The sequence below is a fragment of the Prosthecobacter sp. genome (genome assembly GCF_044378005.1).
Classification (GTDB): domain Bacteria; phylum Verrucomicrobiota; class Verrucomicrobiia; order Verrucomicrobiales; family Verrucomicrobiaceae; genus Prosthecobacter.
In genome coordinates, this window is sequence record NZ_JBILYB010000040.1 from 1 (window position 1) to 43,908 (window position 43,908).

Sequence of the window (43,908 nt, forward strand, 5' to 3'; positions counted from 1 at the left end):
CGATGAAAGGTCCCTTGCCTCCGGGCTGAATGTCTTCCGAGCCGCGCCGATGCCGCCCGGTCTCGCTCCAGGTCCTACCGTTGTCGCGGCTGATGGACAGGCCAGCGGAGTCGAATGGGATCGCGACGACGCCTTCCTTCGTACGGATGGGATTGCTGGCTGACTCCCCGTGTGCCCGCATCACTTCGGCCTTCGACCAGGTAACGCCGTTGTCGGTGGAGCGGCGGATCAGGATGTCGCCATGCTGTCGGCCTTCGACGATGTGGATGATCGTCTTGTCGCCATCCCACCAGACCTTGGGTGCGTGATCGTTCACGTCCTGCGCATCCCAAAAGGCGGAAGCAGGCTCCCATTCCTTCGCGCCGAAGCGCAGGCGCGATGCGGCGTTCGCGGTGGTGAGATCGGTCTCGCCGAGGGTGGAGAACCAAACCGCGAGCAAATCGCCATTCGGGCACTCGGTGATGGACGGACTGTGATTCTGGCTGATGAACACGGGGCCGACTGCGCCCTCGGGGATGCGAACGAAGGGCTTCGGGCCGTCAAAGAAAGGCGCGTCCGCTGTGACACGGACGCTCTTGTCCGTGGAGTCGATGCGGACAGGAGTGTCCGCATCACGCTGGTTCACGTTTTGTGCGTTCAGCGGCAGCGTGGCCACGGGGAGCGTTTTTCCCTTCGGAAGCTCACCCTGCACGACGCGGAAGCCAATGCGTTCGCTCGCGGAGTTCGTCACCCACGAGCCGCGATTCGCCGAGCGCAGGAAGCGGATCATGGAGGAATGAAATCCACCGCGAAAGACGCGGCAGTCGCCATCGGCGCGACCGAGCGGATCGGTCTGCGAGCCGCTTTCATACGGCCCATACCAGTCGCTGCACCACTCGGCCAAGTTGCCATGCATGTCGTGCAGGCCCCAGGCGTTCGGGGTCTTTTGCGCCACGCGTAAGGAACCCGTGCCACCCGCCTTCGATTCCTCCACCGGGTGATCGAGGCCGATGATTTGTCCCTGCTTCAAGCTCGCCGCGGGCTTCCCGACATTCCGCCAGTCATACTCACGCGGCATCGGTCCGGACGGGAAATACACAGCTCGGAAGTTGTCCTCACCAAACCACTTCTGATGGGCATCTGGCAAAGTGTCGCCCGTGTGGAAAAGCGTCGTCGTGCCAGCGCGGCAGGCATACTCCCACTCCGCCTCGGTCGGCAGGCGATACGTCTTGCCTTCCTTCTTCGTGAGCCATTCGCAAAACGCCACCGCTTTGTCCCAAGTCACGCCGCTCGCCGCATCATCGTCGGCTGGCTTCGACTTCGGATCCTTCTTTTTGAACTCGGGATCGAACTGTCGAAACTGCGCCACCGTGACCTCGGTGACGCCGATGTGAAACGGCTGCGTGATTGTGACCTGATGCGCGGGCTTCTCATCGAAGTCGATCCGGTCGATGTCCTTGTGCATCTCGCCAAACCGCTTCTGCCGCAGATAATCCTTCATCGGCGGCCCGTCCTGGCCCATCGTGAACGTGCCCGGCTCGATTCGCACGAGCTTCATGCCGATGGAGTTGGTGACGGGCTCGGCGGCGTGCAGTGAGGTGATAAGACAAAAAAATGTGAGACAGAAAAATGGTGTTCGAGTCTGCATATTTTTGTCTGCATATTTTTGTCGTTGGGTTTCATCATCCGTGTATTCCGTGTGTTCCGTGGGCCATCACTTCTTCGGAGCAGGCACAGGCCAGTCATCCGTGCGGAAGGGCGACGCGGGCAATCCAGCACCATTGGCGAGGCTGTAATCGGGCCAGTCTTTCCAGGCGTAGCGAACGGCGAAGGGCTGCACGACCTCAGCGCTGCTGACGACGACCGTCTCGCCGACGATCTTGGCTTCGGCGGGCTTCCACTGCTGATCGGCAGCGGCGATTTGGAAGCCGGTGAGCGGGCCGCCGCTGATGGATTTGAGGCCACCGTTGGCATGTTTGAAGGAGACGGTGATCGCCGGGCCATTCATGGTAAAGCCTGAGGCCAGCGGGCCGCTGATGGCGGGGACGTTTTTGCCATAGACGGTGCCGAGCGCCCAGAAGGAGAGTCGCTTGCCGACGTCTTGCTTGTTCTTCGGATGGATGTCCTTTGCATCGCCGAGGTCGATGGTGATAGCCATGCCGGTCTTCGGCAGAGCGAGCGTCTTCAGCATGGATTCACGCACACGCGGCCAACCTTCGCCGGGCGAGGTGAAGTTGGGGAGCTGCACCCACGCGAAGGGCACCTCGTCTTTCCAAAGCGTGCGCCAACTGGTGACGAGCTGCGTGAGCTGCTTGTGGTAAAGACCCGGATTGCTGTTGGCATTGCCTTCGCCTTGATACCAAAGCATTCCGCGCAGCGTGTAAGGCACGAGATTGACGACCTTGCCATTGAAGAGACCCGCGGGGCCGCCTTTGAGCTTGTGCATGGCGAGCGGGTCCTTCGGTGCGGGGACGACGAAGGGCGTGCCGTTGGCCTTGGCCTTCTCCGACGCGGCTTTCCAGATGGCGAGCTGCTTTTGATGCAAAGTGGGAGCCTGCGCGGGATCGAACTTCCGGTGGGCCTCCAGGCGCGTGTCGTAGTTCGTCTTCGTCTCTGGATCGGAGGACTGCACCTCGGCGGCGACCCAGGATTCGATGGGCGTGCCACCGACGGAGGTATTGATGAGACCGACAGGCACGCCGACTTCACGGTGAATCTCGCGTCCAAAGAAATACAGCGCGGCAGAGAAGCCCCCGACGGTGTCCGGCGCGCATGTGTGCCATGCACCTTTGCCCTCGGCCTGCGGCTGCTCTGCGGGACCGGAGCTTTCGCGATAATGACGGATCAGTGGAAACTTCGCCGCCGCCCTTTCCTCATCGAAGTGGTAACAACCCGCGACCGTCATCGCCATGTTTGACTGCCCCGAGCCGAGCCAGACCTCGCCAACGAGCACGTCCTTCACCTCGAGCTTGTGGCCGTCCTTCCCCGTGACGACGAGCGTGCGAGATTCTTCACTCGCCGCGAGCGCATCGAGCTTCAACGACCATTTGCCATCCGTGCCCGCCGTAGCGAACTTCGACTGACCTGCAAAGGAGACCGTCACGCTCTCACCCGCATCCGCCCAGCCCCAGACGGCAACCGGTTTCTCACGCTGAAGCACCATATGGTCCGAGAGCGCCGATGCGAGCCGGAAGTCGGCGGCGGAAAGTGACGAGCAGCCGAGAGTGATGAACGCGAGGAGAGCGGTGAGGTAGGAGTGCTTCATGTAGAATCAGGAAGTGTAACGAAACCTCCTCCCACGGCTTCTCAACGAATCTTGTCATTACCTGCGCTCAGCTCAGTAGGTTTTGCCCTCAGGAATCGCAGGCGTGCCTCCGACTTCGCCGAGAATCGAATCAAAGTCGGAGGAACAGGCGGCGAAGTGGGCGCAGACGGCGCTGAATTCGGCGCCGTGGACGATGAATTGGGCACCGAGGTCGATGAGCGTCTTGGCATCGGCGGCGGTGCCGACGGGGCGGCCCCAAGCTTTGCCGTGCTTTTGGCAGGCGGCGGCGATTTGCCTCTGCACGTCCATCATGACAGGATCATTGACGGCAGGTGTGCAGCCGAGGCGCAGGGACATGTCGCCGGGGCCGAGGAAGAGAATGTCCACGCCGGGGACGGCGGCGATGGCTTCGGCGTTTTCGAGCGCAGTGGGTGTTTCGATTTGGACGGTGAGGAAGGTCTCGCGATTGGCTTGATCGGTGTAGTCGTCGGGTTTGCCGATCCAGTAATCGGCATCGCGTCCGCCGCCGCAGAAGCCGCGGTCACCGAGCGGGGGAAATTTGATGGCCTGGACCAAAGCGCGGGCTTCATCGGCAGTGGCGACGTGCGGGATCATCAAACCAGCCGCGCCATCTTCGAGCAGGCGGTAGAGGCCGTTTTTTTCCTTCGTGGGCGGACGCCACATGCAGTCGATGTCAGCGGCGTGATGACGTCCAAGCATGGTTTCGATTTCACGAGCCTCCCAGGCGCGATGTTCGCCATCGAGCCAGATGCCGTCGTAGTGATAGTGCGCCGCGACGGCGGGGAAGAAGGCGATGGGCGAGCCGGTGCAGCAGATGCGGGCGACTTTGCCAGCGCGGAGCTTGGCGAGGACTTTGGAGCGTCTCATGGAGTGGGTGTGGGGTGGATTTAAAGGGTGTCGAGGCTGAGGCGGGGAGCTCTGCCGAGTTGGGGAAGCAGGCTGTGATTGTCGAGGCCGAAGTGGCGCTCGCTCTCGCTCATCTGCGGCTGTTTGATTCGGGCTGCGGAGAGCTTCTCGGAGACGGTGGCGGCATCGGCGAGATGTGGAAACAGAGGGCCGAGCAAGGCTTTGAGGGAAGGATCGATGACCGCCGCGTCGGTCTGGAAAAGGGCGATGCCATCCACGCCTTCGTCGTAGTTTCGAGCGATCCTTTCGAGAAAGCCGCGTGCGTTCGCCGTGACGCCTTTGCCGGTGACGGTGTTGGCACCGCCATGAATCTTGACGCCATGGACGCGGGCAAGTTCGACATAGGGCCGGGCGGTGTCGGGATAATCGAAGTCCCAGATCCAGAGCGGATCGAGGGCGATTTCATCCACCCAACCTTCTTTGAGCCAGGTGCGGAGATCGAGGCCTTCCATCAAGTTCAGGTCCAGCGTGGCCTCGGGGATGCGGACCAGCACGGGCACCTTACGCTTCGTTTTTTTCTCCAGATCGCGGAGCTGGGCGCGGAGATCGCGCATGAAGAGATTCACGAAATCAGCGCGATGCTGCGCCCACGCGAGGAACTCGGGCGAGCCGACGCGCATCGGCCGCGGATCGGCATGACCTGCCTTCAGCCATGGATCGAGGATCTGCGGATGATAGCGTGCGATGGGCGGCTGCCGGCAGAAGTCGAGGCAAAGGCCATGCGCACCGATTTGCGCGACCTCCAGCAGCACGGCGATGCGCTCGGCTCGATACTCGGGAATGGCAAAGCTGACCTTGGTGCCGTCCACCTGACCGCCACGATGTCGCTCCATCCACTCGGGATGAGCGGCGATGTATTTCGAGCGCAAACCACCGCCGAGGGAGTCGCCATAGTGACGATTCATGCCGAGCCGTCCATAGATGACCATGTCGTTTTTCTCGGCGAAGGCCAAAGCGGCACGCAGCGAGCACTCGTGACGAAACGAATCGCCGATGACCTTCGTCTCGGGCCGTGTATCACCTGCATACATCGTGGAGGTGGGCAGAGAGCTTTGATAGTCGAGCGTGCTGCGCCCGAGCGCCCACATGACGTGACGGATGCTGTGATCGAGATGGGCTTGTAGGCAGTCTGCGGAGTCGCGCCCGCTGGTTTGCTGCTTCTCATACAGCCACTGCCAAAGCTCCGCGATGCCCCAGACTGTTTTCGGTTTGGCGTCTGCTGCTGAGGCCGAAAGCAAAGACGCAGCGAGCGTGCCTGTGTTGCTGGTGATGAATTTTCGTCGGTTCATGGCAGGAGTCATTTTTGCAAAAGGCCCACATCAATGTGGAGGGAGTTGATCCGCGCCAGCGTGCCAGGGAACCGGCAAAAGTCGCGGCGGAGAAAATGATTCATTGGGCAGTCTAGTTTTGTAGCATTTTCAGGGCTGGCCAGGTATCTGAACACCCTCCCTCAGTGTCGAAGCGCAGGAAGTCCGAAGTTTCGTAGAGGATGAATCCATTGAAACGACCATCGGCACGGACTCGCCGCGCTTGTGCAGGCACCTCGGAGCCTTTGGTGCCGGAGCGGTTGATGTATTGATTGAAGGTTACCGGGATGCCGTGCTGCTGGCAGCGCTCGATCATGTCCCGGCTCACCGGATCGTTCAGAATGGCCGCATGTTGAAAGTGATAAAAGCGCAGGATCGCCTCGTCCATCAGCCCCTCTGCGATCCATTTGGGCCATTCCCAAGTCATGTTCGCCGGATAGGCCAGTGCTCGTTCAGCGGGCCGCCCGGATCGGAACCAATCCGCTTGCAGGTTGTAGCGCATGCGCTTGCCCGTGGCCGTCAGCCGACTTTTGCATTGGCGCAGAAAATCGGTGTAAGCACGACCACGGACCTCGGCGATCTTCCCGGTCAGCGCTTCGTCTTTCAGATCGCCGCACTGATCGAGGATGACTTTGTTGAAGCCATAATCCTCGGGATGATCCGTCATCATGCTGTGGTTTTCCTCGCGGAAATCGACGCCATCCACGCCAGCGTCGATCATTTCATCCAGGCACTGGAGCCAAAACTTTTGAACCTGTGGTTCGGTTTCGCAAAGGGCTCCGCAGAGATATGGATTGCGGCCCTTGGTGAAGGCGATGAGGCCCTGCTTGCCGTTCGCGTTGGGTCGGTCGAGGGAGAGCGATGCGGCACCCAAGCCGTAGTCGAAGTTCAGCCCGGCTGACCGAAAATTTTGAAGAGACGAGCACCAGACGCTCGCACCAGAAGCAATCTCGACCGGGATTACACGCCCATGGCTGTCGATGACCTCCAGTATGGAAGTGCCTGCATTGACAAAATCGGGGGCGTCGTCGGCAAAGTCAGTGGTGATCAGCACCTGCTTGCTGGTCAAGTTCAGGCCCGACAGAGTCAGCACCCGGACAGACTGACCGGCGTGGGTCAGCACGTTTCCTCGATTGTCACACACATCGCGCGGGGCCTTTTCAACGGTGTCGGTGAAAGTGAAATCCGGCTTCGCCTGCTGGTATTGCCAGTTGGTATCACTGGTCCAGAGTTGGAGGCGCTCTTTCGTAATGCGAGTGGGCGAGTCGTCCTTTTTGATCAGGCGGAGGGAAGACACGACTGCCTGATCGATGCCGGTTGGCAAGTCGTCGGCGCGTCGCTTCACACGCAGTTCGGGGTGGTTCTTGATGAAAGGATCCAGCCAGCCAAGACGACCGCCGACGTGTGGCAGCAGGCCCATGGTCTTCGCCTCCGGACTGCCTTCAGGGAACAGCAATCCAGCGCCCGTTTCATAGGGCTTGAAGTAGGCGTAAACCTCCAGGCCGTGACGATGCCCCGCTTCCACAGCAGCCTTCAGCGGATTGGCCAAACTGCGTCGCGTCGCGTCGTAATGTTTCCAACCGCCCTGATAGTCGGTGGCGAATCCGGTCGGGCAGATCATCCCGCCATGCCCGTCACCGTAGTAAGCCCAACTCACGCGCTGCACACCCAGTTCCTTCAGGCACCGCATCATGGAATCAACGTGCTGAGGTGTGATCGTGATGCCTGCGAGCAGCGCGTCATCAGGGAAATCCACGAGCGCTTCCAGTTTGAAAGGCGTTGTCCGCTGCTTCGTCGATGCGGCGGCGGCGGACGCTGACTCCGAGGCGCGTTTCGCGACTTTGGGTTCGGCTTGGGCGAAAGCTACAAGTGGCGCGAGCAGCAGGGTGGCGAGAAGGGTGAGCGTGGGTTTCATGGCGTTCCCTTGGAGGGCGGTCATGGCGAGGCTGTGTTTCATGAGTCGCGTGTGACTTGATTCGAAATTTCGGCTACCGCAGCCAGTCGAGCGTGATGCGGCGGATGCGGAGACGATTCAAGGCTCCGACTTTGCTATCGCCAGCGCAGTAACCGATGAGCATGGCGTCGCCGATGAAATGGATGGCGGTGTAGTGATAGAGGCCGTCGGGGTCGCTTTCGATGAGCTTACGCTGTGGCCAGGTTTTGCCGCCGTCGGCGGAGATGGCGGCGACGAAGGGATTGCGCTTCTTCGGCGGGAAAGGGAACATGCCGGAGTGGTCGTTGTAGATGGCGAGGAGGTCGCTACTGCCAGGAAGAAGCTTGATGCTGGCGGGGCCATTGGGTGACTTCATCTCGGTGGGCTCGGGTGGTGAGAAGGTCTTGGCCGCGTCGGTGGAGCGGAAGCCGTATTGGCCGCCATTGCTGGTGCGGCACCAGGAGAAGATGCTGCCGTCGGCGAGTTCGACGACGCCGGGTTCCTGCAAGCCGCTGCCGCTGGGCACGGGCATGGCCCACCAGCTTGAGGATTCGGTCCAGGTGGTACCTTCGTCGTCGGAGTAGATCCACATGGCGATGGCGCGTGCATCGAAGGACTTGCTGGAGTGTGGATCGCTGCCGCGTGAGCGGTGGAAGGCGAGCGGGACGATGAGGCGACCCGTAGTGAGTTGGATGACGCGGTCGTTGTTTAAAACGAAGTAGCCGGGGGCTTGCTGGATAAGTTTGGCATCGCTCCAAGTGGTGCCGTCGTCGGTGGAGAGGCGCATGTGCGGGCGACAGTCGAGCCAGCTATTTTTGAGGCAGTAAAACATCGCGAGCTTGCCGCTGGCGAGGCGCAGGAGTGAGACACTCATCACGTTGTTGCCACCGGTGTTTTCCACGACGGTCACGGGCGCACTCCAAGTGCGGCCTTGGTCATCGGAATGAATGCGCACGAGGCGTGCGGGGCTCTCATCTGCTGCGCCGCCGTAGAACTGCGAGTAGATGAAGATGACACGCCCAGACGTGAGTGTGGCGAATGAGCCTTCGGAGTTGCGCGGGTGTTCCTTGGTCGGCTCGACATTGAGCGTGATGACGCTTTCAGATGCGAGTGATGGAATGCTGCTGAGGAGGAGTGCAGCCAGCAGCGATGAGGTGAGATTCATGGTGGGTGATGAAGAGGCTTTTCAAACGAGGATGGACGGGCGTATGCTTCTGGTCTGTTTCCCACACCAGATAATGACTTCACCTCTGACAGGACCCAAATTACCGCAGCGTCTCTCACTTGCTGAGCTGACAGCGCAGAGCTTGCGTGAGTCGATGGAGGAGGGGCATTGGCAGGGGCATCTGCCGGGTGAGCGCGAGCTGTGCGCTCGACTGCAAGTGAGCCGCAGCACGGTGCGCGCGGCGCTGGATGAACTGCAACGCGAGGGACTGCTGGAGGTGACGGGACGTCAGCGGCGGCAGATCAAGATGAGCCAGTCAAAGAAGCGCGGCACGACGAGCAAAGTGATCGCAGCCATCACCTCACGGCCATTGCTGGCGATGTCGGCAGCCTCGGTGGTGATGGTGGATGAGCTGCGTGATCAGCTCTCGCGCGCGGGCTTCAGCCTGGAGATCCATGTGAGCAAGGCCTGCTTCACCGCGAAGCCTGCGCGTGCGCTGGAGGCGCTGACGACACGATCACCTGCCTCAGTCTGGCTGCTTTTTGGGTCACTGGAACCTGTGCAAAACTGGTTCCTGAAACGTCAGCTTCCTTGTCTGGTGCTAGGATCGTGCATGGCGGGCGTGGCGCTGCCATCGGTGGATGTGGACTACCGTGCGACGTGCCGCCATGCGGGGACGCTGCTTCGGCGGCGTGGGCATCGCAGCATCGCTTTCATTCGTTCGGCGGGCGATTACGGCGGCGATCTGGACAGCGAACAGGGTCTGAGCGAAGCGCTGCAAGGTGAGGTGGCGATGCAGGTGCTACGGCACGATGGCACGCCACAACATGTCTGCGCATTGCTGGAGAAGGCGCTACGCTCACCCCAGCCGCCGACGGCTTGCCTGGTGGCGCGTGCATCGCATGTGCTGACGGTGATGATGTATCTGATGCAGCGGGGACATCGCATCCCGCAGGACATGGCGGTGATCTCGCGGGACGATGACACATTCCTGGAGCACACGATTCCTCTGGTGGCGCGCTATGCGGCGAGCCCGACTCCCTTTGCCCATGCTGTATCAAAGGCGGCGCGACAACTTGCCGAGACGGGCACAGCGCCGCCAAAGGCGATCCGGCTGATGCCGGAGTTGGTTCGCGGGGAGACGGTGTAGATCACCACACGGTCCAACCGCCATCGACGGCTAGATTTTGGCCCGTGACGAAGGTGGAAGCATCGCTGACGAGAAAAGCGACGGCTCCGGCGATCTCGGGCGACTGGCCGACGCGGCCGAGCGGCACTTTTTGGGCGAGGCGGCTGATGAAGTCGGGCTGATTGGCCTGGATGTTCGGATTGGGGAAAGGGCCGGGGCTGATGGCATTGCAGCGGACGCCGCGCGGGCCGTAATGCACGGCGAGGTAGCGTGTGAGCTGTTGGATACCGGCCTTGCCGACGCCGTATTCGACGGGGTTCGGATTCATCGGGGCTTCGTAGATGCGCGGGTCGGTGGAGACAGTGCCGTACATGCTGGAAAAGAGCACGAGGCTGCCGCTGCCGCGCTCCGCCATGGCATTGCCGATGGCGCGGGCGAGCGTGAAGGTGGCGGTGAGGTTACCGTGGTTCGCGTGGTCGAAATCAGCAGCGGTGAGGTCATCGAACTTTTTGGCCGTGGAGGCATACGTCATGATGACGAGGCCATGCGGCACGCCGCGAGCGTCGATTTGATCGGAGACGAATTTTCCCAGTGCAGGGATGTCGGCGGCGTCGAGGTCGGCGGGTGTGATTCCTGGTGCTGCCTTGGCTTTGCCGGGGAGGTCAGCACATAAGACTGAGGCTCCGAGTTCGGTGAGCAGTTTGACCACTTCCTGGCCGAGATAGCCTGCTCCGCCGATGACCCAGATGTCGCGATTTTGGAGAGAAAAGGGAGTGCTCATAGTTTGCCGATCTGCGTGGTGGTGAGGCCGCCATCGATGGTGATGATTTCGCCGGTGATGTAGCTGGCTGCGAGCGAGCAGAGGAAGGCAACGGCTCCGGCGCAGTCGGATGGCTGACCGACTTTGCCGAGCAGGATTTTCTTTTCGTAGTGCTTCAGCAAATCATCGGCTCGTGACTCCATCCAGGTGCCGGTAAGCGGTGTGCGGATGAGGCCGGGGGCGATGCCGTTCACGCGGATGCCATGCGGTGCGAGTGAGACCGCGAGCGAACGAATCATCATGACGAGCCCACCTTTGCTCGTGTCATAAGCGACGCTGTCCGCCTCGGCTTGAAAGCCATTCGTGGAGCTTACGATGACGATGCTGCCGCCTCCACCAAGGGCGATGCGCTTTTTGGCAAAGGCTTGTGCGAGAAAGAAGGTGGCGCGGAGATTGAGTGAGATGGTCTTTTCCCACTCGGTGGCGGTCATTTCGAGGAAGGGCGTATCAAAGAAGCTGCCGGCATTGCAGATGAGGGTATCGAGCGCGGGCTGGAGAGAGAAGGCGGAGTCGATGAGCTGTGCGGGCGCGGAGGGGGGGGATACATCACATGGGACGTATGCGGCCAATCCGGGCATGTCCTGCAAGCCATGTCTGACGACGGCGGCACCGCAGTCCTCCAAGCCCTGAGCGATGGCCGCTCCGATGCCCTGTGATGAGCCGGTGACGAGGGCGGCGTGGCCCTCAAGAGAGAATGCTTTCATCGGGAAGCTTGAGGTATTTGAGCGTGTTCGTGCAGGCGATGCGGGTGACGGTTTCTTCGCCTGCGGCTTTGAGGGCTTTCATCTCGGCTTCGTAGGTGCTGATGAGCTTCACCACCTTGCCGCTGATCTCGGCGGCGTAGCTGTAGAAGGGCGAGTCGCTGCCCCACATGAACTTGTGCGGATAGGCAGCGGCGAGGTCGGCAATGACGCGGGCGGGATCAGTGTAGTCGCTGTCAAAACGGCGCTCGCGTGGAGCGATGTAGGCGAGGTCATCGACAGCACCGACGCAGTGGATGCAGTGCGCGGAGTTGTCGAACCAGGCGTTCGGCAATGCTTGGATGCGGTCGAGGCATTCTTTGTCGTAGCGGCAAGAATGCGCGGCGCAGAAACGGATGTCGGGGTTGGCTTCGGCGATGTCGATGATGTCATGCGCCTGCGCCCAGAGATCGTCTTTGGCTACACTGCTGTGAATGATGAAAGGCACGTCCCACTCGCGAGCGAGATCGAGGAAAACTTTGCCTTCATGCGCGAGGCGTTTGATGTCGGCTTGGATGATGGTGCTTTGGATTTTGATGCCGTGGAAGCGGTATTCGCTGCGCAGCTTGATGAGCTCGGCGGCCTGCGCGTCGGTACAGCGCATGGGATCGACCATGACGAAGGGGAGGATGCGTTTGCCTTCTTCAGGGAAGAGCTTCTGGCATTCCTCAAGCAATCGGCGGTTCTCAAAGGCATACGGCACACTTTCCAGTCCACCTTTGCCAAAGCCGATGCCGCCACTGCGGAACTGGGTGACATCCATGGCCGCATAACTCACGAAGGGAAACGCGATCCAATGCGTGATGCCGAGAGCGCCGCCTTCCTGCTGCATCTGCACGAGCTGCTGGGAATAGGGGAAGTCGCCGTGCAGATAGAAGAGCAAGTCGGCACCGAGGTGATTGTGGCAGTCGATGAGCATCGGACGATTTATGATTTACGATTGATGACTTATGATTTCCGAACAGCGACGGCTTCGATCTCGTAGCGGAGGCTCGGTGGCAGGCAGTTGGTGATGGTCGTTCTCGCGGGCTTGGGATCGGGGAAGTATTCGCGGTAGAGCTGGTTGTAGAGCGCCACGTCTTCAGCATCGCGGACGTAGTTTCGGGTCTGCACGACATGGGCGAGATCGCTGCCGGCGGCTTCGAGGACTTTGCGGAGGTTTTCCACGCTGCGTCGGAACTCACCTTCGAAGCTGTCGCTGACGATGTTGCCCTTGTCATCGACGCTGGCTTGGCCGGAAACGAAGATGAGATCACCGACAACGACGCTCGGGCTGAAGGGCAGATGCGAGGTCGGTGTGTCGGGATTGCAGGGGTAGGAGACGAGCGGATGAGTCATGAATCGAGCGGGTAAATGGGTCGGCGGATGTGCTTGTAAGGCAGTGTTTTGAGGTTGCTGCTGCACGGCCCGGGCGTGTCCACCCAGAACATGCGTGCGGCGATGGAATCGTAAGCGCGACGATGTGCGACGGCGGCTTTCACAGCGATGACGGATAGCTTCGTGGGCTCAATACCTTGGCTGCGCCACTGGCCGAGATCGAAGGGCGGGGTCTTGATGCTGGTGAGCAGGATGGTGATGCCTGCGTGACGAACAACGGCGCTCGGCCCCATGTCGAAACGATCACCGCACATGCTGGCGAGGTGGCTTTGTTTGTCTTCGAGTTCGAAGCGCCCATCGCTGAGGGAGATGACTTCGAATTCGAGATCGACGGGGCCAGCATCGAGACGACTGCCTTTGCCACCGAGGCTGAGTTTGACTTTGGAGCCTATGCCAGCCGCGCGAGCTTTTTCAGAAGCCACGGGATCAGCGATGCAGATAGCGCTGTTGGCGACTTCGTATTCGATGAAGGCACGCAGAAGACCTGTGCCATCGCCGGGAGCACCGCCGCCGATGTTGTCGGATGGTTCGACGAGGACGGTGAGGCCTTCTTTGAATGCAGCGAGCTGAGACATCACTTCGGCCAATGGCGGATCGGTGACGTTGCCGAGTTCGCGAAGCTCCTGGGCTTTGTCGGCTAGTTGTTTGAGGCCATTTGAAACCGCCGCATCATCGGTGCCACTGGCAACAAAGCTGACGCCGGTGTGCTCGGTATCGGCAAAGGAGAATCCGGCAACGACACTGACCGACGTGATGCCCGAACGTGCTTCCATTTCGCGAGCCATGCTTTCCAGAGTCAGCATGGGATCATTCGCCGTGGCAGTGCCAGTGGGCGGCCACATCAACGGAGCGACAAGGCATTGCTGCTTTGGCAAGATGCCTGTGGTCAGCGCCTTTTGAAGATGCTGCGCGGCGATACAGGCGGCTTCACGACCATCGGTGTGTGGGTTTTTGCGATAGCTGACAAGGCAATGCGATAGTGCTGCCATGCGCGGTGTGAAATTGGCGTGAAGGTCGAAGACGCCGAACAGGGGCACGTCGGCGAGGCCGATCAGAGATCGCAACTGCTGCAAGACTTCGCCTTCCACATCTTGAAGTGACTGCGAGGTCATCGCACCGTGCAAGACGAGGTAAATGGCATCGACGCCGCTTTCGAGATGCTGCTTGGAGTGAGTCACCAATTCGGAGATGAAGGCTTCAATCACCCCATCTTCAACAATGGCGCTTGGTTGAGCGCGATAATCGACGGTGGGCAGCACTTCCCAGCCGAACTCACGAGCACAGGCAAGGACTCCACCGAGCGGCGAGCTGTCGCCTTCGCAGCGGAGCATCTCTTCACCGCGTAGAATCTGGAAGTTAGAGAGGCTCGTGGTTCCATCCAGAAACGTGTGTGTCTCGTGGAACAGACCGGCGATGAGAACACGCTTCTTCATGGCTGGTCAGGCGGCTTTCCACTCGGCGGCGTGTTTGGCGAAGGCGGCGTCGGCTTTGGCGAGCGCTTCGTCGATGTCCTGCTGGCGATGAGCGAGGCTCACAAACCAGAGGCCTCGTTCGATGGCGCGGACGCCTTGTTCGAGGAGGCAGGTGCGGAGGTGTGTCCAGCGCGGGGCGTCTTGGCGGCGGACGTAGTCGCGGTAGTCGTTGATCGGACCTTCGGTAGCACCGGGTTTGAGCATGACGGCATGGAAGGCGGGGCCGGGGCCTTGTGGGCGAAGCGGGATGTTGTGTTTATCAGCGAGCGCACGCAGGCCGGTCATGAGTTGCTGACCGAGGTCGTTGGCGACTTGAGGGTGGCTTTCCCCCAAACCAATGACGTGATCGAGACACCACTTCGAGGCGGCTAGGCAGAGTGGGTTGCCATTGAGGGTGCCAGCGTGGACGACGCTGCCATCGATGATCTTTGCCATGGCGGATTTTTTGCCGACGAGCGCCGCGAAAGGCACGCCGCCGCCGATGGCTTTGCCTAAAATGGTGAGGTCGGGCGTGAAGCCGAGATACTCTTGAGCACCGCCGGGAGCGAATCGGAAACCAGTGATGGTTTCATCGGCGATCATGAGCATACCGTCGCGGTCGCAGAGCTCGCGAATGGTGGAGATGAGGCCGGGCGTGGGCTCCATGCAGCAGGTGTTGCACATGATGGGCTCGAACACGATGGCGGCGATCTGGCCATGATGAGCATCGACGATGCGGCGGAGATGCGCGGGATCATTCCAGCGAGCGACGACGAAGGTGCCGAGCACTTCGGGGATCACACCCTGGCTGGGATGCAAGCGCGTGGGAGCTTCGTCATCGCCCCATTTATCCGCTGGTGGGCAGAAGCCAACGAGGCCTTCATCTGCCCAGCCGTGGTAAGCGCCTTCGAATTTGAGGATCAAAGGCCGACCCGTGTGAGCGCGGGCGAGACGGAAGGCGGAGAGGACGACCTCGGTGGCGCTGTTGTTGAAGCGCACGAGTTCGGCACCGGGCATGAGTTTTTGCAGACGCTCGGCGACTTCGATTTCCAGCTCGCACTGCGCGGCCCAGTGGGTGCCGAGCTTGGCTTGCTCGCCGATGGCCTCCGCCATGCCAGCGGGGGCATGACCGTAGAGCAGAGCGCCCTGGCCGATTTGGAAGTCGATGTATTCATTGCCATCGACATCCCAGACGCGGGAGCCGCTGCCGTGAGAAAAGTAGAGGGGCACGGGCTGCTCCATCTTGCGGATGCCGCTGTTTACTCCGGCTGCGATGCTGTTTTGGGCACGATGGAAAAGCTCTCGGGATTTGGCGTAGCGGTCAGTCATGATAGGGGGAAAACAAACGACGGATAACGCACCGATATTCGCACTCGCGTTCTAGGCGGGACGAGTGCTAAGTCTTGGTCACAGCAGGGCACCAAAAGCGTATGTCATCCTCTCCCTCCCCTTCCCTTCAGCTTCCGCAACGCCAGTCGTTGGTCTCGGAAACGGTGCGCAGTCTGCGTGAAAACATCGAAGCAGGTCACTGGCATGAGCATCTGCCGGGAGAGCGCGAGCTGTGTGACCTGCTGCAAGTGAGCCGCCGCACTCTGCGTGGTGCTTTGGATGAACTCCAGCGTCAGGGGATGCTGGAGGTGCAGGGACGCCAGCGGCGCAGGATCACGAATCAAACGACGGTCGCTGATAAGGAGCCGCCACGGCGGGTGATCGGCATCCTCACGCCGGGTTCGTTTCTCTCCATGCCGCCGCCCATTGCCTACGTGATGGACACGCTGCGGACCAAACTCACTGCGGCGGGTTATGAAGTGCGTTTCCATTCAGCGCCGGGCTGCTACACGAGCTCTCCCGCTCGCGGGTTGCGGCAGTTTATCGCAGCGCATCCGGCTTCGGCATGGCTGGTGCTCAGTGCTGAGGAAGCGATGCAGCGTTGGTTGAAATCGCAGAACCTACCTTGCCTGATTCTCGGCTCATCGATTCCTGGTGTCAGCCTACCCTCGGTGGATTCAGACTTCCACGCGACGTGCCGACATGCAGGTGCGCTGCTTTGGCGGAAGGGGCATCGGCGAATCGCGCTCGTGCTACCAAACAGCCACCTCGGCGGCGACATCGCGAGCGAGGCTGGTCTGCGCGAGGCGCTGGGTCAGATGCCCGGAGCGGCTTTGAAAATGCTGCACCACGATGCGACGACCTCAGGGCTCTGCCGTGTGATTGATGACAGCCTGAAGTCCACGAACCCGCCAACGGCCTACATCGTGGGTCGCAGTGCGCATGTACTCACGGTGATGATGCATCTGATGCGCCGAGGAAAACGCATCCCGCAGGACATCGCCGTGCTGGCACGTGACAGTGATCCGATTCTCGATTCGACGAGCCCGAGTGTGTCACGATATACGTCGGAGCCGAAGCAGCTCGCGGCGAGATTGATCACCGCGCTCAGGCAGCTTGCGGATCATGGAGCGCTCTCGACGCCGACCGTGCGTTTGATGCCGGTGTATGTGGCTGGGGAGACGATTTGAGGCGTATTGGCTCAGATCTTCTTCGGCAATTCGATGGGGCCGATGACGACACGACGGTTGAGGGCGCGGTTGTAGTCCGAAGTGTTTGGCAGCTCACAGTGGCGCTCTCCTTGGCCGATCGAAAGCAGGCGGTTGGAAGGGATGCCCATGTCGCCGAGGAGGGTGCGGATGCGAAGGTCTCGGGCTTCGGAGAGGCGCTGATTGTGAGCGTCTTCGCCGAGGTCGCAGGTGTGGCCTTCCAAAAGGAAGATGGCATCGGGCAGATCCTTCATGGCGGTGGCGATGAAGGAGACGAGGCTGGCGGTTTCAGCATCAGCCAGGTCTGTGGAGTCTTTTTTGAAACGCAGTCGGAAGGCGATCTGCTTTTCAGCAACGACGGGCACCTGGACAAAAGCAGGCGGAGGTGGGGCCGCAGACTCAGCTTTCTGCCGCGAGTCAGCGTTGATGGAGATGTTCTGATCCTGTGCCTGCTGCGCGGCGGCGGCTTCAGCTCCTTTGAGGATGGCCATGCCGCGACTGCGCAGGTTTTCGAGAGCGTCGGCATTGGCATCCACAGCAGTCTGACTCAAGCCTGCGCCACGGGTACGTAGGGTGGGCGTGGGTGGTGCGCCCACAGCGCTACGAGTCGTAATTCCCCGTGTGCGCCCGATGCCTAGCGTGGCTGGTGAGGTCTTCCATTGGTCTGCAATGGCACCGGCCTTCATGGCGGAGCCATCAGCAGGTGTCTGCGCGCTGAGAGTGGAAACCCAGAGGACTGGAATGAGGAGTTGGAGGCTGGCTTTCATGATGATTTTGATGCAGGGCATGATGCTGAACGGAAGGGCTTTCTGTGACAGGGCTTGATCCATTTTTGCCTGGGCTGCGGCAGCAACGAGCCCCTTGAGCCTGACAACTCCGCGTGTCCTGGCGTCAGCGAGAGTCATGCCGGGGTAGGCGCGATAGGGGGTGCCGACAGCAGGTGATGTTCCATCTGCGGCGAAGGGTTCGTCGGCGATCTGAACGACCACTTGCTCCTGGATTGGCGGCCCGCTGCCGAAGTCGTGAATGAGCTTGAAGGCCGTGGCATCAGGCGACTGAGCGGCGAGCTTGGCTGGGTCAGGAATGAAGAGATCTACACCGGCTAGCACAAAGTTGCTGCCATCGCCCTTTTCGGGGAAGATGAGCATGGGATCTCCCTGCGCTGGCTGATAAAGAACCCGGACATGGCAATCGCGGCTGACACGGAGACGCAGGGTCAGCAGTTCACCATTTTTGAAGGACGTGCGGGGAGTGAACTGACCTCCCACCATGACACCGACTTCGGCATTTTGGATGGTGGGAAGAGCAGAGATCACTGGTGGCTGCGGCATGATCACCACACTCGGTGCTGGAGGAGTGGTGGCTGCCGGTGTCTGTGAAGCAGGCTTCAGGGCCATGACCATGAGCACGCCACCGATGATGAGGATGGCAACGAGCGCCAGGACCAGCAGAGGATGCATGCCGCTGACCTGGGTAGTCTTTTGATGAGTGACGTGGTTGTTGTAGCTGGTGCTTTTGTCTTCGTGATGCGCCTGCGAATGTTGCGTGGTGCTATGCGTCGTGTGCTGGGAGGCATCATGCTTCACCTCCACATTACCCATGGCACCGAAGCCGACTTTGGTGAAATCTGGACTGGAGGGAGATGTGTCGTCAGGCATGGGAGCGGAGCGTTGAGACGAAATCGGAGCCGCGCAGGTGGGACAGCGATCCACATTGGCGGGAATATCAGAGCGGCAAAGTTCACAGATCGGCATGACGGGAGATGGATTTAAAGAGCATGAACATGAGACTTTCCGAAACCAAGATGAAATCATCCATCATGGCTGGCAGGAGGAGTTCATCACCATCGGTCCGGCAAGATAGAGCGCGATGCCTGGGCCGCTTTTTTCCGCCAGCTTGGCCAACCAATCGGCCTGTGTGACCGACCAGGCAGTGGGCGGATTTTGACCGCCGAAAAGCTGTTCGTAAAAGCCGCCCATCATCTGCTGCGTGGTTTCATCATCGACGGGCCAGAGGGAGAGCAGGCTATGGCGCGCGCCCGCCTGGGCAAAGGCACGGCGCAGGCCCATGACACCCTCACCGCTCTTCAGTCCGCCTGAGCCGGACCAGCAACTGGAGGCGGTGACGAGCAATGTGCCGCTGCCATGCTGCACGGGCTTTTACCAGCCAGCGCGGGTAGGGGTTGCCGGGAGTCGGGGGGGAGAGGAGGAGGTGTGTCAGAGTTCATGGAGGTGGAATGAGTGGCATCAACATCCCGCTCTACCGGATCACGGCAGCGTTGTTACAGCCCACCCCCAAAAAGTCAGTACACCGTCAGATTTCCGGTCGTGCGGTCTTTTTTCACGACTCGAAAGCTGGAGGTTGAGGAGGCCTTCTGAATTTTGAGTGCCTCGAAGTCACCTTTTCCGCAGCCAGACAATGCGAGTCGAGCCGTAGTCACGCTCGCGAATGAGCTCCCATGAAGGGCCGAAGGTGGCGGTGTTGCGGGTGGCGAGGCTCTCGAGAATGACGCTGCCGCCAGTGGGGATGAGCTGATGGAAGGTTTCATCAGCCGCGAGCTTGGTGCAGAGATCGATCTCACCCGGCTTATGGGCGTAGGGTGGGTCGGCGAAGACGAGGTCGAACTGGGTGCCTGCGGCGGTGAGTTGGGCGATGGTTTTGAAGACGTCACCCTGGCGGATGCTGGCACCCTCGAGTCGTGTTTTGGCGATGTTTTTCTTCATCACTTCACTGGCTCCGCGATCCTGATCGACGAGCAGGGCACTGTTGGCACCTCGGCTGAGGCATTCCAAGCCGAGGGCTCCGGAACCGGCAAAGAGGTCGAGCACGCGTGCGCCAGTGATGAGGTCGCCGAGCATGTTGAAGATGGCCTGACGGACGCGGTCCTGGGTTGGCCGGGTGACGGACTTCGGAACTTCCAGGGGGATGCCACCGGCGCTGCCTGAGATGAGACGCATGAGGCATGGCTTACTCGAGCCAGCGGGGGGAGGTCAACGAACTTACGCGACGGCGGCCTTGGCGATTTTTTCGCAGGACTGGACGTCGAGCTTGCCGGAGGAGAGGATGGGGATGTCGGCTATGCGGATCATCTTTTTGGGAATCCAGAGGGGGGGCATGCCTTTTTCGAGAAGTCGGTAGCGGAGGTCGAGGATCTCCTGGTGCTCGGGTCCTCCAGGGATGGCGGTGAGGAGGATGAGAGCCTCACCTTTGTCAGGATCAGGGACGCCGACGACGGCAATCTTGCGCACGGCTTCGTTTTCGAGACCCATAGCTTTCATGAGGGCGTCTTCGACGGTTTCATGGGGGACCATTTCTCCGGCGATTTTGGAGAAGCGGCTGAGGCGGCCTTCGATGTGGAGGAAGCCGTCCATGTCCACTCGCCCGATGTCGCCGGTGCGGAACCATTCGTTGGTGTCTTTGACGTCGGCGGTGCGTTTGTCGTCGTGGAGGTAGCCTTCGAAGATGTTGGCACCTTTGAACCAGATCATGCCGCTGCTGTGAAGGGACTGGGGTGCAAAAGTTTCGGGATGGGTGATGCGGATGGCGAGGCCGGGAACCATCTGGCCGACGCTTCCCTGGCGGTGGCTGGGGAGCCAGACGTAGCCTTTGGATTCATCACCGAGAGGCAGGGGATTGGGGAGGTTGACGTTTGAGACAGGGGAGGTCTCGGTGAGGCCGTAGCCTTCGAAGACGCGCTTGCCAAATTTGGCCTCGAAGGCTTCAGAGACGGTGGCGGGGAGTTTTTCGGCACCGGTGACGCAGAGCTTGATGGAGCTGAGGGCTTCTTTGTTCACGCCGCGCAGATAGCCCCGAAGGAAGGTGGGCGTGGCGATCATCAGGGTGATGCGGTATTTTTCGATGAGATCGCCGAGTTTTTTGGTCTCCAGCGGGCTGGGGTAGGTGATGAGATCGACGCCACAGATGACGGGATACCAGAGGGTGACGGTGCAGCCAAAGCTGTGGAAGAGGGGTAGGCAGCCGAGGATGCTGTCGCTGCGAGTCATGCCGAGACGACTGCCAAACTGAATGACGTTGGCCATCAGGTTGCGATGGCTGAGTACGACGCCTTTGGGCGCTCCCGAACTGCCGCTGGTGAAGAGGAGGAGGGCTTCATCCCGCCCACCTTTGCGAGGTACGCCAAGGATGAGAGCAAGAAGGAATCCGGGGAGGATTTTGCTCAAAACGAGCCACATGACGATCTTCACCTTCAGCTTTGGCAGGAGTCGCTCGATGAGGATGAGGTACTTGCTGGAGGGCCAGGGGAACTGCTGGGCTTTGCGGACAAAGATGTCGGCAGTGATGAAGCGGTCGATATCGGCGGCCTTGATGGAGTGCTCGATAGCAGAGCGTCCGGCGGTGAAATTGAGGTTTACGGGGATCTTGCCCGCGAGGAGGACGGCGACGTTGGCGATGAGTCCGCCGATACCCGGAGGCAGGACGATGCCGACGCGCTTCTTTTTTGTCTCGGATCTGATGTGCCTGGAGAGTGCCGCAGCGACGGCGAGGACTCGGTCATAGCCCAGAGGTTTATCATCTTTGCCGTCGATGACTTTGTTTCTGCTGCCGTGGCGTTTGAGGCCGAGGAGCATGGCATAGGCGAGGTGCATGCCGAGGGCAGGATGTGAGGAGAAGGCTTGCTCTGCGAGGCTGAGCAGCGCTTCCTGATAAGCAGCAAGAGTGGTCTCCGCAGGAGTCAGTATCTTGCCGAAGGCCATGACGGATGCGCTATCATCATAGCGGGGCTCGATGTCGAGGGCGATCTCTCTGCTGCTCTGGACATACACGGGCATGACGGGTACGTCAGCCTTTAGCAGGAACTCGAGTCTGGCTCCCGGCACGGTGCTCATGGGCGAGTTGATCACGGCTGCATCGGCTGGGAGGTAGATGATCACGCGACCTTCATGCGCCTCTGTTCCGACGACCTTGCGGAAGGTGCTGGTATCCGTGGTGGCGGAATCGATGGCCAGCGCGTGGATGCTGTCTTTCTCCAAATGCGCACGCATCAGGGGATGCAGTGCGGCCCCCTGCTCAATCAGATAGGTGACCTGAAGGCCATCCAACAACACCTCCAAGCGCAGCAAATCGTGGTAGCTGAGCTGACTGGGAAGAATGAGAAAGCCGCCTTTGTCAGGCAGGTTCTCCCGACCGATGACGTTCAGATTTTTGAGCGAGACAGGTTTTTCCGAAGGCATGAGATTGGGGGCGTCAGGTACGGTATTAAAACCGGACACTACGCGAGATCATGCCTGTATTTCCAGTGGGAAAAGACAGGCATGATGTCCGGTGCCACAATCATTGTTGCTCAGGAGCAGGGGCACCGGATGCCGGGGGGGCAGTAGGTGGCGGGCTGCCGTCTGGATGATCCGTGTGATCATCGTGATGCTCCTCATGGTGGTCGTCGTGATCGTGCTTGTCCTCGCGGGGGTCGTGGCCTTCCTCGTGATGCTTGATGTCAGCACTGGCAGTGACGCCTTTGAGGTGGGTTTTGAATTTACGCTGCCGTTGCTGCTCGGGCAGAGGGCTGATCTGCATGTTGATGTTACGCCCTGCCATTTTTGGCTCCTGATCCACATGTCCCATGTTGAGAAGATCTTCTTTGATCTTTTTTGCCAGGGCGTGACCGAGTTCCTGATGGGCGATCTGGCGACCACGGAACTGAAGCTGGATGCGCACTTTGTGACCTTCGGCGAGGAAATCTTCAGCGTGGATGATCTTGATGAGGTAGTCGTGCGGATCGATGCCGATGCGGAATTTCAGCTCCTTCACTTTGCCACCTTTGTGGTGCTTGTGAGCTTCCTTCTTGTGCTTCTCCTGCATGTATTTGTATTTGCCGTAATCGACGATCTTGCAGACCGGCGGTTCGGCATTGGGGGCGACTTCGACCAGATCGAGTCCACGCTCCTTGGCCATGCGAATGGCCTGATGCGTGGGCAGGACGCCATACTGAGCGTTGTTCACCCCGTCCACGACGCGAACTTTTGGCGCGCGGATGCGCTCATTAATGCGCGTCTGGTCAACGAAGCGACCATTGTTGGGGCGTCCACGTCCTTGTGGCCCGCCACCACCACCCATCGGGCGATTACCACCACCCATCGGTGGTCGATAACCTCCTGCGGCTCCGCCACCCACTGGTGGCCCTCCTGCGGGGCGTGGGCCTGGAGGTGGGGCACCGAGCGGACGCTGGCCTGCTGGCGGTGGGGCACCTGCCGGACGCGCCGGAGGGTTGGTGTTTGCCTGTCCAGGACGCCCTGCGAACTGGTTGCTGCTCAAGTTTTGGAATGGGTTGCTAATAGGATACCTCCTGGGTGGATTCGGAACTCGAAAAATTGTCAGGAACGACTTTTCGAAAGGGTTTTACGCGTTGCGGCACAGTGAATACAAACATATCACGCCGTGCAGACTCGCGGCAGCATGGGTGTCTCTTCCGTGTCCCGATCATGCGGGATGTCTGAAGAAAACTGAGTGAAAACCATGCTGAAAATGAAAGTCGCGAAAGGTGCCATCTCAAGATGCTAGAGAATCAATCCAAGAAGCACGCGCTACTGAACGAAACTTGTAACCACTTTCTTAGCTTCCAGCAAGATGATTTCCGATAAAGTGCCAACTAAGCGTGGGCTTACTCATCAAAACCGTGGGAAAATCGTTTCGTGGACACTGTCCCGAAGTCTGGGGCGTGGTTTGCGTTTGCCGCGAATGGCACCTTTGGCCGGGCTGCCCTTGATCACTTTGGCGAAAGCCTCCGCATTTGCTTCTGAGGAGCAATGGTAGTGGACGAGACACCCCAGTTCGGCAGCGCCGGCCCGGCTGCTGCTGGAGTAATAGGGGGGTGCCTTGGTGGGGACTCTGTCGTGTGGCGCAGGCGCATCTTCACACGCAGCTCGGCGACTTCGCGCTTTTTGCAGCGGCCTTGGTTGTGCTCGCGGGCACTTCAACAGAGGACAAGGAGTGACGCTGATGAAAGAGCACAAGGGAATCAGACACTGCGGCGAAGGGTTTTTTAAACGGAGAACCTCTTGCAAGTCGGATTGCGCTTGGGCTGTAGCAGTGGAGATGGAGTGGGCGACATCCTCACTTTGAATAGTAGATATGGTGGTTTTTGCTGTGCTCTGTTGATCACCAACTGACGATTCGCAGCTACTCATTTGATGCATTTCACCCTGAATCCAACCCCGGATTTGGAAGCTAAATGAGCCGATCTGAAAATTGGTGTTGTCGAAAAAGCAGGGATTCGGTAGAAAGACCCTCTAATTCACCTTTTTTACTCACAATCATGGTCTGGAAGATTCTCTCTATTTTCGCCGCAGCCTGTCTCGGCGCCTCTTGCTACTTCGCTTGGTCCAATCAAAAAGACCTCGCGGCAGAACGTGACCGCGAATCCAACGCGAAGGCCAATTTGAAGGCTGCCCAAGATGTCAAAAAAGAGGGCGATGAAGCACTCATCGCCAAAAAGGCCGCCCTGGAGGCAGTGCAGAAAGACCTCGCCGCCCAGAAAGAGGAGACGGTGAAACTCGGTGTCCAAGTGCAGGAAAAAGAAGTCTCCCATGGCATCATCAAAGGCAACCTTGAGCAGATCCAGCAGCAGGTCGCTGCAGTGGAAAAGCAGATCGAAGACGCAGGCGACATCGAAAAGCTCATCGCCCAGGTGGAAAAGCTGAAAAAAGATCAGGCCGAAGCTGAAGCCGCAGTTGCCAATCAGACTCAGCGACTCGCTTCCGCCCAGGAAGCCTATACCAACCTCGTGGCCATCACGGAAAAGCTTCGTGAAACTGAAGCCCGTGGTCGCCGAGGCGTGGTGGACCCGGCATTCACTGCTCGCATATCCCAATACTTCCCAGAATGGGATTTCGTCATCCTTAACAAGGGCAACTCCGGTGGTGTCTTTGCCAATGCTGATCTTGATGTGAAACGTGGCAAGGATGTGATCGCCAGGATCAAAGTGAAGAACGTGGAACAATACGGCTCAATCGCCGAATTGATCCCCGGCTCTCTCGCAACAGGTCAGGCCATCCGAACCGGAGACACGGTGGTGGCTTCCGCCACTCAGTCCGCTGCTGCTGAGAAATCTACATCTAGCGACAAAGGTGCAGCTCCCGCTGCTAGTGATGCCACTGCTCCTGCGGCGGCCCCCGCAGCCGCTCCTGCCATGGGCGCTGATCCGTTTGGAGCAGCTCCAGCCGCTGCACCTGCCATGAGTTCCGATCCCTTTGGTGCAGCCCCAGCACCTGCCGCAGCTCCCGCAGCCGCTCCTGCCATGGGTGCTGATCCTTTCGGGGCCGCCCCGACTCCTGCCCCTGGTGCCGCCCCAGCAGGCACGGCTGATAAACCAAACACGGCTGATCCCTTCGGAGCCGCTCCGGCCCCTAAACCCTGATCGCAGCCGCCTGACTCCCGCCGCCCGGATTTTCAAACTCTCCCGACTCTCCTCCCTCCATGACCAAAGTCCTTTTCATCCTCAGCGCCGTCATCATCTTGGTTTCCGCGTTCTTCGCCTACCAGAACGGGCGTGAATTTACCCGCGTCCGCACGGCTGTTGCAGTCGTGAACATGCAGGTCCAGACCGCCCTGAATGACGCCAACAAAATCGTCACCGAAGTCAATGGAGTCGTCGCCAACATCGGCACCGTACAAGGCGAACTCGACATTGAGGGCGAAAAAGTGAAGAGTCAGAAACTCAAACTCGCCCAGGTCGAAAACGACTTGAAACGGGATCAGGATCAACTCGATGTGAGCAGCAAGAAGCTCGCAGATCTTCGTGTCCGACTCGGCAAACTGCCCAAAGACATGAAGCCAGAAACAATGGTAGAGCAGATCAACGCCATGAAAAAGGCCACCGCCGAGTATCAGGCTCAGGTAGAGCTCAAGAAAAAGGAAGCTGAAGCCGAGGAAGGCAAGATGGGAGATGCCCGCAAGGCTTACGAGGAGATCGTTCGCAAAATCGAAGACCGCAAAAAATCCTTTGATCGCAACAGCCTCGTCGCACGCATCGTGGCCGTGAATACCGCCTGGGGTTTTGTGGTGGTCGATGCCGGCCAGAGTGGCGGCATCACCGAGGCGACCAAGCTTCTTGTCACCCGTGGCAATCAAACCGTTGGAAAGCTCAGCATCCTCTCCGTTCAAGACAACCGCACGGTGGCCAACATCCTCCCCGAAACTCTTGCCCGAGGCATGAGCATCGCTCCTGGAGATCGTGTCATCCTGGAAAATCTGCATCAGTGACCCTGGATCACGCGTATCCTGTGCAGCCCATGAATACACGTCTCCCCCTCGCCGCCCTGCTCGTGCTGACTGCTGTCAGTTCATTGGTTTCCTGTGGTTCATCCGAAGAGCCTAAACGCCGTGAACGCACTCCGCCTCCGGTCGCCGACAGCACCATGCCGTGGAACCGCCCCGCCAAATGGGAAGGTGCAGGGCGCTATGGACAGATGATGCCCGGCAGCCGCTGATTTGAATTCGCTAATGTTTAAGACGGACATGCTCCCATGCATGTCCGTTTTTTAATGCCCCTGCTTGGCTCAGAATCTATGTTGCACATGTGCTCCAGCGTGATGAAGTCCGCGCGCTTCTCTGATGGACTGGGCCCACCCTAAATTACTCCTGCTCGCGCTGCCCGCGTTTGCGCTGCTGCTATGGTTTGAGAGTCGCTCTGCGCATCCGATGCATGGGCTGAGGAAGCGGCTGCTGCTGATCGTGCGGGCGGTGATCGTGCTGCTGGCGCTGCTCGCGCTGGCGGGTCCGGCGCGAGTGACGCAGACCGGGAAAAAGGCGCTCGGGATCATCATCGATGCGAGTCAAAGCATGGGCGCTGAGGGGCTGACGAAGGCGCTCGATACGGCACAGCAAATCCAGAAACAAGCGGGTGGCTCGGCGGAGACTTTTCTCGTGCGACTCGGCAGCCAGCCGGAGCTTCTGAGCAGCGAGACAGTGCTCGATCCCGCCCAGCAGTTGCTTTGGCAAAAGGATCGCGGCGGTGACAGCCACTACTCAGCGGCCATCGACTACGCGCTCGCGCTCTTCCCCGCTGGGGCAAGCCGCGACCTCATCCTCATCGGCGATGGGCATGAGACGCGCGGCAGCTTGCTCAGCGCGGCGCAGGATGCGGCGGTGTCGGGCACACGGCTCCATGCCATCCCCATCGCCGGGCCGCAGAAGCCGGATGCACGCGTGCTCCAGCTCACGCCAAACCGCTCCCGACTCACCGAAGGGGCGACTTTAAAGCTCACCGCGCAGATCGAGTCCACCATTGAGGCCGCAGGCACGCTGAAGCTCTATGAAAACGGCGTGCAGGTGGAGCAACGCAGCGTCTCGCTAAAGCCCGGCAAGCCGCAGAGCGAGACCTTCACCCGCACGCCCGGCGTGCGAAACATCTACAAATACCGCGCCGTGCTCGAAGACATCGCGGGCGATTCTTTGCCCGCGAACAACAGCGCCCTGACGCTCGTGGATGTGCGCGGCAGACTGCGGCTGCTTTACATCGAGAGCGATGCCACGGAGGGACAATACCTCATGCAGGCCATGGAAAAGGAGGGTGTGCAGCTCGAACTCCGCCAGCCCGGCGGCATCCCCGGCACACTCGATGCGCTCTCCGGCTACGACGGCATCATCCTGAGCGATGTCCCCGCGCATCAGCTCGGCGAACCGACGATGAACGCCATGCGCGACTACGTCGATAAACTCGGCGGCGGCTTGATCATGCTCGGTGGGCCGCAGAGCTTCGGCGTCGGTGGTTACTACCGCACGCCCATCGAGGAGATCTTGCCCGTGCGGCTGAAGTCGCCTGATGAAGAGGAGAAGCAAAGCGCCGCCGTCGCCATCGTGATTGACCGCTCGGGCTCCATGGCGGGCGAGAAGCTGGAGATGGCGAAGAGCGCCTCTATCGCCACCGCAGAGGTGCTGGGGAAGAACGACTTCATCGGCGTCTTCGCCTTTGATAGCGAGGCCCACGTCGTCGCGCCGATGACGCGGCTCACCTCCACCGCCGCCGTGGCCGGGCAAATCGCCGCCGTCGCTTCCGGGGGTGGCACGAACTTGCAGCCCGCCTTTGAGCAGGCGCGCACCGCCCTCCAACGCGTGAAGGCGAAGGTGAAACACATGATCATCCTAACCGATGGTCAGACTTCTGGCAGCGGCTATGAAGGCCTCGCCTCGCAATGTCGCGGCGAAGGTATGACCATCTCCACCGTAGCGATTGGCGAGGGCTCGCACGTCGCGCTATTGCAGGCCATCGCGAGCGCGGGCGGCGGGCAGAGCTACAGCACCATGGATGCCGCCACGATCACGCGCATTTTCACGCAAGACACGCTCATGCACACCGGGCGCATGATTCGCGAGGAGCCCTTCCAGCCCGAGTTTGTGGAGAAGCACCCCATGCTCGCAGGCTTCGAGAAGTGGGACTCCCCTGCCCTGCTCGGCTATGTAAAGACCCTGCGCAAAGCCACCGCGCAGATCCCGCTCGTCACCGATCTCGGTGATCCATTGCTTGCGCATTGGCGCTTCGGTTTGGGAAAAGTCACCGCCTTCACCAGCGATGCGAAGAGCCGCTGGGGTTCGCTTTGGATCACCCGCTGGCCGGGCTTCAGCCGCTTTTGGTCGCAAGTGCTCCGCGAGACCGCCCGCCCGCCGCAAGGCCGCCACATGGACCTCTCCGCCGAGACGGACGGCGATGAAGCGAAGCTCCGAGTCGATCTCCAAGAAGACGCCGGCACGCGAGCGAACGATGCCCGAGTCGATGCCGAGATCTTCTTCGTCGCCGCCGATGCCCTCGGAGCTCCATTGAAGCCGCTGCAAAAACTCGCGCTTAGCCAGAGCGGTCCCGGTTTGTATGAAGGCAGTTTCCGGCCCGATCAGCCCGGCGTCTATCTCGTGCGCGCTCAAAGCGGAGCCGAGATGGTGTCAGCGGGCCTCGTCCACAATCCCAGCAGCGAAGCCAGCCTCGGCACCGTGAATGAAGCGCTTCTGCAAGAGGCCGTGAAGATCACCGGCGGCACGATGATGACCTCCGCCACGCTCCCCGACCTCAGCACCACCCGCGCCGTGCATTATGTGGAGCTTTGGCCGCCACTCGTGATCGACCTGCTGCTGCTTTTCCTCATCGATACAGCGATCCGCCGCTGGGAGCATGTGCTGGGAATCTGGGAAATGGTCATTTCGCGCAGAGTGCGCAAAGCCTGAAAAAAGAACTGGCAAAGACTCCGGCTGCAACTAAGACTCCGACCCACAAAATTCCGCGCGGTTAGCTCAGCGGTAGAGCACTGCCTTCACACGGCAGGGGTCGCAGGTTCGAACCCTGCACCGCGCACCATTTTGTTTTTTGAATCACGAGTGCCCTGGACGGCACTCGTTTTTTATGGGCCAGATCTGGGCATGAAAAAGGCAGGCTATGGAGGCCTGCCTTTTTCGTTGGAGGGGACAATTACGCCACCAGAGTCTGCTCGCGGGCAGGCCCGATGCCGAGAAGGCTGATGCGGGCTCCGGTAAGCTCTTCGACGCGCTTGAGGTAGGACTTCGCGAGCGGGGGAAGGTCGGCGAAGTTTTTGATCTGGCTGAGGTCGGTTTTCCAGCCGGGGTGGCTTTCATACACGGGCACGCAGGCTTCGATGTCTTCGATAGTGCTGGGCGGATAGCTGATTGTCTGGCCGCGCAGCGTGTAGGCGGTGCAGATCTGGACTTCATCGAGCCCGTCGAGCCCGTCGAGGTTGGTGATGGCGAGTTCATCGGCTCCATTCACCATGACTGCATAACGAAGAAGCACGGCGTCAAGCCAGCCACAGCGGCGGGCACGCCCTGTGGTGGCTCCGAATTCGCGGCCCATGTTGTGGAGCATGTCGCCGATGTCTTCGTTCTCGGTGACGAAGGGACCGCTGCCGACACGGGTGGTGTAGGCTTTGCAGACGGCGACGACTTTATCGATCATGCGAGGTGGCACGCCAGAGCCTGTGCAAGCACCACCGGAGGTCGTGTTTGAGCTGGTGACAAAGGGATAGGTGCCGTGATCGATGTCGAGGTAGGTGCCCTGAGCACCTTCAAAGAGGAGGTTTTTGCCAGCCTGGATGGCCTCGTGGCAGGCGACGACGGTGTTCGTGATGTGCGGTGCGAGCGTGGCGGCAGCGGCGAGCACTTTCTCCACGGTTTCTTCGACGGGGACGGCCTCAATGCCAGCAGCGACGATGACTTCGTTGTTGCTGATGATGCGTTCGCGCAGTTCGACGGCGAGCTTTTCCGGCTGGGTGAGCAGGATGGCGCGGAGTCCGTTGCGCTCGATCTTGTCCGCATAGGCAGGGCCGATGCCGCGTCCGGTGGTGCCGATGGCCTTGGCTCCACGCTTCGCCTCGCGGGCACGGTCGAGAGCCTTATGGTAGGGCATCACGAGATGGGCGGTTTCGCTGATGAGCAGGTTCTTCGGGCTGATCTTCACGCCCTGGCTGCGCAGCTTGGCCATTTCTTCCAGAAGGCCGAAGGGATCGATCACGACGCCGTTGCCGATGATGCAAAGTTTTTCCTCCCAAAGGATGCCGCTGGGGATGAGGTGCAGGATGTATTTCTGGCCGTTGCTGATGACGGTGTGGCCTGCGTTGCTGCCGCCAGCGGCACGCACGACGACGTCGGTGTTTTCGGTGAGGAAATCGACGATCTTGCCTTTTCCTTCATCGCCCCACTGGGCGCCGACTACGATGGTATTGGACATTTCTTGGAGTGATCGCGGCATGATGCCGCTAGGTTGAGTTGGGGGGACAAAAAAGAAAAGCTGTCAGCCGTTCAGGCCGACAGCGTTGTTCCGGCCTCGTGGTTCCGCATCAGGCGGCGAGATTCAGGAAGGTGAAAACTGCGTAACCAATGGCACCGAGAGCAATAAAGCCAAGTGCGTAAAGCGGACCGTAGCCGTTGCTCTTCGGCTTTGCTTTCGGGCCGAAGCCCTTGCGGGCGCTGCGGTCGATGGCGATGGCTCCGTAGCCCTTGCTGGTCATGGTGCGGGTGGCAGGAGCGTAAGCTTCGGGTTCATCGGCATAGTCGCCAAAGAAGACGACCTCGACGTGACCGATGTTGAAGCTGCCCCCATTGGCCATCTCCAGGCTCTCCACACGCTGACCGCTGACGGAAGTGCCGTTGGTGGAACCGAGATCGGTGAAGATCCAGGCGTTGCCATCGAAGACAAATTCACCGTGGTGACTGGAGATCGAATCGTGGGGGAGCACGATGCTGTTGTCATCGGCGCGGCCCAGCGACAGACGCTCGGAACTGAGTTCGACTTCGCCGGATTGTCCCTCGGGGGTGGTGAATTGGATTTTTGCCATAGCGAGGATGGATTTAGCAGGGGCCGCCGGGAGTGGCAAGATAGAATAAACTACACCGCCTCACGAGTCAGGACGCTGTCCACGAGACGCATGGCACCGCCGGGGTTGGCATTTTGCAGCGAAGCAGGCAGACAATCGTCGGGGAAACCCTGGTAGCTGACCGGGCGGACGAAGCGCTGGATGCTGTCCGTGCCGATGCTGGTGAAGTAACTGTGGCTGGCCGCTGGGTAGGGTCCGCCGTGGTGCATGGAGGGGCAGGGCTCGATGCCGGTGCCGAAGCCATTGAAGATGAGGCGGCCCACCTTGCGCTCCAGCACGCGCACGAGCGGGGCAAACTCACGCAGGTCTTCGGGCGTGCCGTGCAGGGCGGCGGTGAGCTGGCCGTCGAGGCTGCTGGCAAAGCGGAGCATGTCATCCAGAGAAGAGCACTCGGCGACGAGCGAGCAGGGGCCGAAGACCTCGCGGCGGAGTTCTTCATTGGCCTCCAGCACATCGAGACTGGTGGTAAAGATGCGGCAGGCGGCCTGGGTGGCGTCACTGTTTGGCTCAGCAGCGGACGAACCGACGAGCTTTACGCCGCCGACGGTGTGCCAGACAGCGGTGCCAGCCTCGTAAGTCTCGCAGATGCCACGATGCAACATGGTCTGCGGGGCAACTTTGGCGGCATTTTCGGCAGCGCTTTGCAGGAAGGTGCCGAGATCCGCGCCCTTGATGCCGAGCACGACGGCTGGATTCGTGCAAAACTGACCCACGCCCATGGTCACGGAGCCGATGTAGGCTTCACCGATCTTGGCGGCGCGCTCTTTCAGAGCGCCAGGGAGGAGGAAAACGGGATTGATGGAGCCCATCTCGGCATAGACCGGGATCGGATGCGCACGCGCAGCGGCGATGTCCATCAGCGCGCGGCCACCTTTCATAGAGCCAGTGAACGCCACGGCCTGGGTAAGCGGATGCTCGACGAGCGCGCGGCCAAGCTCATGACTGCGGCCTTGCAGGAGCGAGAAGCAGGCGTCGGGCAGGCCGACCTTTCTCAGCGCATGGAACATGGCCCGCGAGAGCAGCTCGCAGGTGCCAGGGTGTGCCGGGTGGCCTTTCACCACGACGGGACAGCCAGCAGCCATAGCGCAGACGGTGTCCGTGCCGACGACGCCAATGGCGAAGGGGAAATTGCTCGCGCCAAAGACCACCACGGGGCCCAGCGGCACCATCATCTTCCGCACATCTGGCTTCGGAGCTGGCACACGTTCAGGCAAAGCGCGGTCGATGCTAAGTCCGGCCCAGGAACCTTCCCGGATCAGCGCGGCAAACATTTTGCACTGGCCGATGGCGCGGCCACGCTCGCCCGTCAGGCGGGCCATGGGCAGGGCGGTCTCGGCATGGGCGCGGTTCAGAAGCTCATCGCCGAGGGCGAGGATCTCATCGGCCAGAGCTTCGAGCAGGAGCGCACGTGTCTCGGCAGGTGCCAGACGCAGATTATCAAAAGCACCGTCGGCGGCTTGCAGAGCTTCATCGGCCTCCGTCAGCGTGGCCTCGCCAAAGTGCGGCTCCAGCTTCTGACTCGTGGTTGGGTTTTCAGCCTGAAAAGGAGAGTGCGTAGCGGCGGCTTCACGGCCTGCGATGAGATGATGTCCGGTGATCATGGTAGAAAGAGAGTGCGGGTGGATTGTATCGAGTCGTAGGCCGTGATTTCAATGTGGCAAGGCTGACAATTGCTTTCCAGGGTTGCCATCGCCCGGCGATCCGGTTTAACTGGGGCTTCACCGTTCCTCTATTCCCACTTTTACCCCGCCCACATGATCGAAGTCCAGGACCTCACGAAGCAGTATGCTGGCCGCACGGCGGTCGATCACCTCAGCTTCCGCATCGAGCCTGGGCAGATTGTCGGCTTTTTAGGACCGAATGGTGCGGGAAAATCCACAACGATGCGCATCCTCGCCGGCTACATGCCGCCGACGAGCGGGCGGGCGACCGTGAACGGGCATGATGTCTTCCATGAGTCGATCGAGGTGCGGAAATCCGTGGGCTACATGCCCGAGACGGCCCCGCTGTACACGGACATGCGGGTCAAAGAATACCTCCGCTTCCGTGGCGAACTCAAAGGTCTCTCGGGCCGAACTCTGCGGACTCGTGTGGGCGAGGTGATGGATCTCTGCACGATCACTGATGTCCGCCGCCGCCTCATCGGCCACCTTTCCAAAGGCTTCCGCCAGCGCGTGTCTCTGGCAGATGCCCTGCTGCACAAGCCGCCGCTGCTCATCCTCGACGAACCGACCAACGGACTCGATCCCGTGCAGATCCGCCAGGTGCGTGAGCTGCTGAGCAACCTGAAGCCAAACCACACGGTTCTGCTTTCCACCCACATTCTTCAGGAAGTCGAGGCGGTGTGTGATCGCGTGCTGATGATCCATCACGGGCGTATCCTGGCCAATGACACGCCGGAAAAACTCACCCGCCAGCTCCGTGCCGCTTCAGTCGTGCAGTTGGAAATGCAGGCGGCTGGAAAAGACGTGCTCACCCAGCTCGAAGCCTTGCCCAGCGTGCGCAAAGTCACACAGGACAGTGAGGAAGATGGCTGGCGCATGATCACGCTGCGCGTCGAGGCACGCAGCGATGTGCGGGAGCCGCTCATGGATCTGGCGCTGCGTCAGAAATGGAAGATCCGCGAGCTGCACCGCCAGCTCCCGAGTCTGGAAGATGTCTTCGTCGAGCTCGCCGCCTCGGAAGCAGTGAAGTGATCGCTGGCTAAGCCAGATCGAGGATCACCTTCCCTTTGCGTCCACCCTCCATGGCGCGCTGCATGGCCCGGCGATGCTCCTTCATGGGGATGACTTCGTCCGTGGCGGTGTAGAGTGTGCCATCAAGGATCATCTTCGCCAGTGGCTCCAGAGCCTGATAAAGCTCGGCGGAGCTGGCTTTCTCGAACCACTTTGTGATCCAGAGACCATGGAGGCGGAGGTTTTTGAAGATAAGGAACTTGTTCGGAACCTTCAAACTGCGGCGGCTCATGGCCCCGTAAGTGACCATCATGCCTTCCGGCGAAAGCAGGTCCATCAGCCGAATGGCACTGTCACCACCGACGGCGTTGGCAGCGAGCTGGACGGTCTGACCTTCGAGGACCGCCTTCGCAGAAAGCAGGCCTTCATCATTGTCGAGAACAACCACGTCCGCCCCGAGTTCCAGCATCTCGGCGACAAGCTCGGGCCGACGAACGAAGTTCAGCGTCTTCAAACCACGAGCTTTGGCGATCTGGATCACCGCGCGTCCGACGCCAGAGTTGGCGGCATTTTGAATGACCCAGGCTCCGGGCTCCAGCTCGACATGCTGGGTGAGCAGATGCCAGGCGGTAACGGGATTGATGCGCAGCATCGCGGCCTGGACGCGGTCGATGCCGCCAGGCAGGAGGGCAAAGAAATGCTCTGCGGCAGTCATGTGCTGCGCCCAGCATCCGGCGCTCAGCAGCGGGATGACGACATCGCCAGGCTTCAAAGACACGACATCAGGACCGACTTCCTCAACCTCGCCGCAGCCCTCGTGTCCCGGGATGGCAGGCGGATGCGCGGCTCGGCCGTAGTTGCCTTCGATGAAGTTGATGTCGGCGGGATTGATCGGCGCATAACGCATTACTACGCGGACTTCGTGGCCGTGCAGGGGGGCAAGGAGGCGCTCGATGAGTTCGAGCACTTCGGCAGGATTGCCTGTGACGGGGAAAGAGAGGCAGAGGGACATGGTGATGAATGACAAAAAGAACGAAGCCCGAATGATGAATCATCACGCGGGCTTCGACATTCGTCATTCGGGTTTCGTCATTCTATCACGCCGTCGTCTTGCGCTCCTGGTTCAGCCCCATCTTGCGGTAAAGGGTGGCGATGCTGATGCCAAGCATGGAGGCGGTCTTCTCACGGGAGCCGTTGTTGTATTTGAGCGTGTCGTTGATGAAAAGGCGTTCCTGACCGCGGATGAAGTCGTCCAGCGTGGAGCCAATCGGGAGCTGGGTGGTGCCGCCGGTGGCCTTGGGAGTGGCGACTTCGATCTGCTGGCTGACTTTGGTCGGCAGGTCGGAGGGGCGGATGCGGTCTCCTTCGGCAAAGGCGCAGGCGCGTTCGACGGCGTTGCGCAGTTCGGAGATGTTGCCGGGCCAGGGATACTTTTCGAGGAACTCGAGGGCGTAGGAGTCGATGCCTTTGACCTTCGAGTCGGTGCGCTCGGCAAGTTCTTTGAGGAAGTGGTCGGTGAGGGGCTTGATGTCCTCCCGGCGCTCGCGCAGCGGTGGGATCTTCAGCGGAACGACAGAGAGCTTGTAGTAAAGGTCTTCGCGGAAAGTACCCTTTTTGGCAGCTTCTTCGAGGCTGACGGTGGTGCTGACGACGAGGCGGAAGTCGGCGGCGTTTGTATTCCAAGCGCTGCGACGGGCCTGAGCTTCGTCGAGGAAGGTATTGAGCTGCGCCTGGATGCGCGCCGGCAGTACATGGACTTCGGCGAGGTGAACGGTGCCGCCATTGGCACGACTGAAGATGCCAGTATTGGAGGTGCCGCCATGGCCGAAAAGCTCGGCTTCGAGCGTGTCTTCAGGCAGGGAGCTGCATTGAAGCTCTTTGTAAGTGGCCCCACTGCGGCGGCTGGCTTCATGCAAGGCGCGGGCGACCATGTGCTTGCCGACACCAAACTCACCTTCGAGAAGCACCGGGCTGTCATTGTCAGCCACACGGCGCACGATTTCAAAGATGCGCTGGATGGCATCGCTGTGGCCGATGAGCTTCGAGGCGGAACCGGAGCGGACGGAGGAGGAAGAGGTGACGGGGATGGCGGCAGCAGCTCCAGGATTGTTCCGGGCCAGGGCTTGATTGACAGTCTTGATGAGGTCCCCGAGGTCGAAGGGCTTTGTCAGATAGTCGAAGGCTCCAAGACGCATGGCCTCCACCGCAGTCTCGACGCTGCCATGGCCGGTGACCATGATGACGGCGGTGTTTGGGAACTGTTCCCGACACATGCTGACAAGATCGAGCCCGTTCACATCGCCAATGCGGAGGTCCACGATGACTAGGTCGGGCTGCTGCTGGCGGATGGCCGCCATGCCCTCAATGCCAGTGGTATGTCCGAACACTGTGTGCCCGGCAGCGCGGCAGAGCTTGCTCATCAGCTCCAGAATTGCCGCCTCGTCGTCTATGATTACCAGTTTCGCCATAAAGTTGTCAGAATGTGAGTGTCAAAGTTGACTATTAAATATGCTAAAGGGACGGACCTCTGGCGTCAATGAGGTTTTCGCATTTTCGCGAAAAGCGGACATTTCCGGCTTCCACGCTCGGAGTTTTTGCCCTTTTTCAGGCGCGGATCTGCCTTAGAACAAGTTTTTAAAAACCATCATCCCGGGACGCTTCCTCCAGAGGAGTCCCCTTGGCTCGTGGTCTGATCGGACGACTGAAGCCATCCCCGACCTCCATATCGTCATCCATGACGGACATCTCAATCGGCTGAGCCTCCAAGTTTTTCTGGATCATTTCCCAGGCCCCCCGCATGTCACCGGTTTCTGCCAAGACAGAGGCCAGTTCACGATTCAGGAATTCGGGGGATTTGGGCAGAGTCATGACTTTTTCCAAAGTACGCCGGGCGGACTTCAGATCTCCGGCGGCACGCTGAGCATAGTACAGTTCCACTCCAGGCAGGGGATCCACGGGGTTGAGAATAAAAAGCCGCTCCAAGCGTGGAATGTCAGCAGCCGTGAGGATGGCTGAACGCACCTGCGGGGGCAGGTAGCGTTCCGCCAGTCGGTAGGCTTCCTCAAACTTGCCAGACTGAGCCCGATGATGAGCGAGAGCCCTCCAGCCGAGTTCTTGAAGCTGGGGAAACTTTTCCAGATATGCCACGAGCTGCCGACGGTCGCCTTTATGGTGCCAGATATTGAGAAGGTACAGGCTCTGACCTTTGTTCAAGTCTGCAAGGCCAGGGTGCTCCGCTAGAAAATCATCCACACACTCCTGCCAGCGGTCTCCCGTGACAAACTGCATGGACAGAAAAATGAGCTTGAGGGAGGGGCGGTCCGCCATCTTCCACAGATCCCGATGCAACTCAGGATAGGGTGCCGACTCATGGAGGATGGTCTGGTAAAGCGGCACCGCATTGTCGAACCCGAGTGGGTAACGTCTCATCACCTCCTGCCAGGGGATCAGAGCCATCTTCGGGTCATAGGAAAGCCAGACTCTCCCTTCATCAAAGCAGATCGGGCCAAAATGAGGCTCCAAAGCGCGCATCCGCCCGAAATCCTCAAGAGCGGGAGCATTGCCATGCTGCATCAGGAGATGAAATTGCGCCCGCAGGAAGTACCACCGGTATTCCAGGGGCGAGAGTGCGATGGCTCGGTTCACCAAGCGCATGGCCTCTGTGCGGTTGCCTGCCGCAGATTCACGCAGAGCCCGGCCATGGAAAACCTCTGCCGCCGAAGCAGGAGCCTTTTCCGTCCAGCCAGCCACCAGCGCCAGCCAGAACCCGCCCCACAAGACAATCAAGCAGCCTGCCACCCGGAAGGCGAAAGCAACGGACGGGGATATCCGCTCCGCCAGAAAACGCCCGCGCACGGCCTGCGCCGTCACGAGCGCGAACACGGCGAAGTAACCCAGATTATGCAGTGGCACATCAAAGATGGAGTGGACGAGCGCCATGCCGGAGGCAATGCCAAAAGCTCGCCGCACTCGCCTGCCGGCACGGCTGTCATGACTGCGCTTTTTTCGCCCGCTGGACACCCACGGCCCCGTCGTGCGGTACAGCCAGCCCACCAGGATCAAGCAGGGGAGCAGCACCAGCAGCCCCCCCTCGAAAAGCAGCCAGAGCACATCACTCTCAGGATGAATCGTGCGCGAATCAGGAAACGGATCTGTACTGATCTGCGGAAAGACATGCTCAAACACCCCCAGGCCACGTCCGGTCCAGGGCGCATACGCAGCCGCATGCAGCGTCTGCCCTGCCAGCCACACACGCAGGTCATTGCCGATGGCAGTAGTGAGAGGTTTTTCGCTCAATCGCTCTCCGAGCAGACCACCAGACACCATCACGACGGAAATCACGGTGCCCGCCAGCGCCAGCCCCACCACCAGCTTGCGCAAAAAACCACGCTTCATCGCCGCCGTGCCCAGCCAGAGGGCCATCCCCAGGATCAGGAGCAGCAAACCAGCACGTGAGGTGTTTACCAGGATACAGCTCACCAGCAGGCAAATGCCCGCCACCAACAGCATCCACGAACGCGAACGGCGGCGGAGTGCATCCAGTGCCGAGGCTGCGCTCAGAACACAACTCCAGGCAAAGAGGCTGGAACTGTGATTCTGATTGGCAAAGGGGCCAAAACCTGTGGCCGTCTTCGCAGAGGTGGCGTGCCCATCCCCACGCGGCCACCACACGATGTCCAGCCAGCCCGAGTGATCCAGCAGGGTCATCACCGCCAGCAACAGCCCCGTAAAACTGAGAACGCGGAGCACGATCCGCCGACCAGCATCACTGAAATTCTGCGCCAAACAGGCCCAGAACCAGATCACGCCGATCATCATGACCAGCCAGGACTCCAGAGTCGTCCACCACTCAGAAGTCAGGCTCAGCGGCATCTCCACCCCCCACTCCGAGCCCAGCCGTGACCGCCACTCCTCCACGCCACCCACATACTTCGCAGGCAGCAGCGCCAGCCCCGGCAGCAGCGCCAGCAACAGCATCGCCACAGTCGGCAAGGGGTGCAGTTTCACCCGTGGCGGTGCCACGATCAACACTCCGCCCATGAGCAGCAGGGCCAGTCCACGAGCCCACGGCTCCCTCGCTGCACCAAAGATGACGATGAGTGAGACGGCCAGACCGTAAATCCAGGCCCGCACATGTCGGCGCTCCGGCCCCGTCTCCTCCTCCACCTCGGAGACATCATCATCCACCACCACCTCGGGCTCAGGTGGCAGTTTTTCGGGCTCTTCTGCGGCTGGTAAATCAGAATTCATGAGTCCTTCGGCGGATGGCATTCACTTTCCATGGCGGGGGCCGTCACAAACGATGGCAGAGCCCCCCAGCGCTCCAGACAGCGCTCGAAGAGACTCGAAAATACGTCTGCGCGGTTGAACCAGTCCGCTTGCAGACCGTCATCCACCGGACATTGCAGCACCACCTGCGCCCCACCCTTCATCGGCAGACACACAGGCTGCGTCTGTTCCGTGGGTGCCTGCTTAAATCCAATCCATTGAAAGCGTTGGCCCAATAGCTCGGTGAACTCCTCCAGGCTGGTGCATTGCTCGATGTCAAACTCCAGCACCCGCGCGTGAATGCGAATGTGCTCCAGCCGTTTCCGACGCTCCAGCGCCTCCGCCACCTGCTGGCGCAGTCGTGACCAGCTCTTCACGTAGCCAAGATAACGCGCCGCCCCGATGGCGAGCAAAAACAACACCGCGCCCGCCACCGGCAGTGCCACCCCTTTCGTCAGCAGGATGCTGATCCCCACCAAGCTGAGCACCGCACACACCGAATACATCGCCACCAGAGCCCGCCCCTTGCTGTAGCCCAGCAGAATGAGCCGATGGTGGATGTGCTCCGCATCCGCACTGAAGATCGGCACCCCACGAATGCTCCGCCGAAGGATGGCGAAAAAGGTGTCCAGGATCGGCACGCCTAACGCGATGATGACGACGAGCAGCGCAGCGATCACTGATCCCTTTTGTGAACTTTTCAGCGATACCGAGGCGACAAAAAAGCCGATCAGATAGGCCCCGCCATCTCCGAGGAAGATCCGCGCCGGAGGAAAATTGAAAAACAAAAAGCCCGAGATTGCGCCGGCCATCAAAACCGAAATCAGCATCACCTCAGTGTTCCTCCCCACAAAGCCCACAAACGCCAGGGTGAGACACAGGAAAAGCCCGAAGCCACCCGCCAGGCCATCCATGCCATCAATGAGATTGATGATGTTCGGAATCGCCACCAGCCAGAACAGAGTGAGAGGCAGACTCCACCAACCGAGGTCCAGGGAGCCAACACCGAAAGGATTGCTCAGCATGTCGATCGAGATCCCCATCGAGTAGAGGATCAAAGCCACGCCAATCTGGCCGACCAGCTTCACCCGCGCCCCCAGAGCCTTCAAATCATCGAAGAACCCGATGCTGAAAATCAGCGCATTGCACAGCAGCAGAGGCGCATACTCCAGCCAGCGCACGCGTCCGAAATAAAGCATGAACGTCACGCCCATCATCAGCGCCAGAAAGATCGGTGCCCCGCCAAGACGAGGGATCGGCTTCTCATGCTGCTTCCGCCGTCCATCGGGCGCATCCATCCCTACCGTGCTCTTGCGCCGGAGGATATAGATCGTCGCCAGCACACTCACCGCCAGAGCCCCCAGAAAATAGACCATCAACTCCGGCATGAGCGGCATGGCTGGCGCAGGCGGCCCCATGAGAGCTTCAGGAATGGTGACTTCAGTCATGCAGTGGTCGTTGGATTCAGTGTCAGGCAGATCTCCCCTGCCCTGCTTCAGCGATCACGTCGATCAAGCGCGGGCGCAAGCAGCTCTGTGAGAACTCCGCCGCCAGCGCCCGGCTTGCATCCGATGGCATCAGCGGCCCCGCCGCCGCCGCATCCCGCAGCACCTGCACGAGCCCCACGACATCGCCATGCTTGCCGATCCGCGCATAGCGCCGGTCCGGCAGACGCCCCGCCAGATCAGACAGGTGACATTCCTCCGGCCCGATCCCCAGGAAAGGCAGCCCGAGGGCGAGAATGTTGTAGATTTTGCACGGATGCACGATGCCCACGAACGGCGTACCCATCACCACCAAGTGCAGATCCGCCGACGACAGCGAGGCCGAGAGCTGATCCTTCGGCTGATAAGGCAGGCAGGTGATGTTCTTCAAACCCTGCCTCTCCGCAAAAGCCCGCACCTTCCCATGCTCGCTGCCACCGCCCACAAAGAGAAAATGCAGCGTCGCATGGCCCGCCAGCTCCCGCGCCGCCTCCAGCACCGAGTCCAGCGGATGGCACGGACTGTGATTTCCTGAATACATCACCACGAACTTCCCCGTCAGCCCATGCGCCGCACGGAAAGCCTCCCGCCCCGGCACATCCCACCTCACCGCATCATCGTGCGACCATGGCGCATCCACATGGATGACATCTGCGCCCACCTCCTTCGCCCGCAGCCGATCCGCCATGAAACGATCCAGCGCCACGATGCGTGCCGCCCGGCGGAAGCTCCACTTTTGCAGCCCCGTCATCACCCGCTCCGGCAGCCCGCCCGACTTCAGCCAGCCCGCAGCCACCGCCTCATCCGGATTCAAATCCATCACCCACGGCACCACCGCCCCGCCCTTGATCACCGCCATCATCGTCCCCAGCGAGGAAATCAGCGGAGGCGAAGTCAGGCACACCGTCACATCAAAGCGCCGCAGCCTCAGCAGGATCAGTGTCGCATTGATCCAAAACGTCGCGAAGTCCACATACCTACGCCACTTCGCCTTCTTCCCCAAGCCCGGAGTCCAGATCCGGTGGATCTCCACACCACGCCAGCTTTCCCGCACCGGGAAGCGCCGCTCAGGATTGTCATAGCCACGGCTCGAAGCCACCGCCACCACCTCATGCCCCGCCTCCACCAGCCCCACCGCCAGATCCGTCAGATGCTGTGCCGACGAGACGTGATCCGGATAGAAGCATTGATTGAGCAGCAAGATTCTCATGCAGCCAATTAGAGCGACTTATTCCCCTTCACGATCTCATCATAGATCCAGGCATAGGTCTTCTCCATACCGTCACGGAGGCGCACATTCGGCTCCCAGCCAAAGACCTCTTGAATGAGCGTGTTGTCACTGCTGCGGCCATTCACGCCTTTCGGTGCGTCGAGTTTGTAACTGCGATGGAGCTTCACACCGGCGATGTCTTCGACGATGTCCACGAGCTGGTTGATGCTCACCATCTCGGCACTGCCGATGTTGATGGGCTCGATGTAGTCGCTGTTTGTCAGCATCTGCGTGCCATACACACAGTCGGTGATGTACATGAAGCTGCGGGTTTGCTCACCCGTGCCCCAGATATCGATCTCCAGCTTCCCGCTAAGTTTGGCCATGGCGACCTTGCGGCAGACAGCGGCAGGAGCCTTTTCGCGACCACCGTCCCAGGTGCCAAAGGGGCCATAGACATTGTGATATCGCGCCACGCGGGCCTTGAGCCCGAAGTCCTCGCGGAAGTGGCGGCACATGCGCTCACTGAAAAGCTTTTCCCAGCCATAGCCATCCTCCGGAAGCGCAGGATAAGCATCCGCTTCCTTCAGCGCCGGAACATCGAAGGCCTTCTGCTTGTCGCCATTGTAAACGCAGGCACTGGAGGCATAAAAGAAGCGCTCCACACCTTCATCGCGAGCGGCCATGCAAAGGTGCGTGTTGATCAGCACGCTGAGCATGCAGAGGGCTTTGTTGTTTTCGATGAAGCCCATGCCGCCCATGTCAGCAGCGAGATTGTAGAGAGTATGCGCACCTTTCGCGGCCTTGTAGCAGGCAGCCTTTTCCTGGAGATCGAGCACGACGTTCTCCACATCATCAAAGCGCTGATACCACTGCTCGAAGGGCTTTTGATCCACAGCACGGATCCGTGTGTAACCCTGAGCCCGCAGATCTGCCACGAGCGCGCCGCCGATAAAACCGCCTGCCCCGCAGACGCTGATGAGTTGGTCTTTAGCCATGAAATTGAAGTACTTGGGAATAAACAAAAAGAGGCGCGATTATTGAAATCTCGCCTCAGAACGCAAGCTGTGTTTCCTGAGTCAATCAACCACTATCCCTGCCCCAAATGTCTCTCCGGGCCCGAATGTGCCAGACATCGCGTGCCATGCGCCAGGAATCCCGAAGCAGGTCCACCTTTCCGCCGGGTACTTCGTGCCAGTCGATCGGCACCTCATGGATGGAACATCCCGTGTCCAGAAGCGCCACCATCAGCTCCACATCAAAGGCAAAGCCCGTGACCTCGAGCCGGTCCGCGATGCGTTCGAAAGCAGACCGTGGCACCAGCTTCAGCCCGCACTGCGAATCATAGACTGGCACGTCAAGCATCTCCGAGACCAGCGTGGCATACACACGGCCAAGCAAGTGACGCTTCAAAAGGCGATCCACCCGCCGTCCAAGCATCTTGATCCGCGAAGCAAATAAGGCCGGTCTAGCATTCGTCATTCCCACCAGTCGCGCCACTTCCGCCACTGGACAGGCCCCATCTGCATCCACAAAGGCCAGCCACTCCGCGCCACCATGCTCACGCCATCCGGCATACACCGCCCCGCCCTTGCCAAGGTTCTCCGGCAGCGATTTTAGCGGCAGCAGGCAGGAAAACTCGGCCCGCAGATTGTCCACGATCCGCTGCATCCGCTCGGCTTCCCCGGCATCGGATCCATCCTCCACCACCAACACCCGCACAGCGCCGAGCACTGTCATCTCACGACAAAGATCCGGCAGGAAGCTGCCGATGCGTGCGCTCTCGCGGAAACAAGGCACGACTAGGTGCACGCTCGGGGCTTGATTTGTCATTGCTTGAACCTTCTCTCGATCAGCCGCAGCGCCAACAGCATTTCCGCCAGCACGCGCTGCAACGCATAATACCAACCGCGCCAGCCATCCCAGATCGTTCCTTTGACGAGAAGCGTGAAAACCAGACTCGCTGGCACCGCCGCCCAGCAGGTGAGACGCAGCCTGTCTTGCAGGCGGAGCTTCTCCGGATCTGCGGTGGCTAGCTTCTCAGCCTCCAGCAGCGCATATTTATCCTGAGAGGAAAGCCAGCGCGTAAGCGGCTTGCGATCATCGTGATCGATCTTCGTCTGTATATGTCCAAGCACGCCAGGAACGCTGAGGAACTGAGTGTGACCATCCTGCAGATAGCGACATTGGCTTCTGGCGAACAATACGGCCCTCGGCGGATACAGCGAGCCACGCAAGGCCTGACCGAAGATGAGATATCGGAACGCAGCATCATAAGCATCCGCCGAACCATCGATTTGCTTCAACTCCACTT

35 protein-coding genes and 1 tRNA gene are annotated in these 43,908 nt (G+C 60.2%); 8 read left to right on the forward strand and 28 right to left on the reverse strand.

Annotation, left to right across the window (positions count from 1 at the left end; genetic code table 11):
* The 6 genes from AC6FTP_RS10215 to AC6FTP_RS10240 form a co-directional block, all read right to left on the reverse strand.
* On the reverse strand, positions 1-1,537 hold a 1,537-nt coding region (locus AC6FTP_RS10215), incomplete at its 3' end, for an SUMF1/EgtB/PvdO family nonheme iron enzyme (protein ID WP_497206812.1).
* Positions 1,538-1,693: 156 nt separating this feature from the next.
* Positions 1,694-3,244, reverse strand: coding sequence for a sialate O-acetylesterase (locus AC6FTP_RS10220; RefSeq protein ID WP_497206813.1), 1,551 nt, complete (start codon positions 3,242-3,244; stop codon positions 1,694-1,696).
* 72 nt (positions 3,245-3,316) lie between these two features.
* Complete coding sequence (locus AC6FTP_RS10225) at positions 3,317-4,132, reverse strand: HpcH/HpaI aldolase family protein (protein ID WP_497206814.1); 816 nt, start codon at positions 4,130-4,132, stop codon at positions 3,317-3,319.
* Positions 4,133-4,152: 20 nt separating this feature from the next.
* A complete protein-coding gene (locus AC6FTP_RS10230) occupies positions 4,153-5,460 on the reverse strand; it encodes a glycoside hydrolase family protein (protein WP_497206815.1) in 1,308 nt (435 codons plus the stop codon).
* A gap of 112 nt (positions 5,461-5,572) precedes the next feature.
* Complete coding sequence (locus tag AC6FTP_RS10235; RefSeq protein WP_497206816.1) at positions 5,573-7,435, reverse strand: hypothetical protein; 1,863 nt, start codon at positions 7,433-7,435, stop codon at positions 5,573-5,575.
* 31 nt (positions 7,436-7,466) lie between these two features.
* Positions 7,467-8,576, reverse strand: coding sequence for a sialidase family protein (locus AC6FTP_RS10240; protein ID WP_497206817.1), 1,110 nt, complete (start codon positions 8,574-8,576; stop codon positions 7,467-7,469).
* Positions 8,577-8,649: 73 nt separating this feature from the next.
* Between AC6FTP_RS10240 and AC6FTP_RS10245 the strand changes: the two genes are divergently transcribed.
* Entirely contained in the window at positions 8,650-9,726 is a 1,077-nt protein-coding gene (locus AC6FTP_RS10245; protein ID WP_497206818.1) for a substrate-binding domain-containing protein, read from the forward strand.
* A gap of 1 nt (position 9,727) precedes the next feature.
* Here AC6FTP_RS10245 and AC6FTP_RS10250 read toward each other — a convergent pair whose 3' ends face one another.
* Genes AC6FTP_RS10250 through AC6FTP_RS10275 form a run of 6 tightly spaced genes read right to left on the reverse strand, consistent with a single transcriptional unit; the run spans position 9,728 to position 15,422 of the window.
* Positions 9,728-10,486 (reverse strand): SDR family oxidoreductase, encoded by a 759-nt coding sequence (locus tag AC6FTP_RS10250; protein ID WP_497206819.1) that lies wholly within the window; start codon positions 10,484-10,486, stop codon positions 9,728-9,730.
* Positions 10,483-11,229 (reverse strand): SDR family NAD(P)-dependent oxidoreductase, encoded by a 747-nt coding sequence (locus tag AC6FTP_RS10255; protein ID WP_497206820.1) that lies wholly within the window; start codon positions 11,227-11,229, stop codon positions 10,483-10,485. Before AC6FTP_RS10255 ends, AC6FTP_RS10250 begins: the two co-directional genes overlap by 4 nt.
* Positions 11,210-12,184, reverse strand: a complete 975-nt coding sequence (locus tag AC6FTP_RS10260) for an amidohydrolase family protein (protein WP_497206821.1) — start codon at positions 12,182-12,184, stop codon at positions 11,210-11,212. The genes AC6FTP_RS10255 and AC6FTP_RS10260 overlap by 20 nt, the downstream gene beginning before the upstream one ends.
* A 29-nt stretch (positions 12,185-12,213) precedes the next feature.
* Positions 12,214-12,603, reverse strand: coding sequence for a RidA family protein (locus AC6FTP_RS10265; RefSeq protein ID WP_497206822.1), 390 nt, complete (start codon positions 12,601-12,603; stop codon positions 12,214-12,216).
* Positions 12,600-14,075: a M81 family metallopeptidase gene (locus AC6FTP_RS10270; protein WP_497206823.1), complete on the reverse strand. Its 1,476-nt coding sequence runs from the start codon at positions 14,073-14,075 to the stop codon at positions 12,600-12,602. The genes AC6FTP_RS10265 and AC6FTP_RS10270 overlap by 4 nt, the downstream gene beginning before the upstream one ends.
* Positions 14,076-14,081: 6 nt before the next feature.
* Complete coding sequence (locus tag AC6FTP_RS10275) at positions 14,082-15,422, reverse strand: aspartate aminotransferase family protein (protein ID WP_497206824.1); 1,341 nt, start codon at positions 15,420-15,422, stop codon at positions 14,082-14,084.
* Positions 15,423-15,523: 101 nt separating this feature from the next.
* Here AC6FTP_RS10275 and AC6FTP_RS10280 point away from each other — a divergent pair, with 101 nt between their 5' ends.
* Positions 15,524-16,612, forward strand: coding sequence for a substrate-binding domain-containing protein (locus tag AC6FTP_RS10280; protein WP_497206825.1), 1,089 nt, complete (start codon positions 15,524-15,526; stop codon positions 16,610-16,612).
* 11 nt (positions 16,613-16,623) lie between these two features.
* On the opposite strand, the gene AC6FTP_RS10285 is transcribed toward AC6FTP_RS10280, so the two are convergent.
* From AC6FTP_RS10285 to infC, 5 genes are all read right to left on the reverse strand, one after another.
* On the reverse strand, positions 16,624-18,288 hold the full coding sequence (locus tag AC6FTP_RS10285; RefSeq protein WP_497206826.1) for an OmpA family protein: 1,665 nt from the start codon (positions 18,286-18,288) through the stop codon (positions 16,624-16,626).
* 159 nt (positions 18,289-18,447) lie between these two features.
* Positions 18,448-18,783: a CHAT domain-containing protein gene (locus AC6FTP_RS10290; RefSeq protein ID WP_497206827.1), complete on the reverse strand. Its 336-nt coding sequence runs from the start codon at positions 18,781-18,783 to the stop codon at positions 18,448-18,450.
* Positions 18,784-19,026: 243 nt separating this feature from the next.
* Entirely contained in the window at positions 19,027-19,587 is a 561-nt protein-coding gene (gene rsmD / locus AC6FTP_RS10295; protein WP_497206828.1) for a 16S rRNA (guanine(966)-N(2))-methyltransferase RsmD, read from the reverse strand.
* A gap of 42 nt (positions 19,588-19,629) precedes the next feature.
* Positions 19,630-21,822: an AMP-binding protein gene (locus tag AC6FTP_RS10300; RefSeq protein WP_497206829.1), complete on the reverse strand. Its 2,193-nt coding sequence runs from the start codon at positions 21,820-21,822 to the stop codon at positions 19,630-19,632.
* 100 nt (positions 21,823-21,922) lie between these two features.
* On the reverse strand, positions 21,923-22,900 hold the full coding sequence (gene infC / locus AC6FTP_RS10305; RefSeq protein WP_497206830.1) for a translation initiation factor IF-3: 978 nt from the start codon (positions 22,898-22,900) through the stop codon (positions 21,923-21,925).
* Between the two features lie 1,000 nt (positions 22,901-23,900).
* On the opposite strand from infC, the gene AC6FTP_RS10310 reads away from it, so the two are divergent.
* From AC6FTP_RS10310 to AC6FTP_RS10330, 5 genes are all read left to right on the forward strand, one after another.
* Positions 23,901-25,001, forward strand: a complete 1,101-nt coding sequence (locus AC6FTP_RS10310) for a hypothetical protein (protein WP_497206831.1) — start codon at positions 23,901-23,903, stop codon at positions 24,999-25,001.
* Between the two features lie 59 nt (positions 25,002-25,060).
* Entirely contained in the window at positions 25,061-25,846 is a 786-nt protein-coding gene (locus tag AC6FTP_RS10315) for a hypothetical protein (protein ID WP_497206832.1), read from the forward strand.
* Between the two features lie 29 nt (positions 25,847-25,875).
* Complete coding sequence (locus AC6FTP_RS10320) at positions 25,876-26,073, forward strand: hypothetical protein (protein WP_497206833.1); 198 nt, start codon at positions 25,876-25,878, stop codon at positions 26,071-26,073.
* 124 nt (positions 26,074-26,197) lie between these two features.
* Entirely contained in the window at positions 26,198-28,798 is a 2,601-nt protein-coding gene (locus tag AC6FTP_RS10325) for a VWA domain-containing protein (RefSeq protein WP_497206834.1), read from the forward strand.
* 55 nt (positions 28,799-28,853) lie between these two features.
* Positions 28,854-28,928 (forward strand) — tRNA-Val (locus AC6FTP_RS10330).
* A 111-nt stretch (positions 28,929-29,039) separates the two neighbouring features.
* On the opposite strand, the gene AC6FTP_RS10335 is transcribed toward AC6FTP_RS10330, so the two are convergent.
* From AC6FTP_RS10335 to AC6FTP_RS10345, 3 genes are all read right to left on the reverse strand, one after another.
* Positions 29,040-30,311, reverse strand: coding sequence for an adenylosuccinate synthase (locus AC6FTP_RS10335; protein ID WP_497206835.1), 1,272 nt, complete (start codon positions 30,309-30,311; stop codon positions 29,040-29,042).
* A 109-nt stretch (positions 30,312-30,420) separates the two neighbouring features.
* Complete coding sequence (locus AC6FTP_RS10340) at positions 30,421-30,918, reverse strand: FHA domain-containing protein (protein WP_497206836.1); 498 nt, start codon at positions 30,916-30,918, stop codon at positions 30,421-30,423.
* A gap of 50 nt (positions 30,919-30,968) precedes the next feature.
* Positions 30,969-32,558 carry an aldehyde dehydrogenase (NADP(+)) gene (locus AC6FTP_RS10345; protein WP_497206837.1) on the reverse strand — a complete coding sequence of 530 codons (1,590 nt, stop codon included), beginning with the start codon at positions 32,556-32,558 and terminating at the stop codon, positions 30,969-30,971.
* Positions 32,559-32,711: 153 nt separating this feature from the next.
* Between AC6FTP_RS10345 and AC6FTP_RS10350 the strand changes: the two genes are divergently transcribed.
* Entirely contained in the window at positions 32,712-33,653 is a 942-nt protein-coding gene (locus tag AC6FTP_RS10350) for an ABC transporter ATP-binding protein (protein WP_497206838.1), read from the forward strand.
* Positions 33,654-33,660: 7 nt separating this feature from the next.
* Here the strand turns inward: AC6FTP_RS10350 and AC6FTP_RS10355 are convergent, their stop codons facing one another.
* From AC6FTP_RS10355 to AC6FTP_RS10390, 8 genes are all read right to left on the reverse strand, one after another.
* The gene (locus tag AC6FTP_RS10355; RefSeq protein WP_497206839.1) at positions 33,661-34,644 is read right to left on the reverse strand and encodes an MDR family NADPH-dependent oxidoreductase; all 984 of its coding nucleotides are present in this window, start codon (positions 34,642-34,644) and stop codon (positions 33,661-33,663) included.
* An 85-nt stretch (positions 34,645-34,729) separates the two neighbouring features.
* Positions 34,730-36,100 (reverse strand): sigma-54-dependent transcriptional regulator, encoded by a 1,371-nt coding sequence (locus AC6FTP_RS10360; RefSeq protein ID WP_497206840.1) that lies wholly within the window; start codon positions 36,098-36,100, stop codon positions 34,730-34,732.
* Positions 36,101-36,266: 166 nt separating this feature from the next.
* Positions 36,267-38,882 (reverse strand): O-antigen ligase family protein, encoded by a 2,616-nt coding sequence (locus AC6FTP_RS10365; protein WP_497206841.1) that lies wholly within the window; start codon positions 38,880-38,882, stop codon positions 36,267-36,269.
* On the reverse strand, positions 38,879-40,348 hold the full coding sequence (locus AC6FTP_RS10370) for an MraY family glycosyltransferase (protein WP_497206842.1): 1,470 nt from the start codon (positions 40,346-40,348) through the stop codon (positions 38,879-38,881). The genes AC6FTP_RS10365 and AC6FTP_RS10370 overlap by 4 nt, the downstream gene beginning before the upstream one ends.
* Before the next feature lie 22 nt (positions 40,349-40,370).
* On the reverse strand, positions 40,371-41,594 hold the full coding sequence (locus AC6FTP_RS10375; protein ID WP_497206843.1) for a glycosyltransferase family 4 protein: 1,224 nt from the start codon (positions 41,592-41,594) through the stop codon (positions 40,371-40,373).
* An 8-nt stretch (positions 41,595-41,602) separates the two neighbouring features.
* The gene (locus tag AC6FTP_RS10380; RefSeq protein WP_497206844.1) at positions 41,603-42,592 is read right to left on the reverse strand and encodes an NAD-dependent epimerase/dehydratase family protein; all 990 of its coding nucleotides are present in this window, start codon (positions 42,590-42,592) and stop codon (positions 41,603-41,605) included.
* Between the two features lie 85 nt (positions 42,593-42,677).
* A complete protein-coding gene (locus tag AC6FTP_RS10385; RefSeq protein ID WP_497206845.1) occupies positions 42,678-43,427 on the reverse strand; it encodes a glycosyltransferase in 750 nt (249 codons plus the stop codon).
* A partial coding sequence (locus tag AC6FTP_RS10390; protein ID WP_497206846.1) for a glycosyltransferase family protein occupies positions 43,424-43,908 on the reverse strand: 485 nt, incomplete at its 5' end. The genes AC6FTP_RS10390 and AC6FTP_RS10385, both read right to left, overlap by 4 nt.

Coding starts and splice junctions, on each gene's coding strand:
- AC6FTP_RS10220 (WP_497206813.1), bottom strand. CDS start 3,244: ATGAAGCACTCCTACCTCACCGCTCTCCTCGCGTTCATCACTCTCGGC.
- AC6FTP_RS10225 (WP_497206814.1), bottom strand. CDS start 4,132: ATGAGACGCTCCAAAGTCCTCGCCAAGCTCCGCGCTGGCAAAGTCGCC.
- AC6FTP_RS10230 (WP_497206815.1), bottom strand. CDS start 5,460: ATGAACCGACGAAAATTCATCACCAGCAACACAGGCACGCTCGCTGCG.
- AC6FTP_RS10235 (WP_497206816.1), bottom strand. CDS start 7,435: ATGAAACACAGCCTCGCCATGACCGCCCTCCAAGGGAACGCCATGAAA.
- AC6FTP_RS10240 (WP_497206817.1), bottom strand. CDS start 8,576: ATGAATCTCACCTCATCGCTGCTGGCTGCACTCCTCCTCAGCAGCATT.
- AC6FTP_RS10245 (WP_497206818.1), top strand. CDS start 8,650: ATGACTTCACCTCTGACAGGACCCAAATTACCGCAGCGTCTCTCACTT.
- AC6FTP_RS10250 (WP_497206819.1), bottom strand. CDS start 10,486: ATGAGCACTCCCTTTTCTCTCCAAAATCGCGACATCTGGGTCATCGGC.
- AC6FTP_RS10255 (WP_497206820.1), bottom strand. CDS start 11,229: ATGAAAGCATTCTCTCTTGAGGGCCACGCCGCCCTCGTCACCGGCTCA.
- AC6FTP_RS10260 (WP_497206821.1), bottom strand. CDS start 12,184: ATGCTCATCGACTGCCACAATCACCTCGGTGCCGACTTGCTCTTCTAT.
- AC6FTP_RS10265 (WP_497206822.1), bottom strand. CDS start 12,603: ATGACTCATCCGCTCGTCTCCTACCCCTGCAATCCCGACACACCGACC.
- AC6FTP_RS10270 (WP_497206823.1), bottom strand. CDS start 14,075: ATGAAGAAGCGTGTTCTCATCGCCGGTCTGTTCCACGAGACACACACG.
- AC6FTP_RS10275 (WP_497206824.1), bottom strand. CDS start 15,422: ATGACTGACCGCTACGCCAAATCCCGAGAGCTTTTCCATCGTGCCCAA.
- AC6FTP_RS10280 (WP_497206825.1), top strand. CDS start 15,524: ATGTCATCCTCTCCCTCCCCTTCCCTTCAGCTTCCGCAACGCCAGTCG.
- AC6FTP_RS10285 (WP_497206826.1), bottom strand. CDS start 18,288: ATGCCTGACGACACATCTCCCTCCAGTCCAGATTTCACCAAAGTCGGC.
- rsmD (WP_497206828.1), bottom strand. CDS start 19,587: ATGCGTCTCATCTCAGGCAGCGCCGGTGGCATCCCCCTGGAAGTTCCG.
- AC6FTP_RS10300 (WP_497206829.1), bottom strand. CDS start 21,822: ATGCCTTCGGAAAAACCTGTCTCGCTCAAAAATCTGAACGTCATCGGT.
- AC6FTP_RS10310 (WP_497206831.1), top strand. CDS start 23,901: ATGGTCTGGAAGATTCTCTCTATTTTCGCCGCAGCCTGTCTCGGCGCC.
- AC6FTP_RS10315 (WP_497206832.1), top strand. CDS start 25,061: ATGACCAAAGTCCTTTTCATCCTCAGCGCCGTCATCATCTTGGTTTCC.
- AC6FTP_RS10320 (WP_497206833.1), top strand. CDS start 25,876: ATGAATACACGTCTCCCCCTCGCCGCCCTGCTCGTGCTGACTGCTGTC.
- AC6FTP_RS10325 (WP_497206834.1), top strand. CDS start 26,198: ATGGACTGGGCCCACCCTAAATTACTCCTGCTCGCGCTGCCCGCGTTT.
- AC6FTP_RS10335 (WP_497206835.1), bottom strand. CDS start 30,311: ATGTCCAATACCATCGTAGTCGGCGCCCAGTGGGGCGATGAAGGAAAA.
- AC6FTP_RS10340 (WP_497206836.1), bottom strand. CDS start 30,918: ATGGCAAAAATCCAATTCACCACCCCCGAGGGACAATCCGGCGAAGTC.
- AC6FTP_RS10345 (WP_497206837.1), bottom strand. CDS start 32,558: ATGATCACCGGACATCATCTCATCGCAGGCCGTGAAGCCGCCGCTACG.
- AC6FTP_RS10350 (WP_497206838.1), top strand. CDS start 32,712: ATGATCGAAGTCCAGGACCTCACGAAGCAGTATGCTGGCCGCACGGCG.
- AC6FTP_RS10355 (WP_497206839.1), bottom strand. CDS start 34,644: ATGTCCCTCTGCCTCTCTTTCCCCGTCACAGGCAATCCTGCCGAAGTG.
- AC6FTP_RS10360 (WP_497206840.1), bottom strand. CDS start 36,100: ATGGCGAAACTGGTAATCATAGACGACGAGGCGGCAATTCTGGAGCTG.
- AC6FTP_RS10365 (WP_497206841.1), bottom strand. CDS start 38,882: ATGAATTCTGATTTACCAGCCGCAGAAGAGCCCGAAAAACTGCCACCT.
- AC6FTP_RS10370 (WP_497206842.1), bottom strand. CDS start 40,348: ATGACTGAAGTCACCATTCCTGAAGCTCTCATGGGGCCGCCTGCGCCA.
- AC6FTP_RS10375 (WP_497206843.1), bottom strand. CDS start 41,594: ATGAGAATCTTGCTGCTCAATCAATGCTTCTATCCGGATCACGTCTCG.
- AC6FTP_RS10380 (WP_497206844.1), bottom strand. CDS start 42,592: ATGGCTAAAGACCAACTCATCAGCGTCTGCGGGGCAGGCGGTTTTATC.
- AC6FTP_RS10385 (WP_497206845.1), bottom strand. CDS start 43,427: ATGACAAATCAAGCCCCGAGCGTGCACCTAGTCGTGCCTTGTTTCCGC.